49 protein-coding genes, 2 pseudogenes and 1 riboswitch (1 of these 52 running past the window's edge) are annotated in these 57671 nt (G+C 40.5%); of the genes and pseudogenes, 31 read left to right on the top strand and 20 right to left on the bottom strand.

All coding sequences use genetic code 11. The annotated features are described in order from the left end of the window. Window positions 1-118, bottom strand: partial view of a CBS domain-containing protein gene (locus ACHUFV_RS23445; RefSeq protein ID WP_394238417.1) — the 5' end (the start) only. The gene continues 350 nt to the left of window position 1, outside the view; 118 of the gene's 468 nt are visible here — the first part of the coding sequence; its start codon is at window positions 116-118; its stop codon lies beyond the left edge, outside the window. A gap of 222 nt (window positions 119-340) precedes the next feature. Here ACHUFV_RS23445 and ACHUFV_RS23440 point away from each other — a divergent pair, with 222 nt between their 5' ends. After that, the gene (locus tag ACHUFV_RS23440; RefSeq protein WP_394238416.1) at window positions 341-577 is read left to right on the top strand and encodes a hypothetical protein; all 237 of its coding nucleotides are present in this window, start codon (window positions 341-343) and stop codon (window positions 575-577) included. Between the two features lie 55 nt (window positions 578-632). On the opposite strand, the gene ACHUFV_RS23435 is transcribed toward ACHUFV_RS23440, so the two are convergent. Next, entirely contained in the window at window positions 633-830 is a 198-nt protein-coding gene (locus ACHUFV_RS23435) for a hypothetical protein (protein ID WP_394238414.1), read from the bottom strand. 473 nt (window positions 831-1303) lie between these two features. Beyond that, window positions 1304-1705: a bacteriohemerythrin gene (locus ACHUFV_RS23430; protein WP_394238412.1), complete on the bottom strand. Its 402-nt coding sequence runs from the start codon at window positions 1703-1705 to the stop codon at window positions 1304-1306. 294 nt (window positions 1706-1999) lie between these two features. On the opposite strand from ACHUFV_RS23430, the gene ACHUFV_RS23425 reads away from it, so the two are divergent. From ACHUFV_RS23425 to ACHUFV_RS23415, 3 genes are all read left to right on the top strand, one after another. Further along, complete coding sequence (locus ACHUFV_RS23425; protein WP_394238410.1) at window positions 2000-2386, top strand: GntR family transcriptional regulator; 387 nt, start codon at window positions 2000-2002, stop codon at window positions 2384-2386. 54 nt (window positions 2387-2440) lie between these two features. Next, entirely contained in the window at window positions 2441-3532 is a 1092-nt protein-coding gene (locus ACHUFV_RS23420) for a DUF1648 domain-containing protein (RefSeq protein ID WP_394238408.1), read from the top strand. A 209-nt stretch (window positions 3533-3741) separates the two neighbouring features. Then, window positions 3742-3978 carry a hypothetical protein gene (locus ACHUFV_RS23415; RefSeq protein ID WP_394238406.1) on the top strand — a complete coding sequence of 79 codons (237 nt, stop codon included), beginning with the start codon at window positions 3742-3744 and terminating at the stop codon, window positions 3976-3978. Window positions 3979-4030: 52 nt separating this feature from the next. On the opposite strand, the gene ACHUFV_RS23410 is transcribed toward ACHUFV_RS23415, so the two are convergent. Next, window positions 4031-4537, bottom strand: coding sequence for a DoxX family protein (locus ACHUFV_RS23410; RefSeq protein ID WP_394238404.1), 507 nt, complete (start codon window positions 4535-4537; stop codon window positions 4031-4033). 327 nt (window positions 4538-4864) lie between these two features. On the opposite strand from ACHUFV_RS23410, the gene efeO reads away from it, so the two are divergent. From efeO to ACHUFV_RS23395, 3 genes are all read left to right on the top strand, one after another. Next, the gene (gene efeO, locus ACHUFV_RS23405; RefSeq protein ID WP_394238402.1) at window positions 4865-5710 is read left to right on the top strand and encodes an iron uptake system protein EfeO; all 846 of its coding nucleotides are present in this window, start codon (window positions 4865-4867) and stop codon (window positions 5708-5710) included. Continuing rightward, window positions 5711-6991 carry an iron uptake transporter deferrochelatase/peroxidase subunit gene (gene efeB, locus ACHUFV_RS23400; RefSeq protein ID WP_394238400.1) on the top strand — a complete coding sequence of 427 codons (1281 nt, stop codon included), beginning with the start codon at window positions 5711-5713 and terminating at the stop codon, window positions 6989-6991. 89 nt (window positions 6992-7080) lie between these two features. Further along, entirely contained in the window at window positions 7081-8826 is a 1746-nt protein-coding gene (locus ACHUFV_RS23395) for an FTR1 family iron permease (protein ID WP_394238398.1), read from the top strand. A gap of 43 nt (window positions 8827-8869) precedes the next feature. On the opposite strand, the gene ACHUFV_RS23390 is transcribed toward ACHUFV_RS23395, so the two are convergent. Together ACHUFV_RS23390 and tatA are read right to left on the bottom strand one after the other, a co-directional pair. Further along, on the bottom strand, window positions 8870-11443 hold the full coding sequence (locus ACHUFV_RS23390; protein ID WP_394238396.1) for a bifunctional diguanylate cyclase/phosphodiesterase: 2574 nt from the start codon (window positions 11441-11443) through the stop codon (window positions 8870-8872). Between the two features lie 335 nt (window positions 11444-11778). Beyond that, window positions 11779-11961 (bottom strand): twin-arginine translocase TatA/TatE family subunit, encoded by a 183-nt coding sequence (tatA, locus tag ACHUFV_RS23385; RefSeq protein ID WP_394238394.1) that lies wholly within the window; start codon window positions 11959-11961, stop codon window positions 11779-11781. A 233-nt stretch (window positions 11962-12194) separates the two neighbouring features. Here tatA and ACHUFV_RS23380 point away from each other — a divergent pair, with 233 nt between their 5' ends. From ACHUFV_RS23380 to ACHUFV_RS23360, 5 genes are all read left to right on the top strand, one after another. Beyond that, window positions 12195-12935, top strand: a complete 741-nt coding sequence (locus ACHUFV_RS23380) for a polysaccharide deacetylase family protein (protein ID WP_394238392.1) — start codon at window positions 12195-12197, stop codon at window positions 12933-12935. Window positions 12936-13147: 212 nt separating this feature from the next. Then, complete coding sequence (locus ACHUFV_RS23375; RefSeq protein WP_394238391.1) at window positions 13148-13396, top strand: FeoA family protein; 249 nt, start codon at window positions 13148-13150, stop codon at window positions 13394-13396. Then, window positions 13393-14082 (top strand): FeoB small GTPase domain-containing protein, encoded by a 690-nt coding sequence (locus ACHUFV_RS23370; RefSeq protein ID WP_394238389.1) that lies wholly within the window; start codon window positions 13393-13395, stop codon window positions 14080-14082. Before ACHUFV_RS23375 ends, ACHUFV_RS23370 begins: the two co-directional genes overlap by 4 nt. A gap of 3 nt (window positions 14083-14085) precedes the next feature. Continuing rightward, complete coding sequence (locus tag ACHUFV_RS23365) at window positions 14086-15489, top strand: nucleoside recognition domain-containing protein (protein ID WP_394238387.1); 1404 nt, start codon at window positions 14086-14088, stop codon at window positions 15487-15489. Window positions 15490-15574: 85 nt separating this feature from the next. Then, window positions 15575-15949 carry a hypothetical protein gene (locus ACHUFV_RS23360; protein WP_394238386.1) on the top strand — a complete coding sequence of 125 codons (375 nt, stop codon included), beginning with the start codon at window positions 15575-15577 and terminating at the stop codon, window positions 15947-15949. A 35-nt stretch (window positions 15950-15984) separates the two neighbouring features. Here the strand turns inward: ACHUFV_RS23360 and ACHUFV_RS23355 are convergent, their stop codons facing one another. The 10 genes from ACHUFV_RS23355 to ACHUFV_RS23310 form a co-directional block, all read right to left on the bottom strand. Further along, a complete protein-coding gene (locus ACHUFV_RS23355; RefSeq protein WP_394238384.1) occupies window positions 15985-16779 on the bottom strand; it encodes a transposase in 795 nt (264 codons plus the stop codon). A 667-nt stretch (window positions 16780-17446) separates the two neighbouring features. Continuing rightward, on the bottom strand, window positions 17447-19405 hold the full coding sequence (locus ACHUFV_RS23350) for an FUSC family protein (protein WP_394238380.1): 1959 nt from the start codon (window positions 19403-19405) through the stop codon (window positions 17447-17449). Between the two features lie 175 nt (window positions 19406-19580). Beyond that, window positions 19581-20765, bottom strand: coding sequence for an amidohydrolase (locus tag ACHUFV_RS23345; protein ID WP_394238502.1), 1185 nt, complete (start codon window positions 20763-20765; stop codon window positions 19581-19583). Between the two features lie 91 nt (window positions 20766-20856). Next, window positions 20857-22293 (bottom strand): MFS transporter, encoded by a 1437-nt coding sequence (locus ACHUFV_RS23340; protein WP_394238500.1) that lies wholly within the window; start codon window positions 22291-22293, stop codon window positions 20857-20859. 235 nt (window positions 22294-22528) lie between these two features. Continuing rightward, entirely contained in the window at window positions 22529-24865 is a 2337-nt protein-coding gene (locus ACHUFV_RS23335; protein WP_394238378.1) for a helix-turn-helix domain-containing protein, read from the bottom strand. Between the two features lie 229 nt (window positions 24866-25094). After that, window positions 25095-27446, bottom strand: coding sequence for a glycerophosphodiester phosphodiesterase family protein (locus ACHUFV_RS23330; protein WP_394238377.1), 2352 nt, complete (start codon window positions 27444-27446; stop codon window positions 25095-25097). Window positions 27447-27699: 253 nt separating this feature from the next. After that, window positions 27700-29196, bottom strand: a complete 1497-nt coding sequence (locus ACHUFV_RS23325; protein WP_394238375.1) for an FAD-dependent oxidoreductase — start codon at window positions 29194-29196, stop codon at window positions 27700-27702. A 21-nt stretch (window positions 29197-29217) separates the two neighbouring features. Next, complete coding sequence (locus ACHUFV_RS23320) at window positions 29218-29568, bottom strand: FMN-binding protein (protein WP_394238373.1); 351 nt, start codon at window positions 29566-29568, stop codon at window positions 29218-29220. Between the two features lie 429 nt (window positions 29569-29997). Further along, a complete protein-coding gene (locus ACHUFV_RS23315; RefSeq protein WP_394238372.1) occupies window positions 29998-30168 on the bottom strand; it encodes a hypothetical protein in 171 nt (56 codons plus the stop codon). Window positions 30169-30219: 51 nt separating this feature from the next. Next, window positions 30220-30304, bottom strand: a riboswitch (cyclic di-GMP riboswitch). 464 nt (window positions 30305-30768) lie between these two features. Then, window positions 30769-30924 (bottom strand): hypothetical protein, encoded by a 156-nt coding sequence (locus ACHUFV_RS23310; RefSeq protein ID WP_394238370.1) that lies wholly within the window; start codon window positions 30922-30924, stop codon window positions 30769-30771. A gap of 726 nt (window positions 30925-31650) precedes the next feature. Between ACHUFV_RS23310 and ACHUFV_RS23305 the strand changes: the two genes are divergently transcribed. From ACHUFV_RS23305 to ACHUFV_RS23250, 12 genes are all read left to right on the top strand, one after another. Continuing rightward, window positions 31651-31905, top strand: a complete 255-nt coding sequence (locus ACHUFV_RS23305; protein WP_394238368.1) for a hypothetical protein — start codon at window positions 31651-31653, stop codon at window positions 31903-31905. A gap of 323 nt (window positions 31906-32228) precedes the next feature. Beyond that, entirely contained in the window at window positions 32229-33842 is a 1614-nt protein-coding gene (locus ACHUFV_RS23300) for a spore germination protein (protein WP_394238367.1), read from the top strand. 179 nt (window positions 33843-34021) lie between these two features. Then, window positions 34022-35212, top strand: coding sequence for a Ger(x)C family spore germination protein (locus tag ACHUFV_RS23295; protein WP_394238366.1), 1191 nt, complete (start codon window positions 34022-34024; stop codon window positions 35210-35212). 3 nt (window positions 35213-35215) lie between these two features. Continuing rightward, complete coding sequence (locus ACHUFV_RS23290) at window positions 35216-35449, top strand: hypothetical protein (RefSeq protein ID WP_394238364.1); 234 nt, start codon at window positions 35216-35218, stop codon at window positions 35447-35449. A 14-nt stretch (window positions 35450-35463) separates the two neighbouring features. After that, complete coding sequence (locus tag ACHUFV_RS23285; protein WP_394238362.1) at window positions 35464-36588, top strand: GerAB/ArcD/ProY family transporter; 1125 nt, start codon at window positions 35464-35466, stop codon at window positions 36586-36588. A 546-nt stretch (window positions 36589-37134) separates the two neighbouring features. Continuing rightward, the gene (locus tag ACHUFV_RS23280; protein ID WP_394238360.1) at window positions 37135-38325 is read left to right on the top strand and encodes a glycine C-acetyltransferase; all 1191 of its coding nucleotides are present in this window, start codon (window positions 37135-37137) and stop codon (window positions 38323-38325) included. 107 nt (window positions 38326-38432) lie between these two features. Further along, window positions 38433-39416, top strand: coding sequence for an L-threonine 3-dehydrogenase (locus ACHUFV_RS23275; protein ID WP_394238358.1), 984 nt, complete (start codon window positions 38433-38435; stop codon window positions 39414-39416). Between the two features lie 30 nt (window positions 39417-39446). Next, complete coding sequence (locus ACHUFV_RS23270; RefSeq protein ID WP_394238356.1) at window positions 39447-40808, top strand: APC family permease; 1362 nt, start codon at window positions 39447-39449, stop codon at window positions 40806-40808. 264 nt (window positions 40809-41072) lie between these two features. After that, a complete protein-coding gene (locus ACHUFV_RS23265; RefSeq protein WP_394238354.1) occupies window positions 41073-42458 on the top strand; it encodes an amino acid permease in 1386 nt (461 codons plus the stop codon). Window positions 42459-42649: 191 nt separating this feature from the next. Beyond that, window positions 42650-43309 (top strand): L-serine ammonia-lyase, iron-sulfur-dependent subunit beta, encoded by a 660-nt coding sequence (sdaAB, locus tag ACHUFV_RS23260; RefSeq protein ID WP_394238352.1) that lies wholly within the window; start codon window positions 42650-42652, stop codon window positions 43307-43309. 146 nt (window positions 43310-43455) lie between these two features. Then, a complete protein-coding gene (gene sdaAA / locus ACHUFV_RS23255) occupies window positions 43456-44358 on the top strand; it encodes an L-serine ammonia-lyase, iron-sulfur-dependent, subunit alpha (protein ID WP_394238350.1) in 903 nt (300 codons plus the stop codon). Between the two features lie 207 nt (window positions 44359-44565). Then, entirely contained in the window at window positions 44566-45609 is a 1044-nt protein-coding gene (locus ACHUFV_RS23250; protein WP_394238348.1) for an S-layer homology domain-containing protein, read from the top strand. A 68-nt stretch (window positions 45610-45677) separates the two neighbouring features. Here the strand turns inward: ACHUFV_RS23250 and ACHUFV_RS23245 are convergent, their stop codons facing one another. After that, the gene (locus ACHUFV_RS23245) at window positions 45678-47540 is read right to left on the bottom strand and encodes a helix-turn-helix domain-containing protein (RefSeq protein ID WP_394238346.1); all 1863 of its coding nucleotides are present in this window, start codon (window positions 47538-47540) and stop codon (window positions 45678-45680) included. 153 nt (window positions 47541-47693) lie between these two features. Here ACHUFV_RS23245 and ACHUFV_RS23240 point away from each other — a divergent pair, with 153 nt between their 5' ends. The 3 genes from ACHUFV_RS23240 to ACHUFV_RS23230 all read left to right on the top strand — a co-directional run bounded on the left by ACHUFV_RS23240 (window position 47694) and on the right by ACHUFV_RS23230 (window position 49944). Continuing rightward, the gene (locus tag ACHUFV_RS23240; protein WP_394238344.1) at window positions 47694-48335 is read left to right on the top strand and encodes a hypothetical protein; all 642 of its coding nucleotides are present in this window, start codon (window positions 47694-47696) and stop codon (window positions 48333-48335) included. Window positions 48336-48374: 39 nt separating this feature from the next. Beyond that, window positions 48375-48881 (top strand): 2,4'-dihydroxyacetophenone dioxygenase family protein, encoded by a 507-nt coding sequence (locus ACHUFV_RS23235; protein WP_394238342.1) that lies wholly within the window; start codon window positions 48375-48377, stop codon window positions 48879-48881. 280 nt (window positions 48882-49161) lie between these two features. Further along, window positions 49162-49944, top strand: coding sequence for an alpha/beta fold hydrolase (locus ACHUFV_RS23230; protein WP_394238340.1), 783 nt, complete (start codon window positions 49162-49164; stop codon window positions 49942-49944). A gap of 131 nt (window positions 49945-50075) precedes the next feature. Here ACHUFV_RS23230 and ACHUFV_RS23225 read toward each other — a convergent pair whose 3' ends face one another. Continuing rightward, entirely contained in the window at window positions 50076-50207 is a 132-nt protein-coding gene (locus ACHUFV_RS23225; protein ID WP_394238338.1) for a hypothetical protein, read from the bottom strand. Between the two features lie 225 nt (window positions 50208-50432). Continuing rightward, window positions 50433-50936 carry a hypothetical protein gene (locus ACHUFV_RS23220; protein ID WP_394238336.1) on the bottom strand — a complete coding sequence of 168 codons (504 nt, stop codon included), beginning with the start codon at window positions 50934-50936 and terminating at the stop codon, window positions 50433-50435. 273 nt (window positions 50937-51209) lie between these two features. Between ACHUFV_RS23220 and ACHUFV_RS23215 the strand changes: the two genes are divergently transcribed. After that, window positions 51210-51686, top strand: coding sequence for an NUDIX hydrolase (locus tag ACHUFV_RS23215; protein WP_394238334.1), 477 nt, complete (start codon window positions 51210-51212; stop codon window positions 51684-51686). A 129-nt stretch (window positions 51687-51815) separates the two neighbouring features. On the opposite strand, the gene ACHUFV_RS23210 is transcribed toward ACHUFV_RS23215, so the two are convergent. Continuing rightward, window positions 51816-52877: an S-layer homology domain-containing protein gene (locus tag ACHUFV_RS23210; protein WP_394238332.1), complete on the bottom strand. Its 1062-nt coding sequence runs from the start codon at window positions 52875-52877 to the stop codon at window positions 51816-51818. A gap of 322 nt (window positions 52878-53199) precedes the next feature. On the opposite strand from ACHUFV_RS23210, the gene ACHUFV_RS23205 reads away from it, so the two are divergent. The 3 genes and pseudogenes from ACHUFV_RS23205 to ACHUFV_RS23195 all read left to right on the top strand — a co-directional run. Further along, the gene (locus ACHUFV_RS23205; RefSeq protein ID WP_394238330.1) at window positions 53200-55953 is read left to right on the top strand and encodes a hybrid sensor histidine kinase/response regulator; all 2754 of its coding nucleotides are present in this window, start codon (window positions 53200-53202) and stop codon (window positions 55951-55953) included. After that, window positions 55943-56293 (top strand): annotated as a pseudogene (locus ACHUFV_RS23200) (response regulator); the annotation flags it as partial. The gene ACHUFV_RS23205 and the pseudogene ACHUFV_RS23200, both read left to right, overlap by 11 nt. Before the next feature lie 120 nt (window positions 56294-56413). Beyond that, window positions 56414-57484 (top strand): annotated as a pseudogene (locus ACHUFV_RS23195) (two-component system sensor histidine kinase NtrB); the annotation flags it as partial. Between the last annotated feature and the right edge of the window lie 187 nt (window positions 57485-57671).

The following is a 57671-nucleotide window of genomic DNA, read 5'->3' as shown; positions in this document are numbered from 1 at the left end:
CATTCACAACCGGGAGACCATTGACACCATGTTCAATCATTTTTTCAATCACGAATCTGACACTGTGCTCTTTCTTAACTTTAATGACCTGTGTGTTCATAATCTCATGCGCTTTCATCATACCCTCCTAATATCTATTAGATTAAAAATCAGAAATTCTGGATGCTGAACTACGTTTTCCCTATATCCGTACTAAAAAGTTGTATTATAACAGAAATATATCCCAATTTTCATAACATTACAAATATTCAGCCTGTAGATTCAAGGCATATTACAACGGAAGATGCGCACTATAAAGGATGGGAGTATAAGTTCCAAATACCGATTCTGGAGGCTTATTATGACACAGGAAAATCAGCAGTTAAAGTATGCGCAAAACGAGGTTCAAAAGGCTCATTTAGAATTACAAACGGAGGAAAATGAGTTATTGAAGGCCATGCAACAGGAGGAAATAGAGATTCAGCATTTAAAACAGGCGCAACAGAAGGTAAAACAAGAACAAATGGACGTTCAAAAAGCACAAGAAAAGTTGCAGCATGCTCAACAAGTGGTTATGAACCAACAAAATCTGCAATAAAAAAGTTCTTTTGCTTCCGTTGAATTATATTTGGAAGCAAAAGAACCCATTCTGTTTACTGTTCATCCAGCATCTTAATTTTTTCTTCGATGTATTGTTTTTCAAGTGCTCCCAGTTGAAGTGAGAGGTTTATATATCTGGAGCTGTTTGCACCACTTTGATTGTATAGTTCCCCTAGGCTGTTCCTAAGTTTCATAATCTGCTTTAGCTGTAAATAGTCGCTTTGAATACGTTGTTCAGTGACTGCCATCATCATACACCCTCTTCATTATAGAAATTTTGGAATGATTGACATATTGAACCCAATAACTCTTATTGAGATTATTCTAATCAGTCATAAGAGCGGATTATCGTAATTCCAATAAGAGCGTATCACAGTAACCAGTATGATGAAAATACGTAAAAGAATAGTAAAACAATTTACAAAAATCCCACTATATATCAATATAACTTTACAGTCAAACCCACATTTCATATTCTGAAAAAACAGCTGATTATCTTTGCAAACAATTGATTTTCCCTCCTCCCCTAGTCTCAATAAACTTTCCTATGATAACGACTCGTACTAAAGTAAAAATATTCAGATAAATGACGGAGGGACGGTTCTTCTGCTTCTTTAATCAAAGTATCCTTATATATTAAGTAAAAAAAGGCGGAATTCTATGCGAACTCCACCCCATACTTGATATGATTTTAAAATGTCCTAGCTCGTTTGAAAATGATTAATTACTCAACGCCCTTTTCGTTTAGGAATGGGCTGTATTGCTTATCAATATTTGGAATATGTGAATATAACCAATCACGTACGAATGCCGTGATTTCCTCAGTTACTTCCTCTTCACCAGCATTAAATTTTGCCTGAATATCTGCACATTGTTGAACTAAATTGTCATGAGCCTTTTTATGTTCTTCATAATCTGGGTAGCCGTTTGCCTGCATTAATTCTTCTTCAGTAGCAAAGTGTTTAACTACAAAGTCAATTAAACCGTTCAGTTTTTCACCAATCACCGCTCTATCCCCCGATAGTGATTCGTGTAAACCATTTACCAGTTGAAACAATTCTTGATGCTGATCATCCACCTCGTTAATATTTACGCTGTAATTCTCGCTCCAAGTCATTAGTGACATTTGTAATACCTCCCCGTTTTTTGTAACAATTTGTCAACAAAGTCATTTTATCATTAAATTAAGCGCTTACAGTTTGAATATATTGAACATTTTGTGAAAATATGGAAATTGGTTATTTGGTCGGATAATGCAGAGGGACGGTTCTCCTGCTTCCTTTTTTTGTTTTGGGAAGCGGGAGAACCGTCCCTCTGCTTCTTTTAGAAGCAGAATCACACGCGCATTTTGGATTTCTGTTCTATACATAATAGAGCAATTTTGTTATAATAATAGTAGAACAGATTGGAGTGATGGTGGATGATTATTCGCATTGAGCCTGAGTCTGATATTCCGATTTATACGCAGCTGTCGAATCACATTATAGAGGGGATTGCCCGGGGAGAACTGCATCCTGGAGATTCACTTCCATCTGTGAGGTCCTTTGCCGCAGATCTTGGCGTGAACATGCATACGGTTAGTAAAAGCTATCATCAATTAGAGAAAAAAGGAATTATACGAATCGTTCCGAAGTCTGGAGCCATCATTCGTTCACAGGATGAGTTGAGGAAAGATGGTACCCATGACGAGCTTTTTATGGAAGCATTAAGACCCGTTATCGCTGAAGCATTGGTGGCTGGATTAACTCGTCAACAAATCGATACACTTGTTGCCGCTGTTATCAATGACTTCAAGGGTAAAGCATGATAGAGATCTCCTATCGCAGGTTTTCTTCAAAATCATCAGAATGGAGGAATGGATATGGCATTTATCGTCTTTTCCGTATTGATTATCTTTATGGCATTCATGGAGGCAGCCATCCCATATTTAGTCAAACGAACGGTTGTATTCGGTGTGACCGTTCCGGAACAGCATGTAACGGACCAAAGGCTCATCCACTATAAACGAACGTATTCTATTATTGTCGCCGCTGTCTCAGCTGCTTCCTTTGCTTATTTCTTTTTTTGGTACAGCCGTACAAACCCAGCTGAAGAGCAAATCGTCTTATATGGTATGTTCATTCAATTTGGCATAATGATCTTGAGTGTTGCGCTGTACTTCTTTTACCATGGAAAAGCTACCCGGCTGAAAAAAGCAGAGAATTGGGGCGAAAACGTCAAACAGGTTAAGGCAGCCGATTTATCAGCCAGGACCCATGATGAAATGCTTCCCTGGTATGTTTTTTTGCTTCCGATGATCATTACGGTTGGTGTTCTCATCTATACGATTATCAAATACCCTGTCCTTCCCGATCAGATGCCAATGCATTGGGGGATTGATGGCAAGCCGGATGCTTTTACAAATAAAACACCTATCTCTGCCATTCAAATGCCGCTCATCCTTCTAGTGATGCAGGTCATGATGATGGCAATGAATCTATCACAAAAGCGTTCAGGGATTAAAGTAAGCGCCACAAACACAACAGGAACCCGTACCCGTCAGCTTGCACTTAGAAAGTATTCAAGCTGGTTCACATTTTTAACAAGCCTATTGCTCACCATGCTATTCGTATTCTTTCAATTATCAACCATTCATGAAGGCCTTGCAGGAGACGCTATGACCTTTGCGATACCAATGATTTTTATGCTTCTTGTGTTAGTTGGAACCATCATCTTTGCAATCAAAGTAGGAACAGCCGGCAATAAACACACAGCACCACCAGCTGAAGGCATTGAGGACTATGATGAGGATGATTACTGGAAAGGCGGTCTCTTCTACTTTAACAAGAATGACCCTTCCATCTTTGTCGAAAAAAGATTCGGTGTCGGCTGGACCCTGAACTTCGCCAACCCAATAGGGTACATCATCATTTTTGTACCACTTATTATCGTTTTAGTTTTAAGTTTCTTATAAAAATGAAGCAGAGGGACGGTTCTGTTGCTTCCAACTGGTTAAAGGCTAACGATTGCATTAATAGAATCGGCCCAAAGCTCTCAATCGAAATCGCTCGAAAATGTAATGGATATGTCACTATTTCGCCTTTTTCCAGTACTTACCAAGGTAATCTATATCAGGTATAATAGGAACATGGTAATATAATCTTTTTTCAAGGGGTTGGTAAAATGGATATTCATAGAGAAGATCTTCATTTGCTTGTAGACCTTGTAGAGGATAAGGATACAAAACTCGTATATGACCTTATCAGAGCTGTAATTGATAACTCGGAAAGAGAGATTGTTTTAGAACCTTATCACACACCATCGCCCGTCGTAAACGAAGGAATTTATACGCCAGCACACCATACCATTGACAGCGATGAACTCATCGATTGGGAAGACTCATGCTTAAATATGATGTGAAGCAGGAAGGGTATCCTGCTTCTTTTTGTTATTTACTTCGACTTTGGATAAATTATTCTGTTGAAAGGTTCTGTGATTTTTGATTAAATCTTTTATCCCTTATGTACGGAAGAACCCAATGGTCTAATCCAATTTTTGCTGCATTCACGCCGGCTATTAAAATGAGAAGCTCTAACAATAACATTTGCGGATTTGTACTAGTTGTCCCAGAAAATAAATAAGAAAAATTCATGATGACCCCCATCAACGCTGCAAAAGAAGTGAAGACGCCTAATAGTAGAGCTACGCCTACAAGAAACTCTCCCCATGGAACTAAAACATTAAATAATCCCACATTTGGAAGCGCAGCATTTTCAATAAAATAACCCCACCATCCTGGCACCGCGGGATGGTCACCGGATATTTTCGATAAAGCTCCATGTAGAAAACCTGATGCATCAAATTTTCCTGATGTAATTTTCTCATAGCCAGCTGTTAGCCATTGCCATCCGAGATATACTCGGATAACTGTCAAAAAATAACTCATAATAGGGTTTACTTGTAGAAACTTACTAACCAATATTTCCATCTCCTTAATCGATAATGATAATCTTTCTCAATAATATAAACTAATATTCTGAATTTAAATCCGTATTTTATCCTATTTTCTTGACTAGGTCATTTTGACGATATACTAATTTGATCTATTAAAAATGTGGTTTGTACCCTTTTAAAAATCCTCATAGCGGGCTCAATGAAAAAGTATTAGTAGTTACCTACTTTGTCTTTTAGAATTGCTATTACTCTATAAAAAATTATATAGTGAATAATAATTTATGTTGATAATGATTATCATTATCTGATATGATACTAGTAATCTGAAAATTATTACAAAGGGGATTTATATATGAAAAAAAAGAAAGCGTTAGTTGGTGTGTTTTTATCTACTGGTCTATTATTTGGTTGTTCTCAAAAGGAAGAAACCGCAGAGAAGCCTAAGGAAAAGGAGGCAGCCCCTGTTTCTAGTGAATTAGAAGGTGTATCAACTGAATACAGAGAATATGCGATAGGTGAAATTGAACAATTTGTTCAGGCTACAGATGCTTTTACACAGGCCGTCATAGCCGGTAATCTTGAACAGGCAAAGGAATTATATGCTCCTTCCCGTATGCACTACGAACGCGCAGAGCCGATTGCGGAAGTATTCGGTGACCTTGATCCAAAAATAGATGCTCGTGAAGGCGATGTTCCGGAAGCGGAATGGACGGGGTACCATCGCATCGAAAAAGGTCTTTGGATTGATAACACAACAGCAGGCTATGAACAGTACGCTGAGCAATTAATGAAGGATGTCCAATTATTGCGTGCAAAGGTTGAAACAGTTGACGTCACACCAGAACTATTGGTTACGGGAGCTGTTGATCTATTAAATGAGGTCTCTACTTCAAAAGTAACGGGTGAGGAAGATCGCTATTCTCACACAGATTTATATGACTTTGCTGCAAATGTTCAAGGTGCTGAAAAAATCTATCAACTGCTGGAGCCGGCACTGAAAGAAAAGGATTCGGCTCTTGCTAGTGATATTGAAAAGCGTTTTGCAGATGTATACAGCTTACTTGATCAGCATAAACAAGGCGATGCCTATAAACTATATACGGAATTAACGGAATCAGAGGTAAAAGATTTAAGTTTAGCAATTGATGCATTGGCAGAACCGCTATCACAAATCGGAATTGTAACGGAGGCGTCTTAATTGGCAGAGACACAGAAGGATTCTTCTCTTTTTGTAAAAAAAGTATCAAGACGTAATATGTTAAAAACAGCCGGTGCCGGTGGAATTGGGGTGCTCGTCGGGGCCTCTGGTCTTGGCGGCATTCTGTCAATCACGAAAGCTTCAGAAACAGAGCAAGTGGACAACACTGTTCCTTTTTATGGAAAGCACCAGGCAGGTATTACGACGGAAGTGCAAAATCATCTTTACTTTGCTTCATTGAACGTAACAACAGAGAACAAACAGGACTTGGTTCAATTATTTAAGGACTGGACAGCTGCCGCTGAGAAAATGACAAAAGGGGAACCGCTTGCAGAATCAGCGTCGAATGCCTACATTCCCCCTAAGGATACTGGTGAAGCTACCGGACTGTCTGCTTCTAATCTAACGATTACCTTTGGAGTTGGACCGACGCTTTTTGTAAAAGATGGCAAGGACCGCTTTGGTTTGCAGGCAAAACAGCCGGCTGAATTACAGGGGCTCCCAAAATTCCCACTCGATGCGTTAGAGGATGCATGGAGCGGCGGAGATATTTGTATCCAAGCCTGTGCCGACGATCTGCAGGTAGCCTTTCATGCGGTACGAAATCTTGTGAGGATCGCTAGAGGGAAAGCAGTCATTCATTGGGCGCAGACCGGTTTTCAACGGTCTAAGCAGGCGGATGCGAAAAAGGAAACGCCGAGAAATTTATTTGGTTTTAAAGACGGAACCATTAATCCGGATGTAAAAAAAGACAGCGATATGAATCAACAGGTTTGGGTTCAGCAGGGAGATGGTCCTGATTGGCTTGCAGGCGGGAGCTATATGGTGGTCCGCCGGATTCAAATGTACATCGAGGTATGGGACCGGACGACACTTAGCGAGCAGGAGAAAACATTCGGCCGCCACCGTGATTCAGGCGCCCCGCTCGGGATGAAGCAGGAATTGGATACCGCTGATTATAAGGCAAAGGATTCTAATGGACAGCCAATTATTCCAAAAGACTCACATATGGCGTTGTCACATGGAGACGGCACCCAATCTATTCTACGAAGAGCCTATTCCTACGAATCTGGGATGGATCCTCAAACTGGAAGCTTTGATGCTGGACTTTTGTTCATCTGCTTCCAACGCAGGCCAAGCAAACAATTCATCCCAATTCAAAACCGCCTTGCGCAAAGTGACAAACTAAACGAATACATCATCCACCGCGGCAGCGCCCTCTTCGCCTGCCTCCCAGGAACAAAACAAGGAAGCTACATCGGAGAAACCCTATTATCATAAGCAGCGGAGGGACGGTTCTTTCGCTTCCATTTTGCACTTGAAGCGGAGGAACCGTCCCTCTGCTTCATTTTTAAAGGAGAAGAACGATCATGATTAATAAGAAAATGCTATTGATGCTTGCGGCCTGTTTGGTGATTTTGCTGGGTTTATCGCCTGTGTCGAATGCAGCTGAAAAAAACTATGATAATCTGTTTGTTTATATCGGCAACAGTTTGATGAAGGCGAAAAATGGGGATTACGAAGCAATCGCCGAGAATATGGCCAGCTTTGAAACTGAATGGAATGCACTAAAGACAGATAGCGAAAAGGCCAAAAAGGTGGACAAGGAGCTTTTACAAGTTAAGGACGCTTTACAAAAAAAAGCGGATATAGAGGAAACGAAAAAGAAGCTCTCTTCCCTTTCCAGCTCGCTCATCGCCTTTGATACTGCAGAAAACCCTGTAAACAAAGGCAAGGATAAAGAAAAGCTACAGGCATTGCTGCCATTAATTGCTGACATGAAAGCAACGGTTTCACAGGGTAATGCTGAGATGGCGCAAAACCAATATGATGAGCTTTTGGCTAAGTGGACTGAAGTTGAAACAATCGTCAGAGGAGAAAGCGTTGTTTCCTACGGTGAGATCGAGAAGTATCAAGCATTTGTCCGAATCGCAGTGAAGAATGAGACACTGGATCAAGAAAGTGCTCAGGAAAACCTTGATGCGCTGCAAGCTTCCATTGAGAATGTGATTACAGGAAATGTAAAAAAAGCAGACAACAATGCTGATTATTCATTGACAAATATTACACAGCTTTTAAAGGAAAGCCTAAAATCAATCGAAGCAAACCAATTGGATTCAGCTGTCACTCAATTGAATGAACTATTAACAATTTGGCCGATGGTAGAAGGCGATGTATCCACTAGGGACAGCAAGCTCTACAGCGATATGGAAACAAAGGTTCCAGAGGCAATCAGCTTGCTAGAATCGAAAAAGCTTCAACCTGATCAAGCGAAATCAATACTTACTGACTTAAATGATCGACTTTTGCCATTGACAAAAGAAACCAGCTACTCCATTTGGGATGCTGCCTTGATTTTACTGCGCGAAGGACTGGAAGCCCTGCTGATTGTCGCAACGTTGCTGTCCTTTTTAAAAAAGGTCAACCAGCACAACAAGCAAAAATGGATTTGGATTGGTGTCGCTGCCGGTTTAGCAGCAAGTGTGGTTCTATCCTTTATCATCAATATGGTCTTTTCACAATTAACAGCTGCTTCCAGCCGTGAATATTTAGAGGGGATTGTCGGAATCGTTGCCGTCGTGATGATGCTAACAGTCGGAGCCTGGCTTCATAGTAAATCGAATATTCATGCATGGAATCGATATATTGGCAGCCAAATGAACCAAGCAATTGAAACAGGAAGGCTTGTTTCCTTTTCGTTGATTAGCTTCTTTTCCATTTTCCGTGAAGGAGCGGAAACGATTATTTTCTATTCTGGGATGGCACCATATATGAGCCTTCAGCAAATGGTGACCGGAATTGGAATCGCTCTAGTGATCCTAATCATTATAGGATTTATTATCATCCGCTATAGCGTGAAATTACCCATTACGCTCTTCTTCAAAGTTGCGACCATTATGATTTACGCGTTAGCATTCAAAATCCTAGGCGTCAGCATTCATGCGCTGCAGGTTTCGAACGTACTACCAACCCATTCGATCGGTACGCCATTTATCGAGTGGATCGGCTTGTACCCGACACTTGAAACAACCCTGCCGCAGATTGCCTTTGCGGGATTGATTTTGCTGACTACGGTTTGGGTAAAGAAACGAAACTCCATTTCTGCAGCCGGATAATGATTGCTATAAGAAAACTCGCCTGAAATTTGGCGAGTTTTTATTATGACTTTAACACGGACTCGATTTCTTGGGATATCCCCCCTCCATCCATCAACAATACATTGGAAGCAGAAGAACCGTCCCTCTGCTTCAATCCCCCATATTTCAGACTGAATTCCTCTGGTGGGAGCGGCGGGCTGAAGAGGTAGCCTTGGAATTGCTGGCATTTGCGGTCCTTTAGGAAATCCTTTTGGGTGTCGGTTTCGACGCCTTCTGCGATAACATGTAAGTTTAGGTTATTGGCTAAGGCAATAATGGTTGAGACAATGGCTGCGTCGGTCTCTTCTTGATTATGGGCAATGTCGCGGACAAAGGATTGATCTATTTTAAGACGATCAACAGGCAGATGCTTTATATAGGACAAGGATGAATAGCCTGTGCCAAAATCATCAATCGAAATTTGGACTCCGATTTCCTTTAGGTCCTGCAGTTTTTTCATCGCATAGTCAGCATTCATCATCATACTTTCTGTAATCTCTAAATCTAAGTATTCAGGTGCGAGCTGGGTTACAGCCAATACTTCTTTTACCATTTCTACTAAATCATCCTGGTAAAATTGCCTGATTGATAAATTTACACCAATTGCTAGAGGAGGATACCCTTCATCATGCCATTGCTTCATCTGAAGGCAGGCGGTTCGCAGTACCCATTCTCCAATCGGAACGATCAGACCGGTCTCCTCCGCAATTGGGATGAACTTACCTGGAGAAATCCACCCGTGCTTCGGATGCTGCCAACGAATTAATGCCTCCAACCCGATTATTTCCCCGCTCTGAATATCCACCTGCGGCTGATATACGAGATAAAGCTCCTTGTTCCCTAATGCATGAAATAAATCATTTTCAAAAATAAGGCGTTCCATTGCTTTTCCATCCATCGACGAACGATAGAATTGAAAGGAAATATTCTGCTGCTTCGCTTCAATTAATGCGACATTGGCATGTTTAAACAGCAGGTCACAGCTTATGCCATGGTACGGATAAACCGCAACGCCAATCGTTACGGATGCATTTAATAGCAGATTCTGTGCCTCCAAAGGTCCTTTTAAGGTATCTTGAATCTGTTGAATTACGTGAATAATATCTTCCTCATGGACAATCGAAGGCAGAATCAGTCCATATTGGTCACCCGTCATTCTTCCGAAAATCCAATGCTCTGGAAGCACCTGCTGCAGACGGTCCGCAACCGCTTTCAAGACAGAATCACCAAAAGCATGCCCGAGTGCTTCATTTATATTTTTAAAACGATCAATATCCAATTCAAGAATGGCGACCTTGTTTTTAGGCTGCTTCTTAATTAAGTCTGATAGTTTTTCTTTTAAAAAACGGAAGTTGGGCAGCTGTGTTAGGTCATCATAAAAGGCCATATGATGGATTAGATTCTGATCCTTTTCCTGCTGCGTGATATCGCGAAAAACCATAATATTACCGCGGATTTCTCCATCCTCTAGCAACGGCGTGATCACATAGGCTGTTGGAAAGGCGGTTCCGTCTTTACGATAGAACGAATCCTTTTCAACCCTGCAGGATGTACGAGTGAAAAATGAACTTACATCAGTGTCTTGCTCCCCGCCCGTATGAATCACAGAATAAATGCTCTTCCCATACACCTCCTCCTGCTTCCATTGGAGAAGCTGCTGGGCTTCGAGATTCATATATGTTAGTTGCCCATTGGTATCCGTGACAATGAGCCCTTCCCCCATATGAGAAGTAATGGTCTCAAGAAACTGTTTGTTTTGCCTCAACCTTTCCTCTGTTTCCTTTTGCATTTGAAAAGGCTCCTCCACCGATGTATGATATACCGCTCGTTGCATAAAATACATCCCTGCGATTTGGAACAGGTGGCCGATGAAATTATTGATATCATAAACCATTTTATAAGTGGTAAAAAAATAATCCGCACTGATTAAGTAGACAGATGCCATAATGAGCATTAGATTAAAGAATTCCTTGGAACGAAATCGAACAATCACAAAATAAATCACAATTACTTCAAGTACCATGCCAACATATTGAAGATTATTCTTGATTGACGTCGTACCGATTCCCTCTTTAACCAGCTCCGGCAGCACTGGTGTTGGATAGAACACAATGATCATCCAGATAAGAGCATAAACCCCCGAAATCCCGTACGCTAAAAATCTTTTTCCGGGACGTACGAGCCTGTCCTTTGATGTGACAATCAACAGCATGCCCACTACTTCTGTCAAACGAGCCGCCATAAAAAACCAAGTTGCCTTATAAGCAGAGCTTTCCGAGAGAAAAAACGGCATACCCTTAAAGGTAACGGCATGAGCAATCTCAATAAAACCAGTTGCGAAAAACAAGGCTCCAATCCACAAGCGATAATTCGATAGCACATGCGGAAACGCCATCCACGATTGAATCGCAATTGTAAAGGATATCGTGATGATAAAAAACTCCATAATCAAATGAATCGTCAAATAATTATCTACACCAAAGACCCCATAAAAAGGCTCCCGAAACCATAAAGCAATCATCAAAAACACCGCAGAAACAGGAATAATCAACAACGTATCCTTAGCAGATCGAAAGACATACTTAAAGTTCCTCATAAAATCTCCTTTCTGGAAGCAGGGGGACGGTTCTCCTGCTTCCTTTTTTGATATCTTTACTCGTTTATGTAAGAGCGATAAATAGCTAATATTCGTTAGCCTCTTGGTTACTTTTCTAGTATAGCTGTCTTTCAGGAGGAATATCGTCTTAGTTATATATTCCTATAATGATATTCAACCAATAGTTTCAAATTCCTTCTTAAATAAAATAAAAAGAATAGAGTAGCAGGAATCAATTTTTCCTTCTAATGAAAACAGCCGAAATTTATTTTTTCAAGATAATAAAAAAACATAAGCTCATGGCTTATGCTTCTTTGAATTTATTATTTTGTATATTATTTAATCGCTTTTTTTGTATCGTCAATTTCTTCGCTAGTCAATTCTCGAGCAGACTTTTTAAATTCAGATAACGTTTGTCCAACAGCACGGCCTAATTCAGGCAGCTTCTTTGGTCCAAAAATGATAAGAGCCAACACGATGATAAGTATTAACCCTGGTACACCAATATTTGATAGCATTGTGTGCATCTCCCTACTTTTCTTTTTGACTTAAAAACTATTATAATACACACCTTCTCAAATAGCTAAAAAAATTATGATTTGTCCATTTTAAAACTTTTACAAGATTGGAGATTCTTCACAATTTACTCTTCCATTTATTTAAAAAGGAAGCAGGAGAACCGTCCCTCCGCTTCATAATTTTAACTGGTTTGCGGAATAATAAGCAGAAAATGTGGTAATGGGGTGTTTTTATGAAGAAGGCGGCGTTATTTTTACTATTGATAGCTTTTTTGTTTGTACCGACACAGGCTTCTGCTGAGCGTGAACGCGGGATTCCGATTCTGGTTTATCATTTGATCGATGAGTACAAGGGAACGGGGCAGAAGGAGCTGTATGTTACACCGGAGAATTTCGAGGAACAAATGATGTATTTGCGGGATCATGGCTATACATTACTGACCTTTGAACGGTGGAAGGATCGAAATAAAGTCAACAAACCTATTTTTATTACCTTTGATGATGGGTATAAAAACAATTTAAAGGCCTTTGCTATTTTTAAAAAGCTGGAAACGAGCAGGTTTAAACCAGCGGGCACTATCTTTGTTATCTCAGATTTCATTGGCGGTATTGGTCGTTTAAACTCCGCGGAGTTAAAAATGCTTGCGGATTCAGGAGTCTTCTCCATCCAATCCCATACAGCCACCCATCCCGATTTGACGAAACGAGAGAAAATGGAGTATGAGCTCAAGGAATCAAAAGAAAAAATTGAACACATAACAGGCAAACCTGTGATAGCCCTTTCGTATCCGTACGGAAATTTCAATACCCGATTAGTCGAGGAAACAAAGAAATACTATCAATTCGGACTCACTACAACACCGGGTCTATTTAAGGAACAGAATTTCAAAAACGAACTCTATCTTTTACCTAGAACTTACGTCAAAAACTCAACCTCCCTTCATGATTTTGCCAAAATCGTAGAAGGGAAATAAAGAATACAGGGGGACGGTTCTCTTGCTTCCATTTTTGCCTTTTGGAAGCAAGAGAACCGTCCCCCTGCTTTTATTGAAAACCCCCTCTATTTTTTTAATAAAAGCTCATCCACTTTATTTTTTTCTAAAATGGGTTATCAATATGAATATATGGTCATATTATAACTTCAAAAGTTGCATTAAGGCAAAAAGTGAGACGAGGGGAAAAAGTGATGGTTTATTCAAATAAATTGAAATTATTTGAGGCGAAGATCGGGGATCTTATCCGAATAACTTTTTTAGATATTGAAGGTGTCATGCGAAGAAGACTGTTAGATCTCGGGTTTGTTCCCGGGGCCATTGTCGAGGTTCTAAGGCGAAGCCCTCTTGGTGACCCTATTGCTTTTCGGGTGAGCCAGACGTCTATTGCCCTAAGGAAAGAGGAAAGCATGAAAATTGAAGGCGAGTTGATTGAGCCATGACAAATTCCTACCGTATTGCACTAGCAGGCAATCCAAATACAGGGAAAAGCACAATCTTTAATCTCTTAACAGGTTTAAAGCAGCATACAGGGAATTGGGCTGGGAAAACAGTTGATTTAAAGGCGGGGACTTTTTCGTTTAAAGATAAGCAATATGAGATGATTGATTTGCCCGGAACCTATTCATTATTTTCCAATTCAAAGGATGAGGAAATTGCCCGGGATTACATTGTTTTTGAAAAGCCCGATGTCACCTTAGTTATCTTAGACGCCACCGCTTTGCAAAGGAATATGAACTTAGCCCTCCAGGTAATGGAGATTACCGATCGCCTTATTATTTGTATCAATCTCATTGATGAAGCTGAAAAATTAGGGATAAAAATTAATGAAAAATTATTGATGAGGCGTTTAGGAGTGCCTGTCATTAAGGTTTCAGCTCGAAATAAAACCGGGATACCGATGCTGCTGGATACGATTGACCGCGTAGTAACTGGAGCTATCCAATGTACCCCCTATCAACTGACCTATAATGAAGAAACCGAAGAAAAAATAAACCTTCTTTTACCGATGGTGCAACAGATTGCCGGGAATGACCTTCCAGCTAGATGGCTGGCCTTACGTCTATTGGACGGTGACAAAAGTCTTTTACAGCAGATTGAAAAAAAAATGACCAAAACGGAGGTGTAACAGATGGATACCCACCACCCAAAAGCAGAACAAAATGGTCTGCAGGCGCTTTTGGTGCAGGCTGACCAGCTTTCAACGTCTAGTATTAGGGATCAAATTGTGGAGCAGCTTTATAAAAAAAGCAATGAACTCTTAAAGGAAGGCGTTCATTTTTCAAAAACAAAATATGATCAAAAAACGGAAAAATTAGATTCAATCTTTACGTCCCTTTTTTGGGGATTTCCGATTATGCTTTTGATGCTTGGCGTCATTTTTTACTTAACGATTGCAGGTGCCAATGTCCCCTCTTCCATGCTGGCGGAGTTCTTTAGTTGGATTGAAGGCTATTTAACTCTTACGTTTACGGCCTTACATGCACCTGATTGGCTACATGGGGTGCTTATTTTAGGTCTGTTTCGGGGAACAGGCTGGGTGATTAGCGTGATGCTTCCGCCAATGGCAATCTTTTTCCCTACCTTTGCCCTTCTTGAAAATTATGGCTATTTACCACGGGTTGCATTTAATATGGATCGTTTATTTAAAACCGTTGGCGCGCACGGGAAGCAATCGTTAACAATGGCGATGGGCTTTGGCTGTAACGCAGCTGCCGTAATGTCTTCTCGAATTATTGAGTCACCTCGCGAACGAATGCTAGCCATTCTGACTAATAACTTTGTCCCATGTAACGGTCGCTGGGGAACACTCATTGTTCTAGCATCACTATTTATGGCATCAGGCTTTACCGGTGGAATGCATTCTTTAGTCACCACATCAGTTGTCGTTGGCATTGTAATGTTCGGGATTGTCACCACATTTGTTGTTTCCTGGGCGTTATCAAAAACGGCCTTACGAGGAGTTCCTACCCATTATACGCTCGAACTGCCGCCTTACAGAAAGCCAAAGTTTGTTGATACGGTCATTCGATCCTCCTTGACTAAATCGTTATCCGTCCTAAAACGTGCTGTTAAAGTCGCTGCTCCGGCAGGAATCCTGACATGGGTATTAGCCAATATTCAGGTTGGCGATGTCAGTATCCTACTGCATATTGTGTCTTTCTTAGATCCGTTAGGGCAGGCAATCGGACTTGACGGCTACATTTTAACGGCCTTTTTAATCGGACTTCCTGCAAATGAAATCGTACTCCCGATTCTGTTAATGGGGTATATGTCAACCGGGGCCCTCATTGATGTGGATGGAATTGGCGATTTGAAACAGCTTTTTTTAGACCACGGCTGGACTTGGCTGACCGCTCTGAATATGATGCTGTTTTCATTGCTGCATTTCCCATGCGGAACGACCTTAGTCAATATCTATAAAGAAACGAAAAGTGTCAAGTGGACGTTTTGGTCCTTTATGATTCCGACGGGCATTGCCTTTTTCGTCACATTTGCCATTGCCCAGCTTGTTCGGTTTTTGGGATGGGTATAGGGTAAGAAATAAATCCCAGCTGAGAATGGGTTTTTGATAATAAACAAATTTCCTGGCGAATACAATCAACATAGAGCATTTTTTCATGATCATGGAAAGTGGGTATGTGATGATGAAGAGCAGAATTCACCGCTGTAATTGCCGGAAAACCTGGTCTGTTCAGAATCGAAAGAGGAAAATGAATGCAAGTTCAATCCTGCTTAGCGGGGATTGGACGTCCGAATTAAAGCCCGAGAGAAAATGTGACCCAAAGGGGTTTGTCACAACGACCAGCAGCCAGGATATCATTATAAATCCTGCGAAGCAGCTGGTAGAGCAATTCGAAAAAACAACCCAACTCATCTACGACAAGCAAAATATCCATTTTAACGTAGAGAACGGGAAATATCTATACTTCGCTGAGGACGGAAGCTGCTATTTGTTAAGGAAGCGCGGGGACGGTTCTTCTGCTTCCGCCTAGCACACTACCTATACTATGGGGGGAATTCGGGATACTTAAGGATTCTCTCCCCTTTCTTTTGCTTTAAAGACAAGATTAACAGAAACACCCAAAATCCTTGCCACTTGCCGCTGCGATACTCCTTTAATAGCCTTGGCCTTTCGCAGCACTGCATTTCTTTTTTCTTTGGGAAAACTCTTGACCTGCGCAATTTCAATTGGACTGATCAACTGCTTTATCACCTCTCGAGCCTCATCATCTGTTAATCTTTCCTTCCTTTTCACGTCAAGGCATTCATCGTTATTGCTGCGTTCGTTAAATTCTCTAAAGCGGTCGTTGGTAATGATATAATCAACGGCAACCTTTTGTAACAGATTATCTTTATCAAGCAAATTTAGAGCGAAGGGATCCTTCCCGTAATAACCCAGACAGCTGCTCCAGCGCCATTCATCCGCATGATAAACCATCCCTGCCTTTACTGGATTCTGATGAATGTACCGTATCACCGTAAGCAAATACCGATTACAGTCCACATTTTCACTCTTAAACCGATCCTGAAAAAGATGCCCCGATGTGTTGTACTTTTGATGATAATAAGAAGCATAACTTACACCAACCCGCTTCATCGTTGCCGAAATCACCTCATTTCCCTCCTTTAATAGAAGGTGGACATGGTTATTCATCAAACACCATGCATACACCTCCATTTCCGCTTGCACCTTATACTTCCTGATTGTTTCAAGATATTTAAGAGAATCCTCCTCATCATGAAAAATCTCCTGTTTATTGGCACCGTTCATAATAATATGGTAAATTCCGGTTTCACTTTTCTCTCTTGGCCCACGCGGCATCATGGTCACCACCTTTCATGACTGAGTGTTGGAAGGATTCGTGAAAAAGAAGCAGGAGAACCGTCCCTCTGTTTGGTTTCATGTAATAACCTCCTATTTGATTGGATAGAACGATGGTTTTGAATGGATGTGGCAGATGCGTTGAATAGTGGGGGGTGAGACGGATTATGTGGTGCTATGTTGTTATTCCACAGATAGGCCTATATTCCTGCAAGGATTATCAGAGATGGTAGGAACATTAGGTGAACAAAGGGGGAGCTAAAAGTAGACTTTCGCATGTGGAAGCAGGGGGACGGTTCTCTCGCTTCCAAAATAATCTACTTGTTAATCTTCTAAAGTGATGTTATATTGGTAAAGCGATGAGCTAATTTGCATAAGTCAATGGTCAAGCTTAAATGCTAAACGCACGAATGTGGTCGTCCGGTCCATTGCCGCAATACGCAGAAAAGACGTCTGTCTATGACAGGCGTCTTTTCCATTTTTACATAATAATCGGGAGAGTCGGTCATTCTTTATGACGGCTCTCCTTTTGTATCTATTTTAGCTTGTATATGACATAGTAAAGAATTTCTCCCAAACCGAAATCACAAGCTCAAGGGAAACAGGAGAACCGTCCCTCTGCTTCCCTCACTAGTTGGAAGCAGGAGAACCGTCCCTCCGCTTCCCTTTAAGCAAGAGAATCGCCCCTCTGAATGAGTGATTTTTGTAGGCGGATGGTTTCTTTTTGGATGCTTGGGTATTGTTGGATTTCTGGGACATGTTTTAGTGGTGGTGATTGTTTTCGGTTGGCTGCGTTGGCCATGGTTTCGAATATATAGAGCATCTGGGCAAGTGTTGTGTCTGAGAGAATTGGGCGGGTTGGGTTTTTTGCGCAATTATCTAGTAAATAAGCTAATTGCTCGATGGAGAAAAGGACCGGCCAATAGTATTCCAGTACGTTTTGATTGACTGGAATCTCTCCTGCTGCAGTGCTGTATAGGGTTTGGACATGCACTAAATTTGTTCTCATTTTCATAAGTTCACGACTGTTTGGGGCGTAAAAGCCAGCTCCTTGATCGGTGAAAAGGATAAATAAACACTGTGCCTGACTGCGGATTGTTTTCGTAATGACATGTGGGAGCAAACTTGACGCGGACTGCCTCCCTACCAGCCAGACTCCGATAAGACCAATCGCTATCCCAATCGCAACATCAATGATTCTAGCCGAGGCAAAATATTGAAAGCTAAAGATACCTGGGTTGGTGCTTTCCGCCATCAGCAATGCATTAGGTGTAAAAAATAACGCAGCTAACCCATAATTTTTTACAATAAAAAGCTCCGTTATAAATGTTAAAAGCAAAATAAAAAAGACGATCATATATCCCGTCGGACCCGTAGCAAGTATCAAGCCTGCAATCACAATCCCCAGCATGGTACCCAATGCCCGTTGAATCGCGCGATGAAAGGTTGAAACAAGTGTAGCTCCTGACATCACAGCAACACAGGATAACGGTACCCAATAGGAACGCTCCAGCTCAAATTGATAGGCAATAATAGCCGCAAGCATAGTGATAACTCCGAACCGAACAGCAGAAATAAACACAATCGAACTTTTATCAAAGGCTCCTAAAAAGACTTTCTTCAAGGATGGCTTCGATATTTGAATCACTTGCTCAATCTTCGAATTGGGTTCATTCAAGACGGCATCCGCATCAAAAATGGCAACAAACAGATTGGCAACCGACTCATCCATGTCATTCGGCTGGAGAATTTGTTTAGGTGTGCCCTCCTTCTTTCTTCTATCCATGGAATGGGCGATTTCCCGTACAGCTTCCCCTAGTTCACGTGGTAATTCAGCACTTTTTCTTGAAAAATGTTCAAGTACGTATAAAAAAATCACATTCGCATGGTCGTTCAATACATATAGACGCTTAAAAAGGTCGTCTTCTCTCCAGGAAATATATCCAGCAGCAAGCGTTTCTTCTGCTTCTTTTAGCACGGACATGAACCGGTGTCTTGCCTCATGAAATTTCTCCGTGCCGACAGAATCAAGAAAGGAAGCCAGCTCAAGAAAAACTCGTTTGACAACCCCAGTTTCCGGACCATGAGGCTCAAAAAAACAGCCAATCATGGCGATGACCCATGACAGTATTCCACCCAAAAATACAAGGCTGGCACGAAACAGGGCTAGCTCGGGCTGAATCGGCATGCCTGTTGTCATGGAAAACACTAATACAAAAAAAATCGCCGACGGACCAATGATTTTTAAAGCACCAAAAATAAACACAGCGACTGCCCCAATCAAGCCCGTCAAAACTGCAATCACTAACGGATGAGGAGCCGCAACAGATCCAAGCCAAGCAACAAAGGTAATCCCAAGCACCACAAAGAACAGCTTCTTCGCACGTTGAGCATAGGGAATGTTAAAGGTATAAAGATATGTAAATGCGCCCATACCAGCAATCAGTCCGTACTCAAAACGACCGATCCACAATCCTATCAAGACAGGCAATGCCGCAGCCACCCCTGCGCTAAACGCCTTCTCCCATGGAAATGGCTTTTGATTGACAGTTAAAGCTTGTTTGAATATAGAAGGGGGTTTGGCAATGGAAGACTCTGCGGATTCTATTGGTTTATTTTCGGTCATCGTAATCGCTTCTTTCCACTATCATATGGTAAAAATAATGAACACAATCTTCATTATCTTTCCTTTCAAATTTAGGTGTTATGCAAAAACGAGGCAGAGGAATGATGACATACAAAAAACCATATCGCATACCAAAAATAAAAAGTATGTGATATGGCTTTATTATTTCTTTCTATTACATTTCAAAATAACTGCAAACAACCTGTCCAACAGCTTTTGCTGCTACAAGGAGCGCATCCTCATCAATATCAAATTTTGGATGATGATTGAAGTAAGGATTTTCTACCCCTTTTGGTGTACAGGCAATGTAGAAAAAGCAGGCTGGGAATTTTTCAGCATAATAAGCAAAGTCCTCAGATGGAGACATTGCCGGAAATTCCTTCACTACTTTAATGTCCTGATCATCCATACTTCGTAAGCTTTCAGCCACCTTAGCTGTAAGCTCAGGGTTGTTGTATAAAGGTGGATAATCCGGAGTAAACGTAAGCTCACATGTTACGCCAAACTCTTCTTCAATTCCTTTTACGATCCGTTTAACTTCTCTCTCAATCGTTTCTTTTGTTTCTACTGTCATGTAGCGAATATCGCCTTCAAGCTCTACGCTGTCCTTAATCACGTTGAAGGTGCCTTTTCCATCAAACGATCCAATTGTAATAACACCGATATCGAATGGACTTAATCTGCGGCTGACAATGGTTTGCGCAGCTGTCACAAAATGGGCAGCAGCAACAATGGCATCATTAGCTAGATGTGGAGAGGAACCATGTCCGCCTCTTCCTTGAACTCTTACTTTCATGTATGCTCGTCCGTTGAAGGAATATCCAGCATGATACCCTACTGTGCCCACAGGTCCCATAGGTAACAAATGAATACCAAAAACAGCATCTAAATCATCAATTAAACCAGACTCTACGATACTTTTCGCTCCACCTGGCGGCACCTCTTCTGCATGCTGGTGAATAATTTTTATTGTACCTGGAATGGCGTCCTTTATTTGAATTAAGCAATCCGCCAAAACTAATAAATAGGCCGTGTGCCCATCATGTCCACACGCATGCATCATGCCTTCATTCTTTGATTGAAACGGTACATCTGTTTCTTCCATAATCGGAAGGGCATCGAAATCTGCGCGCAGACCTATTGTTTTTCCAGGCTTTCCACCTTTAATCGTTACGATAATGCCATAGCCATTCCCAACATTCGTTTGAATCTCCACATCTTTTCCTTTGTAAAAATCCACAATATATTGAGCCGTCTCCTTTTCTTTAAATGAAATCTCAGGATGTTCATGTAAATGACGGCGAATTTTGATGATTTCCTCTTTACGTGATTCTAGCATGCTCATTAATTCACTTTTTATCATGTTCTTCTCCTCTTTTGGGGCATAGAACGAAGAACCCTTCTATTCTATGCCCTATTTTAAAATGAGTTGAATTCGACTTCTACTCTCTTTAATTAGCAATCTTCTGTGCTGATTGAGTACGAATGGCCTTTGTCGATGAAGCATGCGCTGTTTTGCCAGCATTTTTTGGAACCATGATCACAATCGAAAGAATCGATAATATACCGAATACCACGTTGACGATAATCCCTACTGATGCTGCGGTCTCAACACTTCCAGCCGCTGCAACTGAACTATATACCGTTGCAGAGATAGCTACACCAATCGCACTGCCTAATGAGCTTGCCATTTTATAAACGCCTGCCGCTTCACCCGCTTTGTTTGATGGTGCATTTGAAACAGAGGTGTCTGTTGATGGTGTTGCATAGACTCCAAGTCCAAGCCCGAATAACACAAAACCAATAAATACAACAACGGTATAAGTAAAATCAGACAAGAAGGTTAGGCCCATCATTGCTACACCAACTGTTGTGATAATAGCACCCCAGACCATTGGTAATTTCGCTCCTGCGCGTTGCAGGATTTTCTCTCCAACACGAATCATGGCAAGAACAACGACTAAATATCCAATGGAAAGCATCCCTGATTGAAAGGCAGTGAATCCTCGGCCAACTTGAACATACGTATTCGCCACAACAAGCGTTCCAGCTATCGCATTTAATAAAAAGTTTGAATAAGTGGCACCTGCGTATGGTTTATTTTTAAATAAAGAGAAATCAATAAGTGCAATATCTTTCTTCTTTTCAACATGAAAAAAGACAATGGCGCCAATAATGGTAACGATGGCAAGAATAATGGAAATGGGGCTTGTCCAGCCTAAGTCCGCACCGAAGGTAATAAACACGTTTAATGCAACCATGGTGACGATAAAAATCGCTAAACCACCAAAGTCAAATTTAAAAGTACCTGACCCTTTTACTTTGCTTTCAGGTGTATCTTTAATTAACCACATTGCAAGAAGGGCAAAAATAATTGAAAAGATAAAGATCCATTTCCATCCCATATAAGTGGCAATCGCACCACCTGCAAACGAACAAACACCTGAACCACCCCAAGAGCCAATTGACCAATAGCTAAGAGCACGTTGTCTGTCTTTTCCCTCAAAGTATGCCTTCATTAACGCAATCGTAGCTGGCATAATACAAGCTGCGGAAATCCCCTGAATAATACGTCCAATAATGAGTAGGACAGATCCTTGGGCTAATACAAGACATAAGGAACCAATAACACTTAAAACCAACCCAATGTACGTAATTTTTTTACGTCCAATTTTATCTGCAAGCCCACCGGCTGCTACAATAAACATCCCTGAAAATAAGGCTGTTAAGCTAATGGCTATATTTAGTGTTCCGTATGAAATCCCTAAATCAGATTGAACAGCAGGGACGACATTGACCATTGCCTGAGCAAAAAGCCAGAACGTGATCACCCCGAATACAATCCCTGTAATCAACTTATCTGTACCTTTATAATTCGACTCCATGATTGAACCTCCTAAATTTTTTAACGTCTGATAAAGAAACAATACAGAAGGAGTAACAGGTACAACTTGCTGCGTTTCTATACTACGATTATAAAAATTTAAGCTGTATTAAGAGAGTCAATTTTTGTGTGAATCACCCCAGGAAAGGGCGAAATTTTAACCTGTTATTTTCCGAAGAAAAAATTGTACGGTAGATTTTTGTTGTTGATCCCTTCGTACGGGAATTACAGCAATTTTGTCAGTAGGCTTTTCGAATTTCAAAATAGTGGATGGCATTGCTTGTTAAATAGGAATAAAATGACCAATCCTCTTCAATTGTTTCATCGAAAATTTCTAAGGAAGGCCTGCTGGAATTGATAATATAATCAATGATTTCAGCATCCATGCCATGCTTACTATTCAAATTCCACCACTTTGTATATAACGCACCATTGTTTTTATCAAACACATGCTTCCGTATTTGATAGTCGCCTTTCGGAATTCCGGAAATCGTAACATGAATTTCTTTATTGAGTTTTTGTAGAAAGGTCTCTTCAATAGATAAATAAGGATTGATTATCGTACCATTCATTAGGATCAACTGATATCCCCGCTCATTCCTTGTCATTACGTAATCCGTATCCTGCGCCACAATTTCACCATGTAGTCGTTTTAGAAACATCAACGCAAAATAAGCTGGACGTTTCCCCTTTAAATAATGGAATAATTCAACACCGTCCATTCGATAACGCTGATCCTTCTCTGCCTCCTCATGTACGATCGTATTAATCCAAAGAGCCACTGTTTTCACATCATTGGATATATCCAATACATTTTTCAAGATCAATGCCCCGCGAAAAAAAGTGCCGTTCGTATACCGCGTATTGCCTGACAACGTGTTCCATGAAACAAGATGAAGCGGCTTTTCCATATGGTTCCTTTTTAAATAGCGTTTCAGCTTAGTCGTTTTTTCTTTTATATAGTCTTTTGCTATATCAAATTTCATTCCCGCCATTTCTTTAAAATCAATCACTTCATTTTGATTTGCGTTATACCCAATAAAATCAATACACTCGCCATTCTCTATCTGCCACTCATGATGATTGCTCGTTTTTTCTTTACGGAAGGAAAAAGGCATATACACGCCAACATGAATGGAAGGAAGCATGTTTTTTAATACTTCATACAGCTTTAAATAAAGCCTCTCGAGTTCTTTCGCTTCCACTCCTGAATAATAGGGTTCGTAAAACATCACATGCCATTGCTGTACAAACGACTCTCCGTAAAATTGCAAGCAATGTCTGATGAATTGAATGATCTTTGTAAAATAATGTTCTTCATCTCGCGAAATATCTATATAATCTACCCGTATAAACAAAGACAAATCATGCTTAATCATGAATTCCAACGCACTATCAATATTAAAATAGGGTGATGTTGTGGGAATCACTTCATCTGTCTCTACCTCAGGAGGAATTGCCGTATTACTAACAATATGGCGAACTCCAATATACTTTAACTGTAAATCCTTTTTGACATCTAAAATTTGAGAGCGGACATCTTCTTTTAATAGCTCAAAGATTTCTCCAATAATCAGAATGTGATTCGGAGAATGCAAGCTCATTGGTTCATGGGCAGACAAGGTGATTGGAAGCTTTTCATACTTTGTCTCTGTTGGGTTATAGGATTTCTGCTCATCTACATCCATAAGGCTCAAATTTGCAAGAATCTCTGAGGATTGGATAAGATTTGTAGCATCTACCTTGCTATAGCTTTGAACTGAATCCTCCTTTTGCACCGTATGACTATCACGATAGACATGCGGCGTCATGCCGTACACTTCTTTAAAATAGGTTGAAAAAGACTTTGTATTTGGGAAGCCGTTATTCATTGCGATTTGTGAAATGGAGTCCGTTGTGTAAAGTAAATCCTTCATACTATGCTTAAGCCTGATATTCATTAAATAGCGACTAAAACCCATCCCCATTTTCTGTTTAAAATAGCGAGATAGGTAGCTTGTTGAAAGGAAGTATTTCTTTGCAACCTCCTCCAATGTAATCATCTGATCATAATTTCTTTCCATATAGTCAATGATTTGCAACAGGCGCCGGTCTTCTGTATCTATTGTCTGGATGACACTGCCTTCTTCTTTAAAATTACGAATCAGTATCAGCAGCATTTGACAGATATAGCTTTTAACCTCAATCTGATAGCATTCATCTTGTCTATAATAACTAATCATCACATTTGCCAATAGCTTGCGAAGGGCAAGAATCATTTCTTCTCTTCCAAGATCCATTTCTCTTGAATAGCATTCAAAGCGCTGATTAGGATAGTCAGCATAATGATGGTCCATAAAGCTGTCGGAAATGGATAAAGTCATTACCTTATTCTGTTCATTTCCTTGCACCTGATATTGTTGATTATGGTTAATAATCAGTAAATCGTTTTCTTCCATATAATAAAAGCGACTAGCTGTCTCTATTTTTAATTCACCACTAATGACCAGAATAACTTGAATTCCTTTATTTATCCTTGGAACTAGCAAATCAATATGTTGAAATGCTATTTGAAAATCCGACAAGGCATCATTCAATTGAATCACTCCTTCTTGTTCGATTATGAGAATGCCCAAAAAGGCATGACTTCACACATGCATTGGCCATACTATCAAAAAAAAAGAGTGAGTCGGGTACAACTTAACAAGTACCAGATTCCCTCTTCTTTTCTTTGTGCTTATAAAACTATTTTAATCCATCCAATTTATAAACGAGATGAACGTGTCGCTTAACGAAATGGAAGCGGGAGAACCGTCCCCATGCTTCCTAACGGATATTTACTTCAATCGGTTCAGCTACTAGATTCCATTGTTTTCCGTGCTGGGTGAAGGTGTGTGTGACGAATACATTTACTTTACCTGGTTTGAGTGCTTTGATGGTATTTCCTTCAACGGCTACACTGTCTTGGTCACCTGATACAAAGAGCTTTGTTTCAATATTTTCCTTTTTGTCTTCACGGTAGTGCATAAATGCTTGTGCTTGGATGTCTGCTGAGTCTCCTACCTTTAGGTTCCGTTTTTTGATAGGCGTTTCAAGACGGATTGGAACATCTGTCAGCCATTGCGTGTAGTCTGTTATTGGGCCGATCATTCCTTTTTGAAGATGGTCACCAAGCTGGGCTTCATCTCTAAATGTCCAGTGCATGTTCATCATGCCACGTTGACGCATGTAGGTAATAAATTCCTCTGAAATGCTGCCATAGCTTGCATTCAATGTCGCGTTCATGCCTGCGGCGTAATTCAACATTTGCTGAGCATTTTTCAGCTTGGCATCCGTTGTGGCTGGAACACCGGCTGAGAACAGATAACCAATTCCGACTTGAGGATTTACTTCATCTGATTTAATAATTTCTCCTAGATGAAAGCTTTGCGTTAAGACCTGATCTGTCATGCCTTCCTCTTCAATTTCCTTCATCACCTGCTCCGCAATTCCAGTACCCTTGATTTCAACAAGCAGTACGACATCTTTTCCTTTAAACGCCTGCAGGTACTCCTTGAAAGTCGGTACCTTTTCACCAGTAAATTCCGGACTAAATTTAATTCCGGCATCTAAGGCGCGGATTTGTTCAAGGGTTAGGTCCGACACTGCACCCGTTCCGTTTGTCGTGCGGTCAACTGTATAGTCATGCATGATAATAAGATGCCCGTCCTTCGTCCGTTGAACGTCCGTTTCAATTAAGTCTGCTCCCTGTTCATAGGCTAATTGGTATCCTGCCATTGTATTTTCAGGTGCTAACGATGGAATGCCACGGTGAGCGGCAACAATTGGACGCTGAACGATTGTATTTTCAGGGTATTGACTGTAAGCAGAAACAGCTGCCTGCTCATTCTCGGCAATGATTCCATCAACACCCAAATGGATCAGGCTGTGTGCATCACTTTCAGTTTCACCGCCGATACCCCAAACTGAAATCGTTCTGCTATGCAGATAGTGCATCACTTCTGGAGTTATCAGCTTTTGCGGGATAGCAGCCACTTTGGCATTGCTTTCATGGATTTGCAGTGCCAATTCTTTTAAATCATGCTTATTTAAAGCGTTTTTTGTGTAAAAAACGGCTCCTCTGGCATACGGGGTACCTTCCTTGAATTGTTTTACCAATTCAGCATCTGAAGACAGCACCTGTATATCTTGAAGTTGCTGATTTTTGATAAAATCCTGAAGCGGCGCAATGGTATTTTTATCTTGGATCTGTAATATAGGAATCATTTTACCTTTCATCGCTTCGATTACATCGGTAAATTGTGATTCCTTTACTAATAATTCGCCCTGTTCATTTACATGTACTGGCAGGACCATTGAGGAAACCGCTTGGTTTGTAAGGATTTCTTCGACATTTTCAAACTGTGAAATGACGGTTGGTGCATTGACAATATTGGTTTCAGGTTCTTTGGCAAGAAACGCCTTTGTGTTTTCAATCGGCGGCAGTTCTTCTGAATTCGTCGTTACTTTTACATTATCAAATTGAACCGTGGTGCCGGCCGCTTGGAATCCAACATCCCCTTTAGACCATTTTGTAGCCAAGTCTGTATCGATGACAAGCTGCCCATTAACAAATTGCTGTACACGGTTACCCTTGGCGACAATTTTGAGATGATAGCTTTTATTGAACTGAAAGGCTTCCGGGTAAAAGGTTTTATCCTGAACATCCCATTGGTTTTTTTCATTGCGGATGGCAAATTCCAGGCCGTTTAACGCAGTTGTCCCTCTCCTTACTGCGAATTGATAATATGGATAGTTATCTGATTGAACACGGTACATCATGGAAGCCCATCGTGTATCCTCTACAGCGGAGATAAACGTCATGTCTGCTTCAAATACATAGTCACCCGTTTCTTCCTCAACAGGAATAAGGACACGGCTCGGTTTGGAGGTAGCCGGTGAAGTCAGCTGCAGTTTTCCTCCCACAATGGAAGCTTGGCCTTCGAGCAGCTTCCAGCCGTTCGGTAATGCTTGTCCTGTCAATTGATCAAAATTCTCCGTAACTAGTAAACTCTCTTGTCCACTTGCATGAACCGTTGTACCAGCCATAGCCGGAAACGAACTAATACCAAGCGCCATTAAACTTGTTAACACAATTGGAGTCACTTTTCTTTGTTGTTTTTTTAGTTTTTTTGACATATTACGACCCTCTCCCTACGTTACTAGATTTGCTAAGTCATATTGTGTCAAATAAACGTAGAGAGAATATTAAGAAAATATAAAGGTTTGTAAAAGTGGGGAATTTGATTCATTTGACCTATTAGGAAGCGTCCCTTTGCTTATGGGCAAAACTATAAGAGAGCCTATCAATTGATAGACTCTCTTTAACTTTTCTATGATTGTGCAAGGTTTTATCTGATCGGAAGCGGGAGAACCGTCCCCATGCTTCCTCTTATTTTGCGTCTGCTGCAGCGTTTGTTCCGGCGATTCTGCCAAAGGTTAAGCTCATTTGGATGGATGTGCCGCTTGCAGGGTATTCTTTGTAGAAGAAGTCACCATTAGCTACTTCTCCAGCAGCGAATAGGTTTTGAATGATTTTGCCATCTTTGCCTAATACATGTGTATCTTTATCGATTTTAACACCAGTCATTGTTCCAATGGTTGCTGATGCTATTTTAACTGCATAGAATTTTGGTTTTTCAATTTTTGTTTGCTTTGACATATCCTTGCCAAATAAAGTATCTTGTCCGCTTTCTACCATACCATTGTATTCTGCAACAGTTGCCGCGAATGCAGCTTTATCAAGTCCAGCTTGGCTTGCTAAATCTTCAAGAGAGTCAGAAACAAATGCCTCTTTTCTTTCAACTGCTTTATCTAACAATTCATTGTATGTGCTGCCATCAAAAATTAAATACGCACTTTTATCTGTTTGTTTTGATAGTGCTGTATGAATGATAGGATAATCAGTTGCTTCATTAACAAAGCGTTTACCTTCTTTATTTACTAAAAGATATGGACTCCACATAATCATACTAACTTCTGATTCAAAGTTTGGTTCGCCTTCAACGCCTCTTATTCCAATGACGCCTGCGTTACCGATAATTTCAGCGCCTGCCTTTTCTGCCATTAACAGACCGTCACCGGTATTTCCCATACCAACATAGTTTGTATTGTCTTTACCCATACCATCTGGGTTGTATTTTTTCATTAAATCCTCGTTACGGTCAAATCCACCAGTTGCAAGAACAACTGATTTTGCATTAAATGTGATCTCTTTATCGTTTTTATCAACGGCTATTACGCCTGTAATTGCACCATCATCACTTTGAATGAATTCTTTTGCGGCTGTTTCTAAAAAGAATTCGACCTTTTTACTTTCTGCATAGGCTTTTAACGGAGCAATAATTCCATTTCCGCCGTCAACAGTTGAATGAGCTCTTAATACAGGACTAGTTCCAGCTGGATTAAGATTTGGCAGTTCAACACCAACGTCATTCACAAGCCAGTTAATTGTATCGCCTGATCTTTCGGCAACTGTTCTTAAAAGCGTTTCGTCAGCATGTCCTTCTGACCGTTCCATCCAATAGTTTACAAGATCATCGACTGAGTCTTGAACACCCGCTTTTTCTTGGATTTCAGATCCTGTAGCATAGATAATACCCCCAGAAAGCAGTGTACTTCCGCCTACAAAAGGTATTTTTTCTAATAGGGCTACTTTAGATCCAGCATCAGATGCTTCAATCGCTGCAGAAAGTCCAGCAGCACCACCACCAATGACAACGACATCATAATCCTTCACATTCTCTGCTGCCGTTTCCTTACTTGCTCCATCTCCGCTTGCCTTCTCTTCACCGGAATCTTTATTGCTAGAACAGCCGGAAAAGAATGCAAGAATCATGATCATAATTAGCAAAACACTTGTAAACTTGGCCTTTTTTCTAGGTAACATAAGATTACCTCCTGTAGGTTATTATTTTTCCGCCTTGCTTAAAGCATCATTTACTGCTGTAATAATGGTTTTGGATGAGGATGTTGCACCCGTAACGGTATCGACCTCTGTACTTTGCTTTTCCACAATTGATTTAGGTATTTGTTCAATCGCGCCGTCTGAAACTCCTGGAGATTCATTATGTTTAACAATATCAACCTTGGAAATCTCCCCGCCTTCAATAGACACCTTTACGGCCATATCGCCGTGCATGCCCTCTGCATTCCCTTCATACTCACCATCAGTCCATTTACTGCTCCCGCCGCTACTGCAGCCAAACAGAACGAAAACGGTTCCAATAATCGCTGAAGTTGTCCTAAATTTTTTTCTCATGATGCCTCTCCTTTTGTAGAAATTGCTTCGCTGTGAATTGATTCACAAATGATTATGATTTTGAGGTATTCTGCGCTGATTCCAAGGTGTATGCAGGAATCAGGATGAACTACATTTGTGAACTAACTCACATTATTTCTTAAAAATTTTTTTGCACTTCTTAGCGCCAGAAGTACAACGATTACCATTTCTATCCATTACGCTTAATGCAACTATAATTGCCTATTATATAACAGTCAACGGAGTTCACGTACAATTCATAAAAATGCAATTACGTGTGACAATAGTTATTAATTGCCAATTTTTGGACAAGGAAAATGCGGAGGGACGGTTCTCTTGCTTCCTTCATTGGAAGCAAGAGAACCGTCCCTCCGCATCATAATATTGTAATAAAAGAAGCGGGAGGTCCGTCCCCCTGCTTCTCCCCTTTTATATAGGATAAATCGTATCTATGTATTGCTGAGCCAGTTCTCGATGATAGGATGCTTTTATGAGCAGTCTATTTCGCAGTGATGTACTTACACAATCATTGACTAACGCTTGATAATGTCTTGATTTCATTAAATGCCAATTGTAAAGCAGCTTATCCATCATATTCATCGGGATTCCTCCTTGTGTGATAAGTTACCACATAAATCGCAGGAGTCCGTATTCGGTAGCTGGCTGGCTTAGGTGTTAATCATTAGCCCCTTTAGCTTTGCGTCACTATTTTTCAATAGTTTTGCCGTTATCGTACGATTTATATGTTTTAATTTCCCAATACCTTATTTATGACATATCGCACGAAAATAGTCTAGGGTAATTAGTACTAGTTATAGAATATATAATAAATGAATTGGTGTTTCCAGCAACATATTAACAATACTTATTGCTTATACACATAGCATTTTTGATAATGATGCGGTTTAATCCAACGACTTTAGTAGAGCATCGAACATCCACACCACAATGCCCTTTTCACTTTTTTATAATAACTTCTCCATTTGCTACGTCTACTATTATATAGGTTTTTGGTTGTTCTAATTGAAATTAGGACAACCAAAGCTAATGGACATTCGATCTAACACTTAAAGAGGTTAATCATATGATCAACCTCTTTTGTATGCCTATAAACGTTACTCAAGTTGCATTCACTTCACGAAGCTTATTTTGATTCTGAATCTGTATGAAAATGAAGCAGGAGAACCGTCCCGTCGCTTCCTATTTCTTATTTACTTGGCGTCCGCTTTTTTTCTGGCTTTGTGAGCCTGAGTTTCCAATTTGAAACTCACTTCCTAGTTCAATGTCATTTCGATTGTCTTGTCTTTCTTTTTGTGCTCTCGTTTGATTATTGTTTTGTACGCCTTGTTTTGACACCCTTTTCCATCTCCTTTCAAATTGTAACGGTTTTATTATGTACAAGCAGTGAGGAAAATACTTGCCTTATTTTGAAATGTAGCCTGTAACTAATCTCACCTTTACCTTCAAGCTATTGATTCTAAATAGTCAAATCATTAGGATTTTGGAAGCAAGAGAACCGTCCCTGTGCTTCAATAATATGTATTAAGTGTTCCACTTCACATTTTAGCAATATGATTATGTCATGTTGGTGAAATCGACTTGGCAGATATTGCTCACACTCTTCGTTATCAAGTAAGATGAAGATGCTTTAATAATGTGAAATAATTCACTTATCGAAGCTGTAATATGATGGGGAACGGATCATGTATACTTCTCGAAGTACCCTCCTAGGACTAAAAGAAGCAACAGAACCGTCCCCCTGATTACATAGTAATGAGCTGAACCAATCCCCCATTCACGTACCTTTCACCATATTCTGATCATAATCAGACCTACCAAAAAGAATAAGGAATGAAGCGAACCCCTCTCGTTTCATTCCTTTTCTTTTTTCTAAACTCTAATTAGTCATAAAACATATTTTGTACTTCTTCTATAGCTAGTTTTATTGGGTTTTGTGTTTCTTCTATAATTCATTCAACGATAACTACCTTATATGAATCGACTATCCCATTATTTGTCTTGAATAAGCGAAAAAGCAGTCAGCATATAAATCTTTTATACACAAACACGAGGTGAATCAAAATGAAGAGATCTATCATGTGGTTATTCATATCTTTCACTTTGTTAGCTTTGTCCAGCTGCAGCATGAACAGCACAAATGATGGTTACGAGCCTAGCTTGGCTAAAGCAGATCCAACAAGCAGGTCCATTCCGCTGGAGATTGCAGGAACAACTGAAGGCATCGAGGGCAGTCCGGGTGATAGCAGCGGTCTTACTATTGGTGACATTGAAAACAATTTGCACTCGAAGATTCCACATTGTGACTCCATACAATGAAAACGAAAAGTAGTAGTTAATCCATTCTCCAATTGAACAAGAACGAGTGAAAAGGTTCAAGCCAGGAAAGCAGCTTGGACCTTTTTTATGCTAAAAAGTCGAAGTCTCCACGCTCAAGAGGAAGCAAAAGAACCGTCCCCCTGCATCCATTTCAGTCCCGCTTTTTTTTAATAATTCTCATGAAGTTGGGAAGAGTAATTTATAAACATTTTAATATTTGAAGAGTTACAATCGCTAACGATAAGGGCGTGGGACAAGGTCCTTTCATGGTGAAAGGCGAAAGGCTTAGGTAAATTATTAGGGATAAGATGGGGTGGATAAAAGTGCGTACGCGGAAAGTGTTCCCAATTAGACGCAAAAAATCTCAAGCAAATTCGATTTTAGAGCCTAAAAAACAAAAGCCGAATGAGAATCAAGAAAAGGGGCAAACCGTTAAACATATATTCCCTTCACTAGAAGAGAACTTAGATTATATAAAAACAACGTTAGGAAACTGCTCTGATATCACATTACGGAAATTTCCATTGGACAAGGAGGCGAAACAAACAGTCTGTCTGATTTATGCAGACGGATTATCTAATTCGGCCTTTATCCAAGAATTCATCATAGAAACACTGATGGTCGATATCCAAAAATTACTCGTAACTGAAGGAAAACAGGCTGAAAAGCTATTTCATTCGATTCGGTCTAGAGGGCTGCCTGTCGCCGATTTACATGAACTATCAGACTTTGAGCAGCTTTTTTCAACCGTGCTTTCCGGCGACACCGTTCTCTTAATGAACGGAGTTTCCAAGGGGCTTACGCTTAATTCTAAAGGCTGGGAAAAAAGAGGTGTAGCAGAACCTACATCACAAACGGTCGTTAGAGGTCCGAAAGATTGTTTTACAGAAACATTGCGCACGAATACTGCATTGATACGGCGGCGAATCAAGGATACCAATCTAAGGGTCGATTCTATGAAAATTGGGACTAGAACCCAAACAGATGTCGCGATCATGTACATACATGGGATTGTATTGGATGAAATTGTGAACGAAGTCAAGGAACGCCTTAGTCGGATTACTATTGATGGAATATTAGAAAGCGGACAGATAGAAGAATTTATCCAGGATGCAAAATATTCTCCTTTCCCCACAGTTATGAATACAGAACGTCCAGATTCTGTAGCGGCAGCACTGCTGGAGGGGCGAATCGCACTTGTGATCGATGGGACACCTTTTGTCCTGATGGTTCCTTCACTATTCATCCATTTCTTCCAATCCAGCGAAGATTATTACCATCGTGCCGATATTTCCACCTTTATTCGGTTGCTTCGTTACTTAGCATTTTTTCTGGCCTTGCTCACACCTTCGGCCTATATTGCTGTAACCACATTCCATCAGGAAATGCTCCCGAGTGAAATGCTGATTAGCTTGGCTGCCCAGCGCGAGGGTGTTCCTCTTCCAGCTATTGTTGAAGCAATTATGATGGAAATTACCTTTGAGATATTACGGGAAGCGGGAATTCGAATGCCAAGGGCTGTTGGTTCTGCGATTTCCATTGTTGGAGCGTTGGTCATTGGACAGGCTGCTGTGGAAGCAGGGATTGTTTCTGCCTCCATGGTCATTGTCGTTGCTCTAACGGCAATCAGCAGCTTTGTATCACCGGCTTTTAATATGTCGATATCGACAAGATTACTAAGATTTCCATTGATGTTACTTGCGGCTACCTTTGGATTATTCGGGATTCTGTTGGGTCTAATTGTAATGGTCCTTCATCTAAGCAGTATCCGGTCATTTGGAATACCCTACCTAGCTCCAAATGCCCCATTTAACCTGCAGGACCAAAAGGACAACTTCGTAAGAACACCACGCTGGCTCCTGCGAACAAGACCCCATCTAATCAGCCCAAACAACATCACTCGCTCCACAACACCTCCGCCCAAACCACCGAATTGAAGCGGAGGGACGGTTCTATTGCTTCCTTTTTATTTAAGATGGTAGGCATTTGAGCGAGTCAGTACAGGCTGGAACTTAGATATGGAGGCAGGAGAACCGTCCCTATGCTTCCCTGCTTGATGCAAAAAGGGAAGCACGAGAACCGTCCCCATGCTTCCAAAAATAAAAGAGGGATGATAATGAAGAGGAAATTTTTATTTGTGTTGGTTGTTGCTAGTATTGTTTTGTGTGGATGCTGGAGTAAGCGGGAATTGAATGAATTGGCTATTTGTGTTGGGTTAGGGATTGATAAGGCTGAGGATGGGTATCTGGTTTCGGTTCAGATTGTAAATCCTGGTGAGCTTTCTGGGAAGCAGCGGTCGGGACGGTCAGAGGTTATTACTGCTAAGGTGCGAGGGGCAACTGTATTTGAGGCATTGCGGAGACTTTCTACCCTTGCGCCAAGAAAGATTTACATGGCACAGCTTCGTCTCGTGGTATTTAGCGAGGAGTTGGCAAAGGATGGAATTGGAAAAACCCTTGATTTTCTAGCTCGGGATCATGAATTACGGAACGACTTTTATATTACCGTTGCAAAGGGACAAAAGGCTGTTGATGTGTTAAAGGTGCAATCTGCACTAGAGAACATTCCTTCTAATAAGGTGTATGCTTCGTTGAAAAATTCTGAACGGTCATGGACTGTAACCAAATCTGTACAGCTGGACGAATTAATCAGCAACATCCTTACTTCTGGTAAAGAGGCCGTGTTAACAGGGATTCATCTTGACGGCGATCCCGATAAAGGAAGCAAGATTTCAAATGTACAAGAATCTACACCAGATACTACTTTACATATTGGAGAAATAGGTGCATTTAAAAGAGACAAGCTCATCGGATGGCTGACCGAAGATGAAAGCAAGGGCTATAACTATATTACAGACAATGTCTACAATACGCTTGTCAACGTTCCTTGCCATCCTGGAAAAATTTCAATCGAGACCATCCGCTCCAAAACAGATGTGAAGGGAAAAGTAAAAAACGGGAAACCCACCATTGACATTACAGTCACCGCAGAAGGAAACATTGGTGAAGTCATGTGTAACATTGATTTATTAAACCCGAAAGAAATTAAGAAAATTGAAAGTGACTATAAATCTGCTATCGAAGATAAAATAACGAAGGCCATCCAACGTGCTCAAAATGACCTTCAAAGTGATATTTTTGGCTTTGGTGTCATTATCCATCGAGATGAACCAAAATATTGGAAGCAACATAAATCCAATTGGAGCCAGCAGTTTCAGAACGTTGATGTTGCCATTCATGTTAACGCAGAAATACGCCGTTTAGGCACGATTCAAGATTCTTTTCAAAATGATATTAAGGAGGAATAAGTTATGTGGGGGATTGCTGGAATTTTATTTATCGGCTTCGCAGTCTCATTCTTCGAAGGACGTCGCCTTGTCAAACAGAAGTATTGGAAGGACTTAGTTGTATTCTCCATCCTAATGTCTGCAGGTATCACATTAAATATTTTATTAAATTTAAACGTAGAGATTCCAAATCCTACAGCGACCATCTTAAAGATATTTACCCCTTTCCATTCTGTTGTAGACAGTATTTTATCGTAGGAGAGTGTTTCACAATGATGTTAGAAAACGGGAAAATTAGCATCGGAGATTTTCGGATAATGGTAATCATATTTTCAATTGGAAGTTCTGTGATTTTGGCTCCCAGCATCCTTGCGTCTACCGCGAAACAGGACGGGTGGATTGCCTATTTCTTATCAATATTGATCGGGTTGGGTTTTCTTTTTGTCTATAATCGATTAGCTTCACTCTATCCTGATCTGTCATTTGTGGAATATAGTCAAGCAATATTAGGAAAGTGGCTCGGCCGTTTGACCTCTATCCTCTTTCTCATCTACGTTTTCCTTGTCTGTAATTCACTATTAAGAGAAATCGGTGAATTTATTACAATCAATGTTCTCGTTGAAACACCGATTCAAATCATTATGATCATGTTTTTATTAGCCAGCTTGATTGGGGTCCATTTAGGTTTGGAGGTAATCGGCCGAACAGCCGTGATTTTTTTTCCTTGGATTATAGGACTATTTACCTTGTTGTTTATCTTTCTAATTCCTGAATATGACCTGATCAACATTCAACCTGTCTTCGAAGGAGGAATCAAACCGATTCTGAAGGGATCCTACCATACTTTAGCCATGCCCTTTTTAGAATTAGCAATTTTCCTAATGATTCTTCCAGCCGTCATTAAAAAGGAAAAGGTGAATAAAGCATTTTATAGCGGCGCAATTATCGGTGGATTGGTGATATTTCTTCTTGTATTGTTTTCTTTTATCTCACTTGGACCCGATACAACTGACCGACAGGTGTACTCCACCTATCTATTAGGAAAGAAAATAAGCATCGGCGACTTTATTGAACGCATTGAAATCATCGTTGCCATCATCTGGTTTTTATCCATCTATTTTAAGCTAACCTTATGCTATTATGGCTTATCCTTAGGACTCGCGCAGCTATTTAAGCTGCACCATTACCAGACCCTAATCTTTCCGTTGGCCATTTTAATCATCAGTTTCTCAATCCTACAATATCCAAACGTAGTCATATTCAAACAAACACTCATGAAAGCACTCGTTCCCTACTCCCTTTTCATCTGCTTCATCATCCCCCTACTGCTCCTTACAGTTGGGAAAATGAAGAAGCAGAGGGACGGTTCTTACGCTTCCTCTTCTGCAGGTGAGTAAAGTTGTTGGAATGGAAGCAGGAGAACCGTCCCCCCGCTTCCTTATATCATTATATTAATATAATAATTAAACTATTACCTTTACCATGATTCGGAAGCACGAGAACCGTCCCTTTGCTCTCTTTTTCACACTCCTCTAATAGGAGACAAGTGTCCATATAGGGTGGAATTAAATGTGCAGTACATTATAAAAATACAGTTGAACTCCCTGTAAATACAAAGATATCTGAATCATAAATGTTTTTTTGAAAGCGTTGACACTTTGTCTTAGCGGAGGTATTATAGCAGTGTAGCAGAGATGTTACAAAGGATTGAGAAAGGGTGATGTTTATTACAGAAGCTCTTATCGAAATCACTATTTACTATTTTACCAAATTGAATTAGTAGTAGCTAAACGAATGTTGGTGTAATCGTAATAGCTGAAAAAATTTTTTTTTGCAGCATATGTAAGCGAATACATTACAAAACATTTAGAATAATTAAACAGCTACACTAATAGATTTTGAGTGAAATATGAACAGAACGTTGTTTTAAAGGAGGAAGTAAATTGGCAAAAAAAGTTTTAGATGATTTCCTTGCACCTCGGTTAAACGAATTACGTGAACAAGGACTTTACAATGTGATTGATACGGTCGAAGGTCCAAACGGTCCTAAGGTTCAAATCAACGGTAAGACAGTGATCAATATGTCTTCAAACAACTACCTTGGTCTTGCAAACAATGACAGATTGAAAGAAAAAGCCATTGAGGCGGTTCATAAATACGGAGTGGGTGCCGGTGCGGTTCGTACGATTAACGGAACGCTATCTATCCACAACGAACTAGAAAAAAGAATTGCTGAATTAAAGCATACAGAAGCAGCCATCGCATTCCAATCTGGATTCAACTGTAACATGGGTGCCATTTCAGCAGTTATGACAAAGAATGATGCCATTATCTCAGATGAATTAAACCACGCTTCTATTATTGACGGCTGCCGGTTATCTGGAGCAAAAATTCTTCGTGCAAAGCACCAAGACATGGATGACCTTAGAAGAGTAGCAAAGGAAGCAACAGAAAGCGGACAGTATGAAAAAATCATGTATATCACAGACGGCGTATTCTCAATGGATGGAGATGTAGCAAAGCTGCCTGAAATCGTTGAGATTGCAGAAGAATACGGCCTAATCACTTATGTAGACGATGCACACGGATCAGGCGTAATGGGTCAAGGCGCAGGTACGGTGAAGCATTTCGGACTTTCCGACCGCATTGACTTCCAAATTGGAACACTTTCAAAAGCAATCGGTGTTGTCGGCGGATATGTAGCAGGTTCGAAAAATCTAATTGACTGGTTAAAGGTTCGTGGACGTCCTTTCCTTTTCTCAACATCCATGACGCCAGCTGATGCAGCAGCATGTATCGAAGCAATCGACATCATGATGGAATCAACAGAAAAGGTTGAAAAGGTTTGGGAAAACGGAAATTACCTTAAAGCTGGATTAAAGACCTTAGGCTTTAACATTGGCCATTCTGAAACACCTATTACACCATGTATCATCGGTGATGAAAATCTGACACAGCAATTCTCCCGCCGTTTAATGGAAGAAGGGATCTATGCAAAATCTATTACCTTCCCAACTGTACCAAAGGGAACGGGAAGAGTTAGAAATATGCCAACAGCAGCACATACAAAGGAAATGCTTGATGAAGTTCTTGCGGTTTATGAAAAAGTAGGAAAAGAATTAAACATTATTTAAACTGTGAAAGGCTTGCCTTCACAGATTCACGAAATGTAAGCGATATCATTAAAATTTTCATTGAATAGCAAAATATAATCTATAACAATACAGGAGGTTCACACATTATGAAAAAAATACTTGTAACTGGATGCCTAGGACAAATCGGATCAGAATTAGTTATGCGTATGAGAGAAATCTACGGTACAGAAAACGTTATTGCAACAGACATTCGTCGCGTTGAAGGTAACATCGTGATTGAAAGCGGTCCTTTTGAAATCCTTGATGTTATGGACTATGAAGCAATGCTGAATATTGCTAAAAAATACGAGGTAGACACATTAATCCACTTAGCTGCTTTATTATCAGCAGTAGCAGAAAGAAAACCAAAATTAGCTTGGGACTTAAATATGGGCGGTCTTGTTAACGCACTTGAAGTAGCACGTGAATTAAATCTTAAGTTCTTTACACCAAGCTCAATCGGCTCTTTCGGACCTGGAACACCTCAAGACTTTACACCACAGGATACGATTCAACGTCCAACAACGATGTATGGTGTAACAAAGGTAGCAGGCGAATTATTATGTGACTACTATTTTACAAAGTTCGGTGTAGATACACGCGGCGTTCGTTTCCCTGGCCTAATTTCTTACAAAACACTTCCTGGCGGCGGAACAACAGACTATGCAGTTGATATTTATTATGAAGCATTGAAAAACAAAAAATACACTTCATTCATCGGCAAAGGAACGTTCATGGACATGATGTATATGCCTGATGCAATCGATGCCATTATTAAATTAATGGAAGCAGATCCAGCAAAATTAAAACACCGCAATGCATTTAACATTACAGCAATGAGCTTTGAACCAGAACAAATTGCAGCTTCAATTAGAAAATTCATTCCAGAATTTGAAATGGATTATGATATTGACCCTGTTCGTCAAGGAATTGCAAATTCATGGCCAAACAGCTTAGATGCATCTGCAGCATTCCAAGAATGGGATTTTGATCCTCAATATGATTTAGACCGTATGACAAAGGATATGTTGGAAAACCTATCTGACAAACTAGGCATCCCATTTTCAGCTAAAGAATTGATTTTAGCCTAACACTATGACGGAAGTACTTAGGAGGCTTCTATGGGCGCACAAACACCAAAATTAAAAAAGGACATTACATTTTTCACTGCCTTAACCATTGTAATGGGAACAGTAATCGGTTCCGGCGTATTCTTCAAGCCTGAAGCTGTGTTTACTGCAACAGGTACAGCTGGACTTGGCTTACTAGCCTGGGTCATCGGGGGTATCATTACCATTTGCGGCGGATTAACGGCTGCAGAGTTATCAGCGAGTATTCCGCAAACAGGCGGTATGGTCGTTTATCTAAGAAGAGCCTACGGACCATTGGCTGGATATTTAATGGGGTGGGCACAAACAATCATCTATTTCCCAGCTAACATTGCAGCACTATCGATTATTTTCGGAACACAGGTAGCGAATCTGTTCGGAACAGGAAATTGGGTTATCATTCCGGTAGCAATTGCAGCAGCATCATATGTTATGTTTATGAATTTCTTAGGTGCGAAAAAAGCAGGATCATTGCAATCCATTACAACGATTGGAAAGCTTGTACCACTACTGCTCATTATCGTATTTGGATTGATGCATAATGGAGAAGTTCAATTCAGCTTACTGCCATTTAGCCCTGAAAGTTCACCATTATTAACAAGTCTTGGATCAGGTCTTGTGGCAACGATGTTTGCTTATGATGGATGGATTCACGTTGGGAATATTGCCGGCGAAATGAGAAATCCTAAAAAAGACTTACCAAAGGCAATCGTAATTGGATTAACAAGTGTTATGGCTGTCTATTTACTGATTAACATTGCTTATCTGTTCGTAATGCCTGCATCATTACTTGCCGCAACATCAACACCTGCATCAGATGTAGCAAGCATTATCTTTGGAGCATTTGGAGGAAAGTTTGTTACAATCGGAATTTTAGTGTCAGTATTTGGAGCAATTAACGGTTATACCATGACTGGAATCCGAATTCCATATGCAATGGCTCTTAACAACGAATTACCATTCAGTGGATTGTTCACTAAGTTGAATAAAAACAGTATTCCTGTAAACGGAGGAATCCTAACAATCGCAGTATCTGTCATCATGATTTTCTCTGGTCAATTCAACCAATTAACAGACATGCTGATCTTTGTTATCTGGTTATTCTACATCATGGTGTTCGTAGCAGTATTCGTCATGAGAAAACGCGAACCAGGATTAGAAAGACCGTATAAAGTTCCTTTGTATCCATTTATCCCAATTGTTGCCATTGTCGGCGGATTGTATATCGTATTTAACACATTGATTACTCAGCCTTTAAACTCTGGAATTGGAATACTTTTAACAGCAATCGGTCTTCCAATTTACTTTTACAAGAAAAAGCAGGGTGTATTTGATGGACCTGCAAATGAAAATGTAAATAAAAAAGCAGCGTAAACATTTTCCTAAGATAGCGAGCTGGACACTCATGATAGGAATGGGCCTAACTGAACAAAGTAGGTTAGGTCCGCGTTTAACGCCACTCTTTATAAAAAAAGAAAATTATTTCAGATGATCTGAAATTATAGTATTATTATAAATCATCCCCACTAAAAAAACAATTGTGTTTTTAAGGAGGACTATTTATGTAAGCGCCTAGTTTTACCTCAGAAGTGTTATAGCCCTACCTTTTAACTATTAGGAGAGCAGGAGGAAACAAAAATGGCTAAAGAAGAATTAAGCAGAGGGTTGTCAAGTCGTCATATTCAAATGATCGCACTGGGCGGTACCATTGGTGTTGGTTTGTTCATGGGTTCAGCCAGCACAATTAAATGGACAGGCCCGTCAGTCATGTTAGCGTACGCAGTAGCAGGTATTTTTATCTTCTTCATTATGCGTGCCATGGGGGAAATGTTGTATGTTGAGCCAAGCACAGGTTCCTTTGCAACATTTGGCTATAAGTATATTCATCCGCTAGCTGGATATTTAACAGCTTGGAGTAACTGGTTCCAATGGGTAACAGTTGGTATGGCAGAAATTATCGCAGTCGGAACATATATGAACTACTGGTTCCCTGAGCTTCCTGGCTGGATTCCTGGTTTAATTGCAATGCTCATTCTTGCAGCAGCAAACATGGTATCAGTTAAATCCTTTGGTGAATTTGAATTCTGGTTTGCACTTATAAAAATTGTAACGATTGTATTAATGATTATTGCTGGCTTCGGTGTTATTTTCTTCGGATTCGGTAACGGCGGTGTATCAACAGGATTATCAAATCTATGGTCACACGGCGGTTTCTTCGCTGGCGGATTTAAAGGCTTCTTCTTCGCTTTATCACTTGTTATCGGTGCTTATCAAGGTGTAGAATTAGTCGGTATTACAGCAGGTGAAGCAAAGGATCCACAAAAAACATTAACAAAAGCAATTAACAGTCTTATCGGACGTATCTTGATTTTCTATATCGGTGCTATCTTTGTTATCGTAACAGTTTATCCTTGGGATGAATTAACAGCAATCGGCAGCCCATTCGTTGCTACTTTTGCAAAAGTAGGTATTACAGCAGCAGCTGGTATTATTAACTTCGTAGTTATCACAGCAGCATTATCAGGCTGTAACAGCGGTATCTATAGTGCAGGACGTATGCTTTACACATTAGGCGTAAACGGACAAGCTCCAAAGTTCTTTACTAAAGTAACAAAAAATGGTGTTCCACTAGTTGGTACATTAGGAGTAGTAATCGGCCTAGCAGTCGGCGTATTCCTAAGCTACATCGCACCAGAGAACATTTTCGTATATGTATACTCAGCAAGCGTACTTCCTGGTATGGTTCCATGGTTCGTTATTCTAATCAGTCAAATTAATTTCAGAAAAGCAAAAGGTGCAGCAATGGATAGCCACCCATTCAAATTACCATTTGCACCAGTTACTAACTATTTAACCATCGCTTTCCTAATCGTGGTACTAATCGGAATGTGGTACAATGTTGAAACACGCGTATCCCTAATCGCAGGCATCGTATTCTTAGGCCTAGTCACAATAAGCTTCTACGCCTTCGGAATCAACAAAAAAGAACTACCAGACCACATTAAAGACGACAAAGTAGCATAAAGATCACAGGGACGGTTCTCCCGCTTCCAACATGCTAGTAATAATAAGAAGCCTAAAAATAGGGATAGTTACCATAATTATCCCTATTTTTTATATCCAAAGAAGCATGGGGACGGTTCTCCTGCTTCCACTATTTTTCCCATCAAATTTCCATCAAGAAATGACTATAAAAAGAACCTAGGTGATCATTCATGAAATATCGGTCAGCATTTGATATTATCGGTCCGGTTATGATTGGACCTTCTAGTTCCCATACAGCTGGTGCAGCCCGGATTGGCCGGGTGGCGCGGACACTTTTTGAAAAACAACCAACAAAGGTGGTAATCTCCCTTTATGGTTCCTTTGCCAAAACCTACAAGGGTCATGGAACGGATTTGGCCTTAGTGGCAGGCTTATTGGATTTTGATACCTTTGACGAACGCATCCCAGAGGCCTTTGAAATTGCTGATAAAGTTGGCATGGAGGTAATTTTTAAAACAGAAGAAGCTGTACCAGAGCATCCAAACACAGTCAAAATCAACTTATCTGATGATGAAAAGCAGTTAGAAGTCATCGGAATTTCTATTGGCGGCGGTGCCATTGAGATTACAGAAATCAATTCGTTTAAGCTAAAGCTTTCGGGCGATCCCGCGATTCTTGTAACCCATTATGACCGCTTTGGAGTCATTAGCTGTGTGACCTCTATTTTGTCAAAATACAAAATCAATATCGGTCATATGGAAGTGGCAAGAAAAGAAAAAGGCGATACGGCGATTATGGTCATCGAGGTCGATGAAAAAATTGGTAATCATGTCATGGAAGAGCTAAAGCAGCTTGAAAATGTAACAGGCGTTATCCGAATGGTCGAATAAGCATAAGAGTACCTATCTATTCGTTCAGTCAAAATGAGAAGTCGCATTACTTTTTCCATTAAATAAAGACAGTAAAAAAGCAACCAAGTCGTCCATTGAGGACAACCTAAGTTATAGAAGAAATTTGTACAGCAGGGGGAAATGCTATGTTCCGCAATGTAGCTGAACTTGTCAAAGCAGCTGAATTAGATCAAATTAAAATAGCCGAGGTCATGATTCGGCAGGAAATAGAAGTTTCAGGTCTTTCCCGCGAAGAGGTCATCGCAAAAATGGACCAAAACTTAACCGTGATGGAGCGCGCAGTTGAACGGGGCCTAAACGGAGTAAAATCACGCACCGGATTAACCGGCGGTGATGCAGTATTATTGCAGAACTATATCCAAAGCGGAAAATCCCTTTCAGGGACACTCTTACTGGATGCGGTCAGCAAGGCAGTAGCAACGAACGAAGTGAATGCCGCAATGGGAACAATCTGTGCAACACCAACTGCCGGTTCTGCTGGGGTTGTACCCGGTACATTATTCGCTGTAAAAGAAAGACTTAACCCTACAAGATATGAAATGATTGAGTTTTTATTTACAACAGCTGCCTTCGGATTTGTCGTGGCAAACAACGCCTGTATTGCTGGAGCAGCCGGCGGATGTCAAGCAGAAGTCGGTACCGCATCAAGTATGGCGGCGGCTGCAATCGTTGAAATGGCAGGCGGCACACCGCAGCAATCGGCAGAAGCTTTTGCTATTACGCTAAAAAATATGCTTGGACTTGTATGTGATCCTGTTGCTGGACTTGTTGAAGTACCATGTGTGAAACGAAACGCAATGGGTGCCTCCAATGCCCTGACAGCAGCAGATATGGCACTAGCAGGCATCACGAGCAGAATACCATGTGATGAAGTAATCTCTGCTATGTACGCAATTGGCCAATCGATGCCATCCGCTCTTAGAGAAACGGCAGAAGGCGGATTAGCGGCTACACCAACTGGACGCAGACTTGAAGCAGAAATCTTCGGTGAGCCAAAGGAACGTTTAGTAGATTATATTTTGAATTAAGAAAGCGTGGGGACGGTTCTTTTGCTTCCAAAATTGGAAGCAAAAGAACCGTCCCTGTGCATTATTATAACTTTCCTATTTTGAAACAGGTACAACCGCCGAGTTAATTTTTATAATTTTCAAAAATTAAATCTATATTCTCTCAATTTTGCCATTATAATAGAGATAGAAAGAAATTATTTTTATAAGGGAAGTGACGGGATTATTTTGCGTAAGTGGTTCCTGTTGTCTGTTGCATTTGTCTTGTCTTTGAGTTGTTTTGGTCAGATTGCTTTGGCTGCAAAGTTTACCGATTTACCACCCGGCCATCCATTTCAAAAGGAAATGATATTTCTTGAAAACGAGGGGATTATAGGCGGGTATCCTGACAAAACAGTCCGGCCTGATGCAGAGGTCACGCGGGCACATGCCGCCATCATGATTGGACGTGCTCTAAAATTAAATGGAGAGCAGCGAAGCACCACGTTTTCTGATGTTGGTGCCGAACATTTTGCAAGCGGCTATATTGCATCTGCTGCTGATGCTGGAATAATCAAAGGCTTTTCCGACGGAACCTTTCATCCAAATGACATCCTCACACGTGAACAAGCCGCCACTTTAATTTCGAGAGCCTTTCATCTCACCGGGGAATCTACAGTGCCATTTACAGATATCTCACCTTCTATGTACAGCTACACGCATATTAAAAGAGTCTTTGCAGCAAACATCACAAACGGCTATGAAGATTATACATTTCGACCTTATGTAAAAGTAACACGCGCACAATTCTCGGCCTTTTTAGCACGGACATTAAATGATGAGTACAAGATTGAATTTCCTCTAGTTTTTTTAAAAGATCCAAGTAAAGTATACCATTATGAAGATGGCGGTCATGCACGCTATGTTTACGAGAATGAAGACTATGAAAATTGGAACCTCTGGCAGGTCTACAGAGAGGACGGAACCAAGTATCCCATCCTGGAAAGACAGGACAGTGAAGGCTATAAAATCGGTTACCCTTACTCCGAATATTCATTACAGATTGCCTATCCGATAGAAGTTGGCCATACATGGGATGGCTACGGAGACCTACCAGATTATTATAAAATCACCGCTACCTCCCTTTCCGTCACAACAGCAGCCGGAACATTTGATAACGTCGTCGAAGTGACCACAACAGATGGATACGTCAGCTATTTTGCTCCTTCCACAGGGCTAATTAAAATAACCAAGGATGGAGAAACCTTAGCTGAGCTGATTAAAATAGAATAATAGGAAATCACAGGGACGGTTCTCTTGCTTCCGCGGAAGTAAGAGAACCGTCCCTCCAATTACTTACTTTAAAATTCAATAAGTCCCAAAAGTAGAAATACCTGTACAGCTACATGTGCATCAAAAAAACCTTGACTTGTAGCGAGATCGAATCTCCCTATATCTTGGATACGGGTCAGCCGGTAGCGGACGGACCCTAATGACACATTCATGTCTTTAGCAGTATTTTTCATATGGCCGTTGTTTTCTAAATACCAATAGAGTGTATATAATAGATCTGCGCTGTATTTATGATCATAAGCCATAATATCATCCAATAATTCATGCGAAAATGATTGAAGCTCTGAAAAGTTTTTAGGCTCGATAAATTTCGCAATTGCACCTAACTCTTTATACGATTTAACCTTCAATGGACTCTTGCTAAACGACATCATGCTGATTGTTTTTTGTGCCTCAACCAGTCCTCTTTTCAATTCCCCTACTTTTCTGCATACCGTACTAATCCCTAGTGTAGCATCCATCACCATATTCCCGGCGAACACTTGATTCAACAGCCAGGTTCCCGCGGATACTAACGAAGAAAAGGAATCAACCATTTCCTCCGGTACTAGCGCAATAATCTGATTGACCCGCGTTGACACCAATCCCTTTACTTTACGATGCTCAAAAGCCTTGTACAACTGTTCAACAGCTGTTTTTTTACATTCAATAAAAGCTTCATCAAGCAGTTGATCCTGTTGATCAAACCTTTTTAAATGAAAGACAAATACATATTGGGACTGCTCAATATTATAACCTGCTAATTTTAACCGATAAATTAGATTCTCTTTTGGCAGATCCTCTTGGAAAATTCCATTTAATAATTCCTCTTTTAATCGTTGCTCATTTTCAAAAGCTGAAGTCTCATTTAAAATCTGAATGGCACTTACCGATGAGGCTCTTTCAATGATTAAATAATCCAATTCGGAGAAATCACCTGTCTTTTTAATAAAAGAGAGAAATCCAAATAATTTATTTTGAAGAAAGATTGGAGATACCAGCCGCTTATAGAAGTCCCCTGCTTGTGGGACCTTTATAAGGAACGTTTTTTTTGCAGGAAATACGGACTGAACAAATTGTTGTAATTCCTTTCTTACATAAACAGAATTCATATCGCTATTTTCCAAGCAAGAACTGGCTTCGATTCGCTCCAATTGAATATTCTCGATCATAACAGGATAGTTCATTTCTTTTTCAATGAGCATAATAATCCCTTGCAGCCCGCTGCCGTTTAAGATTGCATTCGGCAGTTTTTCACTGATGTGTAATGCTCTTTTAAATACTTCCTTTTGTTCCTCAATCCGTTTAAAGGCATTATCTAACTCCTGGCCTAAATTCTCCTCTTGATAGTGGTCCAAATCTTCCTTAATCTCTTTTCCCCAATCCTCTATAGGCATAGCAACCCAATGGCAATGCGGGTCACCCTTCCCTTTGCATTCCACCTCTTTAAAAATAACCTGCCTCCCCAGAATACTGCTGACATAACCGCCGGCGTAGCCCGTTAATGTGAAGCAAACCGGTTCATAGGATAAGCCAAAGTGTTCAATATGTTTTTCTGCTTCTTGTGAACTTTTCCAGTATCCTTCTGAAAAATAGTCTTTTGTGTAAGGGTCAACAACTAATTTTGTGACATCAACGCCTAAGTCAGCCGTAAGTCCGTGTATCTTCGAGCCATAAAGAAATAAATCCTCTAGCGCTAATGATTTGTATTCTTCCTTGCTTTTTAAAAGCTCAGAAAACTTTTCTCCACAATCCCAGCCATAACGGAGCAAAAAGCCTTTGGCACGATCCATTCCCAAAGCAGCAATTAAATTTTTACGTAGAGTATCTAAAATATGGCCTGATTCGGGTAAATATTTTATCATCTCATCTGATTTAATAAGATTTTCCAATGGATTTTCCCATCCTTTAGACTTTATTTTCAAAAATATTCATAATATTAGCAATTATTGTACTATTAATTGATTCATTTTTACAATAAAATGATCATACAAACCAGGCGCCCAACGGTTTTTGAAAACATTTACATGATGGAGGAATGAAATATGAGTAGATTTAAAGAGGTAATCAGAACCTGTACACAACCAATTGCCGATTTATTAGAAAAAACGACAAACCCGCTACATATTGCTATTCTCGAAAACTACCGCCGCCATATCCTTCTTGAGGGGTCCGGTCAATTCGATAAAATTGTCGCCTCCGATATGACCGTCGATCACCCAGTATATCGAGTCACTTGGGGAGAGAATCCTATGGTCATTGAGGAAAAAGAGGGAGTAGTTGGCTTCTACAATATTGCTGCTCAATCGGTTCTTTGGCATTCAGATGAGCTATTAGCCGTAGCAGATTGGGGAATCGCAGACGAGCTTACATTTCATCAATTAATTAAAGGACAGGCTCTGCTTGACCTAGGATTTCATGTAGAAGATCCTGAAAAAATCTATCATTATACAAGCCGTCAAGTTTTCTTATGGCCATATGACCCTGAAACTGCTCGCTTAAAAGGAGAGCATCTCTATGAAGATAAAACCACTGTGGTCATTGAAGAAGTGGCTGACGAGGATTTGATTACTCCTGCTGAAGTGGCTCAAATTCATAAGGAAGTATTAGAGCGTTTGGAGGCAGACCGTCCGGATAAGTATTGGACATTGGAAGTTGTGAAACAGCAGCTGGCAAGCAGGGTTTAATGAGGGTTCCTTATAATAAAAATTAGGGAGGTAACCAGGATGATTGAAAGCTATATTCCAATTGAAGAAAAATTAGATACTAGACGTGATCAGTTTGCTTTGGAAGAGGGATACTTAAGTATGTCGGAAGAAGAATCACCTTGGATTCCCTTCCCAGGCAATGATAAAGTATGGATTCGCCACTTGTCATTTGACGTACGTAATAATGCTGCGGTTAATATCCTACGCGTGGACGCCGGGGGTTCACTTGGACGTCACCGTCACCGAGGTCCTGTAACAGGCTTTACCCTTGAGGGCAGCTGGTATTACGAGGAGTACGATTGGGTCGCAAAACCTGGGGACTTTATCCGTGAAAGTCCGGGCAGAACCCACACCCTCATGTCTGAAAATGGCATGAAAACCTTATTCCATTTAAATGGATCTGAAGAGTTTCTTGATGAGGATGACCGTATTCTCTTTATCATCGATGTATATTGGTTCATTGACCATTATTTGAGCTACTGCGAAGAACATAATCTGCCAATTAACCAGAAGCTGTTTTTGTAAAAAGTTCAATTGCATAAAGCATGGGTCAATTCGCTTACTGCCCAAGCTCTAATAAAAGTAATTCCTATATTCCGCATTGATGAAATCGTTTCGCATAACACAAGGAAGTGCCCGATCCATTTGGTCAGGCACTTCTTTTTATATCGCAATATCCACCTAACTTGTAAATAGAAAGCATGAGAACACCCCTCCACTTCAGTAAAAGAACAATCTGCACGCTTCTATTCTTACTTGTCCATTTCATATATTTTATTTAAAAGGTTTTTAGGGGGGTTGCAGTTTGGGCTATTTTGTAATGACAGAGCGTAATGTGAACATATATGTGGAGGACTTAAATCCGAAAGGAAGCCGTACAATCGTGTTTGTTCACGGATGGCCGCTGAATCACCATCTGTTTGAATATCAATTTAATGTGCTGCCTGGGATGGGATTTAGGTGCATCGGCATTGACCTGAGAGGGTTTGGAAAATCGGATAAACCGTGGCATGGGTATGATTACAACCGGCTGGCAGATGACTTATGGACGGTGATTCGGACACTTCAATTACAGAACATTACGCTCGTCGGACATTCAATGGCGGGCGCGATTTCAATCCGGTACATGGCACGCCATAATGGCTATGGTGTATCTAAACTGGTCCTTGTAGATGCGGCGGCTCCCACTGGGTTTACAAAGGAAACTGCCGCCCAGCTCTATAATAAGGGTAGCAATGACCGCCCGAGCATGCTCGAGGATGTCAGCGATATTTTTTTCTATAAAAATGCTACCCGCCCCTTCTCTGAATGGTTTATCCAGTTGGGCCTAGAAGCAGCAAGCTGGGCCACACTAAAGACGATCATCTCCTTAAGAGATGAAAATTTAGCATCAAACCTAGCGCGAATAGTTGTCCCAACCCTCATCATCCATGGAATTCATGATCAAGTGATTCCATTCTCGCAATCACATATCCTACATCAATCCATCCCAAATTCCTATGCCATTCCCTTCAAATACAGCGGACACGGCCCCTTCTGGGAAGAAAAAGACAAATTTAATAAAGATCTCATTGAATTTATCGGCTAACATACAGAGCCAAATCCGAAGCAGGGGGACGGTTCTCATGCTTCGGAAGCGCAGGGACGGTTCTCCCGCTTCCTTTGAGCTTGATCCTATCAAGCAAGTATTAAAGGGACAGTGAACTGCCCCTCCTGATTTTACTTATTTTGTTCGTTCAGCCCTTTTAAGGCTACTTTTTCAAACCCATTTCCTCTCTCTTCTGCAAACTCCACATCTGCTTTTGGTAAGGCATTATTTTTATTGTTAGCTCGATTCTTATTTTTAGCCATTTATTAACCACCCTTTTCGTTATTTTGGATATTCGTTCAAGGATGCAGACAATCTAAGAACGCATCTGTTAAGATATCCATTCCGTTATCGGCACCCGCTATGTTAGTTTGCATTCTTTTTGATAAGCTATGCAGCTTGTTTACACTCATCTTTTTTTCAAAAAAGATGGCTATAAAAAGAGAGGAAACCGTTCAATAACGGCTTCCTCTCCCTTTGTATTGCAATTACTTAATGCTCTTAACAAGATTTTGTCCGTGTTCGTTTGTTGTGTAAACGACAGTCAATTCTTGTCCTTCTTCCATGTTAGCAAGCTTAGCTCCAATTTCCTCATCGTAAAATTGGAAGGCCATTACTCCCTCAGGAACTTCATTTGTCTTCAATTCAAATGTATGAGGGTCTGCTAAGCCGCCAAATGTACCTTTAACAGTCTGCTCGTTAGCGTCTTCTTCGTCGCCGCCAACCGGTTCATTGCCAGCAGCCGGCTCCTTCACCTCTGCAGGTTCTTCATTCGTTGCAGGCTTGTCAGTATCAGTTGGTTCATCTGCATCATCTTTAGCTTGTCCATCTGTACTAGGCTCGTCAGTATCACTAGGCTCCTGTACTTCACCCTGCACTTCTTCGTCAGCAGGATCGACAGTCTCCTTCTCAGCTGGTGCACAGGCTGCAGCCAATGTCATAATGGCCATAATCAGCATAGCAAGAAAACCTAATCGCAAAATCTTTTTCATAGTATATTCCCCCCTTCCTTTTTATATCATATTTGCCCATTGAAATGTAGAAATATAAGGAAATGAACGCAGAAGTCCATCAAAAAACAGAATTTCGTTCTTTTGTACTAATAAAGCACGGGGACGGTTCTCCTGCTTCCAATCATTGTCACATTCTTATATTACCCATTTCACGCATAGCATGTTTGGAATCAGGTTAATAAAAAAAGTGAATCTAGCCAGTCATTTTGGGCATAAATTTTAATAAAGAACCAACCGGAAAGGAAAACAAAAATGGGCTATATCGAGGACATTAGAAGCAAAGTAGGAAACGATCCTATTATCTTAAATTCTGCCGGGGCTATTATTCTAGACTCGGGAAGCGGTGTCCTGCTTCAATACAGAAATGACACCATGAATTGGGGACTTCCAGGTGGATATATGGAGCCTGGCGAAACCTTTGAGGAGACAATTAGACGAGAGCTGAAGGAAGAAATGGGAATACATCCGGATAATCTAGCCTATTTTGATATATTTTCAGGCAAAGATTTGTACCATGTATATCCGAATGGTGACCAAGTATACAGTGTAGCTGCAGTTTACATAGCATACGGTGATCAGGGGGAAATACAACCGGATCACAAGGAGATCAGCAAGGCTGCCTACTTCTCATTGGATGGGCTGCCCAAAGAAATAACAAAGACTACGAAGATCATCTTGGATCATTTCAGGGACAAAATAAAGACTCGAAACAACATCCAGTTCCATTAAACAATAGAAAAGCCGAAGGATACTGGACATCCTCAGGCTTTTCCCCTAGAACAAGATGAGTTTGGAAGCAAAAGAACCGTCCCTCTGCTTCTGTATTGGAAGCGAGAGAACCGTCCCCCCGCTTCCGCTTTATCTGTCCTGATAATTATAGATTTTCCATTTGCCGTTGGTTGGGTCTTTTTTGAGGTGATATTCTCCGTTGTCCATTTGGGTGGTGAAGTCTTGATTGAGTTCAGGCTGGGATGGAATGGTTGCTTGGACAGAAACGGTGATGCCGGTTACTTGGACTTTGGCAAAGCGGTTTGATTTTTCTATTACTTTAAATTGCATATTTTCTTCATCGATTTGGATGTTGATTTCGGCTTCCTCTACCGCTGGATAAAACCAATCAAACGGCTTAGGGTCTCCTCCGCCTGCTTGATAGAACCCTGTTCCATATTCTTCTTTTAAGTCCGCAATCCCTGCAAATTGATTTGTCTCTACCAGCATATGTTCACTTGTTATATAATCTTTCAATACTGCTGTAAGCTCCGTATCCTCCGGCAAATCTGACTGTTCCTTCTGAAGCGCCCGATTCAGCATAACAAACGCCTCTGCCCTCGTAGCCCATAGGTTTGGATAAAAGGAATCTCCATATCCACTGACAATGTTTACCGAGGAAGCCTTCTGAATGAATGTATCCGCCCAATTATCATGGTCTATGTCAGCAAAAGCTTTTCCACCTTCATTTGAGAAAGGCACTGATTTGTCAAAAGCCAGCACAAGAATCTTTGTGATTTCAGCGCGCGTGATAAAATTCTCTGGATAAAAATATCCGTCATTGCCGTCAATTATTCCTAAATCACTGGCAATTCTGATTGAATCAGCGTACCACTCATCCTGTTTTACATCTGAAAAGCTCTTTCCAGATCCATCACTTGCTAACCCTAACGCATTGACGAGTATTTTCACAAATTGTGCACGGGTGATATATTCATTCAGCTTTATAAACATCCTGCCATCATCTCCCATGAATCCTTCCATTACATCGGCATAAAGTAGATTCTCGCTTTCTTCATAGGCCCAATGCTGATCAATTCCTTCATCGTGAAATTCGTAGGAATCAATCGACTTTCTCTCCTTTGCCAATGCCATTTGAAACGGGAGTAAAGCAACTAACAACACAAGAATCAACATCTTCACTGCTTTCATGCTCGTTCACCCCTCAAAAGTACTCAATAGTCGATGATAGGCAAGATGATAAAAGATGACTATATATATTATTTTAAATATTCGATAAGCAACATCCAAATCCTCTATAAATTAGAGGCTCCTTATAAAAAAGTACAGGGGGACGGTTCTATTGCTTCCATAGGAAGCAGCAGAACCGTCCCCCTGTATACTCCGTTAAACTAAATTTCACAATATAGACATATATTATATCAGGAGAGTATTTTATTGAAGTTATTTATTAGATTAAGATGAGATAGAGAGTTGCTTGAATGTAATGGGTTTCAGAAATGGGGAAAGATGTATGGAAAAGCGAACAAGTTCAATTCGAGGCATCATTAGTATATCTTTTATCTTTCTAATGGTCAGTACGCTTATGATTATTGGCTTTATTATATTTTCAAATTGGAACGAGTCCTCAAAGGGTTTTATTGAAAAGCTGGAAAACGATGCGAGTAAAGACATCCTCAATGAAATTGACGAGCTGATTAGTCTTCCAACTGATATGAACAAATTAAATCAGCAAATTATCGCGGATAACATTATTGATTTTTCCAATAAGCCGAAGCGTGAAGAATTCTTCGCCAATCTCATTCAATCAAGCAGCGAGGAAATTTATAGCTTTAGCTATGGGATGGAAAATGGAGATTATTTCGGCGCACGAAGAAATGCCAACAATGACATTGAGCTCTACCGCAGCACAGCTGAAACAAATCGGCACTCCTACTATTTCACTGTCACAGACCTTATGACAGAGGGAGTGTTTGTCGACGACTTTGGCGAGTTTGATCCACGGACAAGGATATGGTATACCATGGCCAAGCAGGCTGGGAAACCCATTTTCTCTCCTTTATATAAACATTTTGTAAAGGATGATTTAGTGCTGACTTCAGCCTATCCTATATACAATAAAGCCGGACAGCTTCAAGGTGTATTAGGTACACATATCACACTTTCAAGCCTAAACAAATTTTTAAAGGATGTTGTATCCGACCGAATGGCAACGGCCTATGTCGTGGAGAAAAGTACAGGGGATCTTGTAGCAAATTCATTGGACGTTCCTAATTTCCAAAAAAATGCCGATGGAACTTACAGTAGAATCTCGATTGATACAATAGAAGATACATCAATCAAGGATGCCTATAACCACCTTTTAACAACAAATGAAAATAAAATGATTAAAGAAACAGAAAATGGAAAACTCCATATTAAATTAACAGAATATGAACGAGAAGGAATCAACTGGCTGATTATCACTGCCATTCCGGATCATCCATTTACAGCAGATATTCATAAAAACATCCAAACTGCCATCCTCTTATCGATTTTAGCTCTTCTACTATCGATAGGAATCTACAAAAAAAGCACTGATTTCATGTTAAAACCAATCAATAACTTGATTGAATCTGCGGAAAAATTTTCTAAAGGAGATTTACTGCAAAGAGCAAAGGTCTACAAAAATGATGAAATTGGCATGCTGGCTAAATCCTTCAATAATATGGCAGATGAATTATATAGACATATTAATAACCTTGAAGATAAAGTAAAAGAAAGAACCGCAGAAATTGAAAAGGCCAATGTTGAATTAAACGATGCAAAACAAGAAGCAGACAAGGCCAATGCAGCAAAAAGCGAGTTTCTCGCGAATATGAGTCATGAAATTCGCACGCCGTTAAATGCCATCATTGGCTTTAGCGAGCTTCTTAAGAACACAGTCGAGGATGATACGCACAAAAGCTATATTACAACGATCCATACAGCAGGAAATAACCTGCTCACGATCATTAATGATATTCTCGATCTTTCTAAAATTGAGGCAGGAAAAATTGAACTGCATAACAAGCCTGTCACATTACCGGCTGCTTTAGAAGAAATCGAGACCATCTTCATGCAAAAGGTGCAGGAAAAGGACATTGAATTTATGATTGACATTCAGGGTGTGGTACCTGAACTCGTCCTGTTTGACGAAGTAAGAATCCGTCAGATTCTCTTAAATTTAGCCGGTAATGCAGTGAAGTTTACGGAAAAAGGTTATGTGAAGCTATCGTTACACGTAACGCCTTCTACAACAAACGATATTAGCTGTGTCGACCTGCAAATTTCCGTTGAAGATACCGGTATCGGCATTCCTGAACATGAAAAGGAAAACATCTTTCAGTCATTTACCCAGGTGTCGGGGCAAAGCATCAAAAAATATGGCGGGACTGGTTTAGGTCTGCCGATTACGAAAAAATTAGTTGAAATGATGAATGGAAGTATCTCACTGGAAAGCAAAGTCGGCAAAGGCAGCATTTTCACTGTGAATTTTTCCAATGTCCAGATCGCGGCTACGGAATCTGTTTCCGAAAATCGAGACACCACTTCCTTCATGAAATATCAGTTTGCCAATGAAACCATCCTGGTTGTTGATGATATTGAAACCAATCGTTTCTTGTTAAAAGAATTGCTTTCAAAGGCGGGGCTACGAGTCCTTCTTGCGGAAAACGGGCTTGAAGCGATAAGAATCTGCGAGCAGGAGGAGCCTGATTTGATCATTACAGACATTGTGATGCCAGTCATGGACGGATTTGAAGCTTCTGCTAAACTGAAAACACAGCAGGATACCAAAGACATTCCAATTATTGCTTTAAGTGCATCCGCCTCTCAAGGTCTGCCTGCGGACAGCATGTTTGACGGTTATTTGCTAAAGCCTGTTCATTCAGAGCAGTTATTAACTATGGTGTCACAATTTTTCCATCCAGACAGTGCCATTTTGGCAAACGCCTCCCAGATTGAAGGGTTAGACAAGGACAACCTCCTTGCCCCAGAGATTTTGGCGGAAATAAGAAGTCAATTGCTCCCAATTGTGAAAAAGCTAGAAACTTCTATCATCATCAGCAATGTGAAAGGCTTAGCTGACAGGTTAATTACACTTGGTCAGCAGCATCAATCCAAGCTTTTGATGTCCGAAGGAAAAGAACTAATGAGCCATGTCGAATGCTATGATATTATAAAAATCAAAGCGAAACTAAAACAAATTGAAAAAATATTAATAGAGGATCAACCAGATGGAAAATAAAAAAAATGAGTTAGTGCTAATTGTGGATGACAACCCTAGTAATATACAAGTTTTGGCGACCATTATGGCAGATCATGGGTATGAGCTCGGTATTGCACAAGGTGCTCTCGAGGTGTACCAGTTCCTTACAGAGCATACCCCTGACCTGATTTTATTAGATGTAGAGATGCCCGATATCGATGGCTATGAGGTTTGCGCGACGATAAAAGCAGACCGGCGGTATCGAGATATACCAGTAATTTTTTTAACCGTAAAAAATGAGCCAGAGGACATCGTCAAAGGCTTTGATTTAGGGGCCGTTGATTATATGACAAAGCCCTTTCATCGAAAGGAATTGATTTCAAGGGTCAGGACACATCTGACTCTCAAGCATTCCAAGGACGAGCTTACAAGGAAGAACCAAGAGCTTGAAAAGGCATTAGAAATGCAAAAGAAACTTGAGGAAGAGAAGGATCAATTGACGATGGAGTTAATTCACCATCGGGATATGCTTGAAAGCACGATTGAAATGCGTACAAAGGAGCTGGCCTCTGCTAATAAAAGAATCATGAATATCGTTGAAAGTATTACGGACGGCTTTGTCGCCTTGGACAAATCGTGGCGTTACATTTATGTCAATAACCATCCCTATTTTCCTGATAAAATGGCGGCAAGTGATTTAGTCGGCCGGAAGCTGTGGGATGTTTTTCCAAAGTTGAAGGAAACAATCTGGGGGAAGGAATATCTTCGGGCGATGGAAGAACGGGTTCCTGTTCACTTTGAAGCTAACTTTCCCTATGATGATTTGTTGTACGAGATCACAGTTTACCCCTTTGATGACGGAATCTGCAGCTTTTTCAAAGATGTAACAGAAAAGAAAAAGTACGAGAACGAAATGAAACGTTTATCAGGGCTCGATTTAATTGGGCAAATGGCTGCTGGAATCAGCCATGAAATTCGAAATCCCATGACAACCGTACGAGGATTCCTGCAGCTATTAGGCAACAATGACGAATGTGCAAAATATCATGATTATTTTCGCTTGATGATTGACGAGCTTGATCGTGCCAATTTAATCATCACCGAGTTCCTTTCAATGGGAAATACAAGGTTAGCTGGTTTACAAAAATGGGATTTAAATTCGATTATCGGTGACATGGTTCCTTTACTACAGGCCGATGCCTCTAACCAGAATAAACAGGTTGAGCTGGAATTATCGGACATTCCCAGCCTGATGGTCAATCGAAATGAAATCCGCCAGCTGATTCTGAACCTTTACCGAAACGGCTTAGAGGCCATGGAGCCTGGAAAAATGATTACGATCCGAACGTTCAAGGAAGACAATTATGTTGTACTATCAGTGAAGGATGAAGGCGAAGGAATTAAACCAGAAGTCTTGGAAAAATTGGGCACTCCCTTCTTCTCAACAAAAGATAACGGAACTGGCCTCGGACTCGGCGTCTGCTACGGCATCGCCGCCCGGCACCAAGCCAAAATCGAAATCCAAACAAGCACAGAAGGCACAACCTTCCTCGTGAAATTTGAAGTGTAGAAGCAGGGGGACGGTTCTATTGCTTCCATAGGAAGCAGCAGAACCGTCCCCCTGCTTTCAATATTGGTGTCAGGCACCACAAATGGACAATATAATACAAATGTCTTTTTGTGGTGCCTGGTGTAATAGATAATATTGTCGAAAGGTTTTCCTTTCGGAAGAACAAAAATACCCCAGTTTACTTCAT

Origin of the sequence: Niallia oryzisoli, assembly GCF_043641075.1 — a bacterium.
Classification (GTDB): Bacteria; Bacillota; Bacilli; order Bacillales; family Cytobacillaceae; genus Bacillus_BD; species Bacillus_BD oryzisoli_A.
Note: the sequence above shows the minus strand (reverse complement) of the source record. Positions and strands in the feature narration are given on the sequence as shown.

Bases quoted from the DNA above. Each gene is read 5' to 3' on its own strand.
- ACHUFV_RS23315 (WP_394238372.1), bottom strand. From the start codon at position 30,168: ATGAATATGATGGATAAGCTGCTTTACAATTGGCATTTAATGAAATCA.
- ACHUFV_RS23395 (WP_394238398.1), top strand. From the start codon at position 7,081: ATGATTAATAAGAAAATGCTATTGATGCTTGCGGCCTGTTTGGTGATT.
- ACHUFV_RS23275 (WP_394238358.1), top strand. From the start codon at position 38,433: ATGAAAAAAATACTTGTAACTGGATGCCTAGGACAAATCGGATCAGAA.
- ACHUFV_RS23420 (WP_394238408.1), top strand. From the start codon at position 2,441: ATGGCATTTATCGTCTTTTCCGTATTGATTATCTTTATGGCATTCATG.
- ACHUFV_RS23305 (WP_394238368.1), top strand. From the start codon at position 31,651: ATGAAGAGATCTATCATGTGGTTATTCATATCTTTCACTTTGTTAGCT.
- ACHUFV_RS23375 (WP_394238391.1), top strand. From the start codon at position 13,148: ATGGTTTATTCAAATAAATTGAAATTATTTGAGGCGAAGATCGGGGAT.
- sdaAA (WP_394238350.1), top strand. From the start codon at position 43,456: ATGTTCCGCAATGTAGCTGAACTTGTCAAAGCAGCTGAATTAGATCAA.
- ACHUFV_RS23225 (WP_394238338.1), bottom strand. From the start codon at position 50,207: ATGGCTAAAAATAAGAATCGAGCTAACAATAAAAATAATGCCTTACCA.
- sdaAB (WP_394238352.1), top strand. From the start codon at position 42,650: ATGAAATATCGGTCAGCATTTGATATTATCGGTCCGGTTATGATTGGA.
- ACHUFV_RS23435 (WP_394238414.1), bottom strand. From the start codon at position 830: ATGATGGCAGTCACTGAACAACGTATTCAAAGCGACTATTTACAGCTA.
- ACHUFV_RS23415 (WP_394238406.1), top strand. From the start codon at position 3,742: ATGGATATTCATAGAGAAGATCTTCATTTGCTTGTAGACCTTGTAGAG.
- ACHUFV_RS23210 (WP_394238332.1), bottom strand. From the start codon at position 52,877: ATGAAAGCAGTGAAGATGTTGATTCTTGTGTTGTTAGTTGCTTTACTC.
- tatA (WP_394238394.1), bottom strand. From the start codon at position 11,961: ATGCTATCAAATATTGGTGTACCAGGGTTAATACTTATCATCGTGTTG.
- ACHUFV_RS23355 (WP_394238384.1), bottom strand. From the start codon at position 16,779: ATGCCGCGTGGGCCAAGAGAGAAAAGTGAAACCGGAATTTACCATATT.
- ACHUFV_RS23325 (WP_394238375.1), bottom strand. From the start codon at position 29,196: ATGTTACCTAGAAAAAAGGCCAAGTTTACAAGTGTTTTGCTAATTATG.
- ACHUFV_RS23220 (WP_394238336.1), bottom strand. From the start codon at position 50,936: ATGAAAAAGATTTTGCGATTAGGTTTTCTTGCTATGCTGATTATGGCC.
- ACHUFV_RS23205 (WP_394238330.1), top strand. From the start codon at position 53,200: ATGGAAAAGCGAACAAGTTCAATTCGAGGCATCATTAGTATATCTTTT.
- ACHUFV_RS23425 (WP_394238410.1), top strand. From the start codon at position 2,000: ATGATTATTCGCATTGAGCCTGAGTCTGATATTCCGATTTATACGCAG.
- ACHUFV_RS23360 (WP_394238386.1), top strand. From the start codon at position 15,575: ATGATCATGGAAAGTGGGTATGTGATGATGAAGAGCAGAATTCACCGC.
- ACHUFV_RS23215 (WP_394238334.1), top strand. From the start codon at position 51,210: ATGGGCTATATCGAGGACATTAGAAGCAAAGTAGGAAACGATCCTATT.
- ACHUFV_RS23285 (WP_394238362.1), top strand. From the start codon at position 35,464: ATGATGTTAGAAAACGGGAAAATTAGCATCGGAGATTTTCGGATAATG.
- ACHUFV_RS23330 (WP_394238377.1), bottom strand. From the start codon at position 27,446: ATGTCAAAAAAACTAAAAAAACAACAAAGAAAAGTGACTCCAATTGTG.
- ACHUFV_RS23295 (WP_394238366.1), top strand. From the start codon at position 34,022: ATGAAGAGGAAATTTTTATTTGTGTTGGTTGTTGCTAGTATTGTTTTG.
- ACHUFV_RS23270 (WP_394238356.1), top strand. From the start codon at position 39,447: ATGGGCGCACAAACACCAAAATTAAAAAAGGACATTACATTTTTCACT.
- ACHUFV_RS23430 (WP_394238412.1), bottom strand. From the start codon at position 1,705: ATGTCACTAATGACTTGGAGCGAGAATTACAGCGTAAATATTAACGAG.
- ACHUFV_RS23440 (WP_394238416.1), top strand. From the start codon at position 341: ATGACACAGGAAAATCAGCAGTTAAAGTATGCGCAAAACGAGGTTCAA.
- ACHUFV_RS23380 (WP_394238392.1), top strand. From the start codon at position 12,195: ATGAAGAAGGCGGCGTTATTTTTACTATTGATAGCTTTTTTGTTTGTA.
- ACHUFV_RS23320 (WP_394238373.1), bottom strand. From the start codon at position 29,568: ATGAGAAAAAAATTTAGGACAACTTCAGCGATTATTGGAACCGTTTTC.
- ACHUFV_RS23235 (WP_394238342.1), top strand. From the start codon at position 48,375: ATGATTGAAAGCTATATTCCAATTGAAGAAAAATTAGATACTAGACGT.
- efeO (WP_394238402.1), top strand. From the start codon at position 4,865: ATGAAAAAAAAGAAAGCGTTAGTTGGTGTGTTTTTATCTACTGGTCTA.
- ACHUFV_RS23390 (WP_394238396.1), bottom strand. From the start codon at position 11,443: ATGAGGAACTTTAAGTATGTCTTTCGATCTGCTAAGGATACGTTGTTG.
- ACHUFV_RS23365 (WP_394238387.1), top strand. From the start codon at position 14,086: ATGGATACCCACCACCCAAAAGCAGAACAAAATGGTCTGCAGGCGCTT.
- ACHUFV_RS23350 (WP_394238380.1), bottom strand. From the start codon at position 19,405: ATGACCGAAAATAAACCAATAGAATCCGCAGAGTCTTCCATTGCCAAA.
- ACHUFV_RS23290 (WP_394238364.1), top strand. From the start codon at position 35,216: ATGTGGGGGATTGCTGGAATTTTATTTATCGGCTTCGCAGTCTCATTC.
- ACHUFV_RS23240 (WP_394238344.1), top strand. From the start codon at position 47,694: ATGAGTAGATTTAAAGAGGTAATCAGAACCTGTACACAACCAATTGCC.
- ACHUFV_RS23265 (WP_394238354.1), top strand. From the start codon at position 41,073: ATGGCTAAAGAAGAATTAAGCAGAGGGTTGTCAAGTCGTCATATTCAA.
- ACHUFV_RS23370 (WP_394238389.1), top strand. From the start codon at position 13,393: ATGACAAATTCCTACCGTATTGCACTAGCAGGCAATCCAAATACAGGG.